The following is a 55,969-nucleotide window of genomic DNA, read 5'->3' as shown; positions in this document are numbered from 1 at the left end:
TAGCTCCAAAGAAGTCACGAAACGGAACGACGAGATGCTCAATCCGATCACTATGCTCTGTTTCAGAAAAGACGAGTCCTAACAATAATGCTCCAATTGCCTCAGCAACATGAATCGTTTCTGAAAATCCTGCTACAAAGAATAAAACGGCGAATATTACGATAATAAAAATTTCGTTTGACGAAATATCTAATACTTTATTTAGAAACGGCGTAGCTTTTCTAGCGATTACAAAGAATAGTAGCATATACCCTACCGCGATTAACACCGATGTAAGAGCACCTACAAATGATGTTGCACCACCGAGTACTAACCCTGAAACGACTGATAAATATACAGCTAAAAAAATATCATCAAACATAATGATTCCTAATATTAATTCAGTCTCTTTATTACCAGATCTTCTTAAATCAACAATTACTTTTGCAACAATTGCACTTGATGAAATTGTAATGATTCCAGCAATAATTAACGTTTCTAATAAAGGGAAGCCCATCACATATCCATAAAGTAAACCTAATATGAAATTAAGCGATATGTGGACAGTCCCCCCAAAAGCAATCGACTTTCCTGATTTAATTAATTTTTTTATTGAGAATTCTAAGCCTAAGTAGAATAGGAGGAATATGACGCCAACACGGCCGAGGAAGGAAATAACTTCTCCGCTTTCAATAAACCTTAAATCGATAAGTCCTAAATCTGGGGCATGAGGCCCCACTAACATACCGAGTATAATGAGAAACGGAATAATCGAGAACTTTAACTTCGCAGCGAGGATAGCTGCAAAAGCTACTAATACTAACGCAGTTCCAACTTCAAAGATTAAAGTATCCATCGATTATGAATCACCTCCTGCTGAAAGCAATTCATTAATAATTCTTTTCACTTCATGTCTTTCACCCGATAATACGAGCATATCGCCAGCTTCAATAATAGAGTCTGGACCTGGATTAAAGAATTTCTTCATATTCTTTTTCAAAATAGCAATAATCGTTACGTTATATGTTTTTCTGACATGTAAGCTACCAATTGTTTGTTGTACGACTGGTGCATTATTTTCCACCTTAAACCATTCAATTGATAATCCTTCAAAAGCCATCTCAATTGTATCTAACGCTTGTGGTCTATATACCATTCCGCCCAATATAGCTGCAATTTGTCTCGCTTCAGAATCACGAAGAGAAATGCTTGAAATACTCTCATCATGATCCGCATCAAAATGATACATTTCTCTTCGGCCATCATCATGAATAACGATAACCATCTTTTCATTACCTTTTGTTATAACTTCAAATTTACATCCAATGCCCGGTAATTCACTCTCTCTAATATTCATATTCCCGCCTCCTAAAGTTTTTAGTTACGGCTTTTACAAATCGACATCAATCTCTGTTTTAAATTCTTCATCTTTTGAGATTCCCAAATACTTTAATGTCTCTGAAGGTGTCGCGTGATGAAAATGTTTTTGTAATAGCGCAATCGCTATCCCTCTTTTGTATGCATGAAATCCAAACGTTTTTCTCATTGAGTTTGTTCCGATTTTACCAACAATCCCAACTGCTTCAGCAGCATTATGAATTACACGATACGCTTGTTGGCGCGTAATTGAATTTGTCGTTTTATTAGATTGAAATACGTAATTTTCTCTTTTAACGCCAATAGATTGTACGTACTCTAAAAGTGCTTCTTTTACTTTTGTATTTAAATAAATATCTTGTTTAAACTTTTCATCTTTCACAGGAAGAGAATAAAACTCTTTAACAGTTCCATCTTCATTTAATACCTCTTCAAATTTCATACTAAGTAGCTCAGTAATTTTTAATCCTGTGTTAATTCCAATAACAAATAAAAGATAATCTCGCTGCGAGTGCTCTTTTAAATACTTTTTCATAGCCTCAATTTGGCTTATATCTTTTAATGCCTCTACAACTTCCATACATGTATTCTCCTCATCTTATGAACGGTAATTTTCTCATCATGTTGTCCATTTTACCTTATCACGCTATGAGATTTCCATGTATTATCCATTATTTTCACAATATACTTCTGTGGTCTCGGCAATTTTTAATGTGGAAACTTACAATTGTACAAATACGATGTGGTTAGAAAAAAATGTGGGGATAAAGGTTCAGCCTCTTTCTACAGATCGGATTCCTCCTTTCATTATCCAGCTGCTTCTACTTTTATATTATGTTACTTATTTATATTATATTATATATTTCAGTAACATTAAAGTGTTTTTTCTGAAAATATAAAAAACCGAGTACTTTCACTCGGCTTTTTACGTATTAATCTTCTTTTGGAAGCACAATTCCTTTATACAATTGAACTGTGATGAAGTAATAAACTGCATAAATAACTACGAAAATAACAATCGGTAACCAAATACGGAAGTACGGATCAACTAAAATAAACCCGAAAATATTCATACCAACTAATACGTGAGCGATACCCACAATTGCTGGGAATAAGAATACTAAGAATAACTCTTTATAAATAGATTTCGTTAATAATTCACGGCGCACACCGATTTTACGAAGCATTTGATAACGTGTAATATCTTTTGATGCACCAGAAAGAATTTTAAACATTAAACAACTTGCCATCATTGCTAAGAATGCAATTCCAAGGAAGAAGCCCATAAATACAGTTCCACTCGCAACGCCGTAGAACATGTCATACACTTGATATTTACTACTCATTTGCTCAGCTTTTACATTTTTATATTTAACTAGCTGCAACTCGTCAATTTTTTTCCATTCTTTTGTGTATGCTACGAAATCGTCTGTTTTTCCAATAAATACGATTCCTTCTTTACCATTTACATTATCGTACATTTTTTGATCTACAACTTTAATGGCATGATCTTGATATATATAATATGGTTGGATTGATCTAAATGCCTCATCCCATTCTTCAGGCATTGCTTTTTCATTTTTATCTTGCTCTGATCTCACTCCTGCTACTGTACCTACTGGAGCTTCTCCTGAAACTTCTTTATATTTACCGAAACTTTCCTTACCTACACCATCTCGAATAAATGGCTTATGTTTCTCTAAATCTTCTTTTACATAATAAATATATTTGTCGTCTACTTTATAACGGTACTCAGCTTTATTTTTAAATGATATACCATCTAAAATTTTCTTCTCTTCAGCTGTAGGATTATGAACAATTGAATCATAAATTTCAAATCCATCAACCGTTTTTATAACGTTATTTTTGAACGCCATACCGCCTGAAATAGCACCGGCTCCAAGAGCAACTAACATCGCTACCGTCGCAAGAACCTTTGTTAAACTATTAATACGGAAGTTTAATTGTGCAAATGTAAAAGCGTTAAGTCCTTTTTCACTACGCTTTTTATTACTCTTTAACTTTTTAATAATAACAGGAAGAAGTGATCCAAATAGCATGTAAGTACCAGCTGTTGTAGTAATTAATGCTATAATAATTCCCATTTCTTTTAATTTTTCCATATAAATCATTGATGCATAGCCAATTCCTAATAAAATAATCGCAAGGAATGCAACTAAACCTGTTATTTTTCCTTTTACCGCAACACGTTCTGTTTGTGCATCTGCATGTACAAGTTGCAGTACAGAAATACGTGATAACTTAATACTGTTCATAATTGCTGATAATACAAATAGTGCAAAGAAGAAGATGCAAGTAACAGTCATAGATGGAAGGTAAAATGCTTTATAGCCTTCACCAGCAAATTCTAATTGTTTCATTAATAACTGTCCGATACCTTCTGCAAGTCCTACACCAACTGTAATACCAATCGCAAGAGACGCCGCACCTAATACAATCGTTTCAATAAACATAAGTAATGTAACTTTATGTTTTTTTGCTCCTAACATCATATACATACCAAACTCTTTTTGACGAAGAGATAATAAGAAAGAGTTCGCATATAAAATATAGAAGAACGTTATAATGGCTAGTAAAAATGAACCTGCCTGGAATACAAATCCAATTGATTGAATAACTGAGTTAGATTCGATAAACGCTTTATTCAGCGCTAACGTTTGGAACATATAAAAAATTGAAATCGACATAACAAGACCAACAAGTAAGACGATATAATCTTTCAGCTTACTTTTTAGCCCTGACATGGAAAGTTTAAATAACATGCCTTAGAACCTCCTTCCTTACGCTTTTTGTGTACCTAAATCTGCAAGTACATCTAAAATTTCTTTGTAGAACTCTTCACGCGTACCACCGCGATGAATTTCTTTATATAGCTCACCATCTTGAATGAATAAAATACGCTGACAGTAACTTGCACTATACGGATCATGCGTAACCATCATAATCGATACACCTTGATCTTTATTTAAGTTTGTCATCGCATCAAGTAAACTCGTTGCATTTTTAGAATCAAGAGCTCCTGTTGGCTCGTCCCCTAAAATAATTGCTGGCTCATGCACAAGCGCGCGTGCTGCTGCTGAACGCTGCTTTTGTCCACCAGATACTTCAGATGGATACTTTTGAAGAATTTCTGTAATCCCTAGCATATCCGCTACTTTTTCTACTTTCGGTCCAATATTACGTGATGAAACACCTTGAAGGGAAAGTGGAAGTGCGATGTTTTCATAAATAGATAAGTTCTCTAATAAGTTAAAGTCTTGGAAGATAAATCCTAATTTTTGTGAACGGAAATCAGAAAGCTCACCTTGCTTCATTTTCGTAATATCCGTACCCGCAATTTCAACAACGCCGCCCGTTGCTTTATCAAGCGTTGAAATTACATTTAATAATGTCGTTTTACCAGAACCAGATGGTCCCATAATTCCAACAAACTCACCCTCTTGAATTGAGAATGAAACACCTTTTAACGCGTGTGATTGGTTCTCACCTTTTTTACCGTACACTTTTTGAACGTTTTTCACGTCTACAACTGGTTTCGTCATATATATCCTCCTACGCTTGTTTTTCCATTACCTATTTTGCGCCTTTTAGAAGAGAACTGCTATTTGTTAACATTACAATTACCTTACACTTTTGTAATATAACAAAGGTGTACTTGTAAGCTTGGCTATTAATACTAGTGACATATTGAATCGGTAAATGAAATTATATCGGCGATTTTTCAAATATATCGACGATTCTCCTACTTTTATCAGCGATTTTTTTAATATATCGACTTATCGACAAAAGCTGACAATAAAAATAAGCTGCTCCACAAAAGGAACAGCCCACTTCTCTCTTTATCCCACTTTAATGAGCAGTAAGACCCCCACTGATTAAAGTTTCACTTTATTTCTTTAAAGGTGTTACTGTCCAATACGTAATAACACGCCAAATCCATTCTAATGGACCCATTTTAAAGATTTTCATCCAAATTACACTAAACACAATTTGAATAGCGTAAATTGCGATACATACATATAACGTCTGCATGTATGTTAAGTTTCCTGCAAAGTTACATACACTACCAGCAATTAAAATCATTGCAGTTTGTCCGATATAATTCGTCAAAGCCATACGACCGTAGTATTTCAATGGTGCTAACAACGTTTGAACTGGTTTTAATTGAAGTAATAAAATTAAAGCTCCAACATAGAAAGCTGAAATAATCGGTCCAACTGTAATACCAATTTTTAAAAATTGGCTTGCAGCATCCATTGTTCCGTCTTCAGTTTCCATTATCCCATTTATAAATGGTTCAGCAGGAACGTGCCCATATTGATACCATACAGCTATTACGCTTAAAACAAACATAGTACCTGTAAAAATAGCGACTTTCTTTATGTTCTGCGTAAGATTTTCAAATACACGATATTGTCCTGCAGCAAGCCCTAATAAAATTAAGCCAAGTGGTAATAGTTCTTTCGCTCCCATTACACTGAAGGTAATTGTTAAAATAAGCCCTAGTACTAGGTTCACTTCTTTTTTCGCTTTATAAAACGGTAAAACAATTAACCCGCAAATTGCGTATAACGCTAGTGCTTCTCCAGGCTGAAACATTTGATGAATCAAACCGAAAATAAATAGTGCAACTAAACGGCGGAAAAATAAAACATATCCATTTTTCCCCTTTGCAATTGCTCTAGAGATAAAGATATAGAATCCCACTCCAAATAAGAATGAGAAGATTGAGAAGAAACGCCCTTCTACAAATAAGTATAAAAACCTTTGATAGCTAGCATCCACTGTATTAGGATCTGGGATTTTAATGTTAAGTAGTGCAAGAATATTTACTAAAATAATCCCCAGTAATGCGAAGCCACGAATGTAATCTAACTCATCAATTCGTTTGTTTGTCATATTGTTCCCCATAAAGCAACTGCTACTAAAAATATAGACAAATGTATATTCTTAGAGTATTCCTGCTTCTACGTGCCCTGCCTCGCTAATCACTTGCTACTACAGTTTGCTGTGACACTCCACAGGCGTAAATTCCGATGTAGCCCACCGTACATATATACAATCTATTTACGTTAGTATTGTATATTCTTTTGCTTGTAAAAGGTTGATCGCTGCGTTCAAATCTCTATCCATTACATTGCCACATTCACATGTATATACTCGGTCAGATAGCTTTAAATCCGCTTTCTTTTGACTGCAACATGAGCATAACTTTGACGATGGATAAAACCGGTCTACTTGACGTAATTCAATTCCATATTCCTCACATTTCGTCAAAAGCCACGTTTTAAAAGCAAAAAAAGACTGCTTGGCAATTGTTTTAGATAAATGTTTACTCTTCATCATACCTTTCACATTCAAATCTTCCACTGTAATAAACATTGGCTTGGTTTTCACCACATCGTTTACAATAGACTTTACATACGCTAATCGAATATTTGCTAATCGAGCATGTAGTTTTTGCACCCTAAGAATATTTTTATCTATATTCGCTCTTTTGTTAGTAACAGATTGTTCACCTCTCTTTTTTCGATTTTCAAATTTACGCGATAAAGAGCGTTGTTCACGTTTTAACCGGTTTTCTATCTTTTTTACTTGTACTGTTTTATTTATATTTTTGTGAGTTTTTCCATCGCTACGTACAGCGAAATCCTTCAGCCCTAAATCAATCCCTAAACCTACTTTATTCAGCATTGGTTTTACCCTTATTTCTGCTCTTTCACAAAGTACAGATACAAAATATCTTCCTGCTCTTTGATATACTGTGCCACTTTTTACAGTTGCATTTTTAGGGATATATCCATATTCTTTTAACCTTACCCAACCAATTGTGGGGATTTTTACTCTATGCCTTTCTACTTTCCAATCTGTTTTGTTGTTTTTCGGAAAGTAGCACTTCACATCTTGCTTCTTCTTTTTTTTATATCGTGGAAACTTAGATAAACCTTTAAAAAATCGCTTAAAAGCTTTATCTCCATTCATAATCGCTTGTTTTACCGCTTTGCTCGACACTTCTTTAATCCACTGGTCACACTCTTTTGTATGAATGTTGTTTAGCCATTTGGAAAAGTCATATCCACTAAGAAATTTCCCCTCCGACTCATATGCCTCTTTATTTTTAGAGATATACAGGTTATATACATATCGACACACTCCAATAGTTTGATGGATTTTACTAACTTGTTCAGTTGTCGGTTTGATTTCTATTAAATATGCTCTTTTCATAAGTCTCCATCCTCCGACATTTTCTTTTTGTATTTTCTCAACCCATATATTCTACAGCTAAATACATGAATGATAGATATTAAATCCTGAACAAGTTCTTCTTGAGGAGATAGTTTTTCATTGTTAACAATCATAACTTCCACTCCCATTTTATGAAGAAACTTTTCAAACCAATCATATCCAAAACGTACAAATCTATCTTTGTGTGCAATGATGATCGTCGAAATATTTCTTTCCATACAACTGTCAATCAGTTTATTCCACTGTTTTCTTTTGTAGTTTAATCCGCTACCAATACCTTTGATAACTTCATCTACAATTATCCCTCGTGCATTTGCGAAACTCAACCTGATTTTCTAAATCATCTTTCTGACCTGGATTTGAATAACTACTTTGCCTACTTTTGTCTATGTTTTTGTTTACTGTTTCTTTCTCCTTGTCCAAAATTTAATCCTCCCTTACTCTACTGGAGAAGTAGGCTTATAACTATCGGTAAACCTTACAGTAATCTTACATTATTGTCATATAGCAAAATAAAACCAGGTCATATTGCGACCTGGTTTACTCTGATTGCTTCGATTTTTGAGGTTGTCCTTTTTTACTGTTCCGCTGTTTTACTTGAACAATCGGATCAAGTTCATTTGAAAACTCAGCGTTATGTCCATTTTGCGTTTTTTGCTCTGGGTTATTTTGATCTGAACGTTTCGCCATTACATTCACTCCTTATTAGTGCGGTGTAATAATCATTTGATGTTGCAGTTGGCGAATTGCCATGCGTGCTCTATTTAACTGCTCACGTTGCTCATCATTCGCATGTTGTTGCATCGTTTGTAAATCGTTATACGCTTGTTCTAATTGTAACTGCGCATCCGAATACTCCATCGTATTATAATGCTCTTGTCTCATACCTTGGTCTAATTGTTCTTTCGCATATTCCACCGCTTGTTCCGCTTGTGTAATATACGATTCAAGTGATTGACGCTCTGCCATAATTGTCCCTCCTTGCTTCAATTCCCCTTTAGTGTGTCCCTTCCATATGAACCTTATGAGTATGTTATAATGGATTTTGTTTCATTTTGACTCGGCTTAGGAGGGAAAGTAATGAAGGTTCAAAACCCTTTTCCATATACAAACGACAATAAACGTTATCATACATGGAATTACCATTTACGAAATGAATTTGGTGAAAAAATCTTTAAAGTTTCATTAGATGCTGGCTTCGATTGCCCGAACCGTGACGGTACAGTTGCTTACGGTGGTTGTACATTTTGTAGTGCTGCCGGATCTGGTGACTTCGCTGGTGATCGCCGCGATGATGTTATAACGCAATATCATGAAATGAAAGAAAAAATGCGCTCAAAGTGGAAAGACGGAAAATGTATCGCTTATTTCCAAGCGTACACAAATACACATGCACCACTTGAAGTGTTAAAAGAAAAATTCGAACCGCTTCTAGCAGAAAAAGACGTTGTCGGTCTTTCTATCGCAACTCGTCCAGATTGCTTACCGGACGATGTCGTTGAATATTTAGCGGACTTAAATAAACGCACATACCTTTGGGTTGAACTCGGTTTACAAACTGTTCACGAACGAACTGCAAACCTTATTAATCGCGCTCACGATTACCCATCTTACGTGGAAGGTGTAAATAAATTACGTAAGCATGGCATTAGAGTTTGCTCTCATATTATTAACGGTCTTCCACTTGAAGATTACGATATGATGATGGAAACAGCTCGTGAAGTAGCAAAGCTTGACGTACAAGGAATTAAAATTCATTTACTTCACTTATTAAAAGGAACACCAATGGTGAAGCAATATGAAAAAGGACAATTAGAATTCCTTTCTCTTGAGGATTACGTAAGTCTCGTTGTTGACCAACTTGAACTGATTCCAGAAGACGTAATTGTGCACCGCATCACAGGTGACGGTCCACCTGATTTAATGATTGGCCCAATGTGGAGCTTAAATAAATGGGAAGTATTAAATTCCATCGATGCAGAATTTGTACGCCGCGGAAGCTGGCAAGGAAAATATGCAAATGAGGAGAAACAACAATGAAATTAGAACGTGTATTACCGTTTGCTCGCACATTGCTGCAAACGGCAGTAAAAGAAGGCGATTACGCTGTAGATGCAACGCTCGGCAATGGACATGACACATGCTTCCTAGCTGAAATCGTTGGAGATAACGGAAAAGTATTTGGATTTGATATTCAAAAAGAAGCAATTGAAAGCTCTACTATCCGTCTAAAAGAAAAAGAGCTTTTTGAACGTACTGTTTTAGTTCACGATAGTCACGATACGCTTCTATCCGTACTACCAGAAGATGCAAAAGGAAAAGTAACAGGCGCTATCTTCAACTTAGGTTACCTTCCTGGTGGTGACAAGCATATCGTTACAAAACCGAACTCAACACTCTCGGCAATTGAACAATTACTAGAAGTAATGGCACCTGAAGGAATCATCGTCCTTGTCATTTACCACGGACACCCAGAAGGACAAGTAGAACGCGACGCTGTTCTCAAATTTGCAGAAGAACTCGACCAAAAACAAGCTCACGTACTACGATACGGCTTCATTAACCAGCAAAATAACCCACCATTTATTGTGGCGATTGAGAAGCGATAATATATCGACGATTTTTCAATTATATCTATCGTAACTCGGGATATATCAACGATTTTTTCGATATATCGACGATTCGACACAACATATCGACTTATCGACAAAAGATAACAAAAAAAGACGTGCACTCATTGCACGTCTTTTTGTTTTTCTCCTATATAATGGATATATACACTATTTAAAGAAAGAAGGATAGAACTTTGCTAGTAGAACTAAGGGGAATTCAAAAGAAGTATGGCAAATCACTTATACTAGACAACATTGATTTATCCATTCCAGAAGGAGAAGCGCTCGCTATTATTGGCGGGAACGGGACTGGAAAAAGTACGCTACTCAAAATAATTGCAGGATTTATTTCACCTACAACAGGGACACTTCAAAGAAAAGAACATATACAAATTGGCTATGTACCTGAATATTTTCCTGAAGGGATTCGTTTTACATTAGAGGATTATTTATATCATCTCGGTCACATCCACGGTTTATCAACAAAATATTTAAAAGATAAAATTCCGATGCTTCTTGAATCTTTTCATTTACATCATGCAAGGCATTCCGTTGTACGAAACTTTTCAAAAGGTATGAAACAAAAAACTGGCATTATGCAAGCATTGCTTACGGACGTCCATTTATTAATTTTAGATGAACCTCTTTCTGGGCTCGATCCTAACTCTCAGCAAGAACTAGAACATATTTTACTCTCATTAAAACAACACGGCATATCTATACTCTTCACATGTCACGAAAAACAACTACTAGAAAACTTCGCCGATAGAATTGTGAAGTTAGCAAATCATACAATCACGGAAAATATCTCTGTACAAAAAGGAGCAGAACAAGTCTATATTGAAGCAATCGTTCACGAAACATTTTCAGCGATAGAACTACGGAAACAATTAGGATTTATACAAGTTGCACACAATTCAAATCAAAACCTTATTCAATTACAAATCGAAAAAGAATATACAAACGAAATGCTTCAGTTTTTATTACATAAAAAAGCATCTATCACACTGCTACAACCTAACTTTTAAATCGAAAGAAGGTTTATTATGTTCGCGCTTATTCGTTACCATTTTCTCGACTATACAAAATCGTATAAGTACGTCCCTCCTATTGCGATGTACTTTGTGAGCTTACTTTTTGTATATACATATAAACCGACTCCTATTGTACCGACATACTTAGAAACGGCACTCGCACTTTATTTATTATCTGCCTGGATTACAATCACAATTTTTCATACTGAAGACCCTGTACAAGAACAAATTACTATTTCTCATACAAATAATATTTCAGCATTATACGTTGGTAAATATATTACAGCTCTTCTCATTTGTACTGTTTTATCTTTTATATCCGTAATCTACCCAATTTTTTTGCAAATGTTTAATGAAGAAATGACAGTTTCTTTATTTCTAGTCGGATTTCTCTCTCACATATCTTTCTCTATACTAGGAATTTCAATTGCAACTTTATTTACTAGAAATATAATTCAAAAAGCAGGCACCGCTTGGCTTAGCCTGACATTTATATTACTTATAACGATCGCCTCCATCCGGTTTAAAAAAGAGTTACTATGGTTTTTACCACCTGTCGAAAGCTTTCTAATGCTTGGACAATACAAATTTAATATACTTACTCACACACTATGGCTCACAGCTTGGACTATCGTATATTCATTTTTATTACTTACTTTATTTCTTTTTATCGTTCGCAAAAAACGTTTTTAATTACATATTAAAGGAGACAAAACAATGATCGGAATACTAGCAGGAATGGGGCCAAAATCAACCGGACCGTTCGTCGATACAGTTGTAGCAGAATGCCAAACAATATACGGAGCAAAGCATGATATAGACTTTCCTCATATGATGATCTATTCGTGCCCAACACCGTTTTACATGGATCGCCCAATTGATCACGAGGCGATGAAAAAAGCGATTATTGAAGGAGCACAAAAACTTGAAAGTACTGGTGTAGAATTTATTGCTATGCCGTGCAATACAGCACATCTTTATTTTGAAGAGTTACAGCAATCTCTTTCTATCCCTATTTTAAATATAGTGGATGAGACGTTAAAAGCAATTCCTGAAACTGCCAAAAGAGTTGCTCTTCTCGCAACAGAAGCGACAATTCAAGCTGGTATTTACCAAGATGGGATTACAAAACGTAATATAGAATACATTCATCATGAAAAATGGCAAACAATGATTAATCAAATTATTACTTGTATTAAAAGTGGAGAAATTGAAGCAGCTCAAGAATTGTGGAGTGCGCTTGTTTTACAGTTAAAAGATGAAGTAGATACCACAATTATCGCATGTACTGATTTGAATGTTGTGGCGAATGAGGAATTTGTCGATTCCGCTCAATGTCTTGCTGAGGCGGTTGTTAGGATGTATGTAGAAAGTGGTTCAAAACCAAACTCTTAACCTAAATAGGATTATCAATTCAAAAGAGGAGGCCTCTCATGCCCATCAAGTTAAGTAAATTTTGATTAAACTTAATTTCAAAGATATATTTTAAAAAGGATTATTTATGTAAAATGCTCTTCAAATTATTTAACTGAAGAGCATTTTTTGATATGGATAAAGTATCTTTTTAAATATTTAATTTATATTGGTTTGTTTTATTTTCGCTTACATCGCTTTCTGAATATATAATTTTGAAAGATGTATGATTATTAATTCCCCAATGATAGGGCATTTTAAATATTAGATATCCTTCTATTTCTTCATTAGGTTTCAAATTAAAATTAATTGGTTTTTTTTCTTCATTATATAGATATAAACTTTGATTATAATTAAAGTTTGGGGCTAAAATGAAAAATTTACTAGAAGGATATTCAATATTTTTTGAAGTTTTGTTTCTCATTTTTATACCAATTAGATATTGGATATATTCATTACCATTTATATTTATGTTATTTTTTTTAGTATTAGCATATGTGATTTTAAAATCTTTAGTATCAAATTCTTTATTTAATACAACTGGCATTGAATCAATTTTATAGTTTTTATAAGCTGCGTTAACAGAATTATATCTTATAAAACAAATAGTAAAAGTTATTATAAGTAATACACTAATATATATTTTTTTATGTTTCATAATTTATTTACCTCAGGAGGTGTAATAATACCATTATTAATTGTAAAGATTTCTTCTGTCACGTGAGTTAAAAATTCTTTATCGTGACTTGCAATTAAAATTGTTTTATTACTAAGTGATGTAAGTAATTTAATGATAAATTGTATGCCTTCTTCATCAAGAGCATTAGTTGGTTCATCTAAAATTAATAATTCAGGGTCTTCCATTATTGCTTGTGCTATTCCAAGACGTTGTTTCATTCCTAATGAATATTTTCTGAATGGTCTATTATCATCTGGGTTTAACCCAACTTGTATTAGAACATCTTTAATTTCTTGATCACTAATGTTTTTATTAAGCATAGCTAATAATTTTAAATTTTTAAATCCAGAGTATGAAGGTACAAACCCAGGATATTCTATAACAAATCCTGTATTTTGCGGAAAGGAAATATCTTTACGTATTTTTTGTTCATTAACTATAATATTTCCACTGTCAATTTTCACTAACCCTAAAATAGCTTTAAACATCATAGTTTTACCAGAACCATTTGGGCCTTTAAATCCATAAATTTTATTTTTATATAATGTTAGATTGATGTCATTTAAGACAATCTGATCTTTTATTTTTTTATGAACTTTTTGTAAAATTATGTAAGGTTCCATTTATTTAAGACTCCCTTATTAGTTAATATTCTGTATTTTTATGAATAGATTTTCCTATAAAGTAGAATAAGCAGCTTAATAATATTTCAACAGATATAATATAAATTTCGGAAATATTGAATTCTAATATTCTTGAAAACATTGTTCCGTTTGTCCATAATATTTTATATTCAGGAATATAAATAGTAGAAAGCATTAGTATAGAAATGATAATTATTGCGTAAACGCTTTTCATACGTAATACTAAACAATTAAATAAAAATAGCAGACAATTCAAAGATAACATTTGAATTATTATAAATAATATAACTTTAGAACTTGATATAAATTCAACATGATGCATAGAAGTGAAGAAAGTTCCAATTGAAAAAACCGGATTAAAAAATAGTAAACTGATTATAAATGTAAAGATAATTATTATTAATTGGTATGTAGTAAATAAACAGACTAATATTAATGATTTAATAGCAAAAATACTATTATATGAAATGGAGCGACCGGTTAAAAATAGGGAATATCGAATTATATTGATTTTAAATGAATCTCCTAATACATAAAAAGGAAGTAGCCCTAAGACTAACCATATTATAGGGAACTCAAAATGGTTTGTTTTTACAATTTCATATTTTACACCCCAAAATAAGTAAAGGTATATATCTGTAAAATGAACATTTGTATTTAACATTTCTATTATTGATAACTGGTTTTTTATTTGATATGTAACAATACTCAAAATTATTAATAGTAGAAGTATACTATTAATAAATCTTATTTTTGACATACTCCAAAATAATAAAAAGTCTCTTTTTATAAGTAAAAAAAACTTTGAATTCATACTTTTCCTCCTAGTAGAATTCTTTATTGTTATATGTATGATAAAATCCTACTAGTAATATACATAAAGCACCTAAACAATAAATTGATTGGTTGATTAAAATATTTAATGTAATATTGTTTAGTTCTTGTATAATCATACCGTGATAAAGAACAATAGATATTCCTAATTTTGAATTTAAAAATTGATCTATTAGAATTAACAATATCATGCATATAAAACTTATTAATCTATTTTGAAATATGGTGTTAAAGATTGTTTGTAAAAGTAATAGATTAAATGTAGTTACTAATAGAATACTTGTATAGTAAAAAATAAATATAAATGATGAGTAAGTATCAATATTGTAAGAATTGTTGGCATATATTTTTAAAATACTACTATTTGCAAAGAAAATAATTATTTCTATCAAAGTGCACAGAATAGATAAGATAAATAATTGAATGACTTTAAATTTTGAATAATAATAAATATCTTTAAATCTAATTAATAAAAAAGGATCATCATGTTCATGTAATAATATTGCTGTTGCTATAAAACAAAATGGAAGGTATGCAAATGAAACAAATCCTTCACTTTTAAAACTTAAAAACATATTTAACATTTCAAAAGATTTATTCTGCCCTTGAATAAATGATATTGTATTAAATATACTTATTCCCCAAAATAAAAGAATTGATGTAACAAGGAAAAATTTATTTCTTTTAATATTGTTATACAGATAAATTAAAGGTTTAAGAAATAACACGTTTTTTAACTCCTTGATAAAATAAAATAAACGATATACTTAAAAGTGAAATAGCTAAAACAATAATATATAGTGAAGAACCACCCTGAATCGTTTGTATTTCAGGTAAGAAAAACATTGGAGAAATTGGTATAGAAACAAATAAATTAAGTATTGTTAATACAACCTGGATGATAAATCCAATTATTAGTACAACAAATTGATTGTTATAGTAAAATGAACAACTAACAGATAACAATGAAAAAATACCGCCAAATAATCCAGATAAAAAAATATAAAATAACACGTGAATAACAGGATGATTAAAATATAAATCTGGGAAAAAAGTTGAAGTTACTGTTAAACCAATATTTGAATTAACAATCGGATCGACAGGGAGATTAGGTAAAAATAAAAAAGCGGTTAAAAAATTAAATAATAAAGGTAAAATAATAACAATGAATCCTACTAAAAATGCTGTAATGAAAAAGGAAGTGAAATATTTTTTAATAGTTGTTTTAGATAAGGACATGTATAGAAAGCCATTATTTTTATCTTCTTGTATTACATTTCCAATACCGATAGTCGCAATTAATGGTAATAAAAAATAAAACATAGTTTTAAAACTTGATACTAAATCTATACCTATCCATTTTGTATATGGGGAAAAAAAAGAATCTGCAACTTGTAAATAGGTCGAAGCATCAAATACAGAAAATACTGTTTGTAATAAACAAATCCCAAAACCAACAAGGAATGAAATATATAAATTTCTATTATTTATACGATTAAACCAATATGTAAACAAATTATGTAGACCTCCAAAAATAAACTATTTAACGATAATAAAGAGGTAGTAATATAGTATTCACTACCTCTTTATTATATTTAATTTTATCTCTTATCTATCAGGTTGCCAAGAACCATAAGCAGATCCATTCGCATATTTTTGAGCATTAATCCAAGCTGAAACACCTTTTCCATAGTTTTCAACAGCCTTATTCCATAATGCAATATCTGATCCGTTTTTAACTGTATAATAATGTCCTCCAGAAACATCCGTTCCTTTTGACATTGCATAAGCTGTAAATTCACTAATACCACTCATGCTTGTACAATCCATTAAATAAGCGGATGTAGTCCATTTTTGGGCAGAATATGTACGATCATTAGGACTATAGAAACGATATTCATTATGATAATCAATACTATATTGACCGTCCGCACTAGCATAGTTATTACTGATAGCACTCATTCCTACTAAAGCAAGACCAGCTACTAAAAATAAACGAAGCCCTCTTTTTTTCATAGGTTTTCCTCCTCTATTATTTATTTTTTCTCTCACAAATCGTAATGTTACACCTTAATATATTGATTGTAAATACTTCCCTTACCAAAAAAAGGTATGTAATATTACATACCCTTTTTTTGGTAATATCGACTTGTAGGGGTTGCATCAGATTGCCTGAGAGACTTTTTTTACGTTTTCTTATTCTCTTTTTTGTATGGATAGAAAAAGAAAGCGTATAAATAATTAGTGGGGCATCTGACAGCAAACATTGCGTATTATATATCTCGCCGATAAAATCACCCTAAAAACTTTTAACATTTTTCACAATTCTTTCAAAGTATCCACACTTAATCTCGCTATATTAAATACGTAGTTATTCATATAGGGAAGGTTAGGGGAACTGAAAGTATGAAAGTAAATCGTTCGCTTCATTACATTTTTTGGCGTTGGCATTTTTATGCTGGGCTTTTTATTACGCCGCTTCTTATTACATTGTCACTGAGCGGGATTGGGTATTTATTTCGTGAAGAGGTTGAAGATTTCATCTATAAAGATTTATATTTTGGGAAGAGCGCCCAAACAGAATCTATTTCGATGTCTGATTCTATTTCCTTAACAGAGAAAAAATATCCGCATTATAGTGTGGCAAAAATTAGTGAGTTTCATGGGGATTATAATACGAGACTTACTATTGCAAATGAATATACTGGGCAACAAAAATATGTGTATTTAGATAGTAATAATCAAATTGTTGGAGATCAAAATGCAAGTGAAACGTTTGCCAATATAATGAGGGAATTACATAGTTCTCTTTTAGTTGGTGGTACTGTCGTTAACTACATTGTAGAGCTTGCGGCATGCTGGACAATCTTTTTAATTTTTACTGGGTTGTATATGAGTATACGCCAGTTCAAAAGCACAACGGCCTCCAGTAAACGAGAAAAAGCAAAACGACGTCATTCTATTATCGGTATTATATTTACAATTCCACTCGTTCTGCTAGTCGCATCTGGATTACCTTGGTCAGGATTTATGGGTAACCAAATTTATAAAATCGCATCGTCGAATGAATCGATTGGATATCCAAAGTTGTATATGGCACCTCCTGAATCAAAGGTAAAAGAATTGCCGTGGGCAACAAGAAAAGAAGCTCCTCCTGAATCGAATTCAAATGAGCCAAAAACAATTTCTGTCGATGAATTACAAAAAGGAATTGAAATAAAGAAGCCCTACGTTATCTCACTACCAACTGATCCGAAAGGCGTATTCACTGTTTCGAAATCAAGTGGTTCTGGTATTACGGGTATGCATGTCGCACCAAATGAAGAAATAACAGCTTATTTTGATCAATATAGCGGAGAGCTTATTTCCAAAACAGACTATCGTGATTATGGCTTATTTGCACAATGGTTCACTTACGGTATCCCGCTTCACGAAGGACATTTATTCGGGTGGCCAAATAAAATATTATGCCTACTAACGACATTATCTTTATTACTTCTCATTTATTACGGAATAAAAATGTGGTTAGCAAGAAAGCCGAAAGGAAAATTAGCAGCACCGCCAAAACAAAGAGATAAAAAAAGCATAATCGTTTTCTTTATCATGATGGTTATACTAGGCGCTGTCATGCCTTTATTCGGACTATCTGTTTTAGTTATTTTCGCGGTTGAACTTCTTATATATGCATTTACAAAAATACGATCATAATGAAAAAGCATTTGTACTACCGTGTACAAATGCTTTTTTATTTACTATTTTCTTTTTTTCTACCACTTATTAAAAAGACAATATCTACTATAATAATTGCGCCAATTATTACTTGTGGCACATAATCCATCATAGTAGGACCACTTGGCCTATTCATCATCATATACATTCCAGTTACAAATGAAATTGATAATAAGACTAAGAGTGTTACTTCAATGTGATTATATAGCTTTTGAAAGACATACTTCATTTCCGCCACCACCTTTACCATATTATAACAAAAAACCACTCTACAAGAGTGGTTTTCTTCATCACTGTGCCATTTTCTTTCGGTACATCTTCCCGTTCCAATAGAAGAATCGTGAAGTAAGCCCTCCGTATTTTACAATGCGCCGTGCCATTTTGTGCATATTCTTTTGTGCTGATACTTTTTGATCTGATAAATAAATACCAAGTAACCCTCGGCTTATGAGACGATGAAACTTCGCATGAGGTAAATCACCAATACTCTTCTCTGCTTCTTCTACAAAATGTTTCATACGATCTAATATCGCTTGCTCGTTTTCATAATAACTACAGAAATTCAAATCCCCGCCTATACGGTCTTCTTCTTGATCGATGAAATAATCAAGTAAAATGTGAAGTCCTTGTACGTAAGGGAAGTATCCTTGTCTAATTTTCGCAATATCTTCATCATGTAATTCATCATGAAATGCATATGCTACAAGACAGAAGATTCCAAGTGTAGAACCGGCACATGCTGAAAATTCAAACCAACTCATCTCTGGTAAGTTTTCTTTATGTGCTTCAAACCATGTTTTTAAGCGTGGTTCTCTTTCTTCTAACTTCACGTGTTTATGAATTTGCAAATCACAATAATAACAAGCAAGTTCATGAAGAACAGGAGCAATTTTGTCATAGTGCTTCGTTTTCTTTAAAACATCTTGGCATGTTTCAACAAGTTCATCTAAATAACCACCATCGTCTTGATCATCACGATAGCGATAATAATTACCGCCACCTTCTACTTCAGGTGATAATGCCATTAACATAGATTCATGCAGTGCGGCAAAATCATTCGGATCAAGTGATGTACTGCGGTCACATAAATTATCTAAATAATCGCTGATTGTTTGATACGCTACGATAAAACGAATGCATTCCTCTCGGTGCTCATTTGCTAGCAGTGCTAAAATACCACCGCCTTCGCAATGAAACGTTTTATTCTCAATACTTGCGATTGCCTGACTATGAAGCTCATCATTCGGAATATGGTAGGCACGCTCTTTCCACACCGCTAGCTCATGGTGTACTACCGGAAACACATCACGGTATACTTTCGCCATGAGCGTTATGGGATTACTCGGTACGTTCACTTCTTCCTTCATCTCCTCTATTCAATGTACAAATAATTTACTTATTTGTTTCTATTATGTTATTGATGCGTATTTCAGTAAATGACTGAATATAATTCAAAATTTCATCACGCTCATACTCATTTAATAACTCGTGATAACAATTCGGCCATTCTTTAAAAGCCTTATCACTCATTTTAACATTATCAAACCACATGCGGACACGTGTTTTATCTACAAGTTTATCCTCACACGCCTGCATTAGCAATAGCGGAACATCTGGAAAATCATCTATTTTTTTATGAGCAATTTCGATAGACTTAATTAATTCACTATACCAACGTACTGATACTTTGCGCAAGAACAATGAATCATTCTCCATCGCGTCCCGAACTTCATGATTACGAGTGGACATTTCCACTGTAAGATTCGTTGCAAATTGCAATTTTGGTGCAACAACATTTAATATTTTTGAGGCAACTTGAAGCGGTGCTGAAGGTCCAGCTACTACGCCTAAACATGGCGAACTTAAAATAATGCCGTCTACATCTTCTCTCTTCGTTTCTTGCATCATACGAATGACAATAAGACCACCCATACTATGACCAAATATAAAAATAGGTAACCTATACTTTCTTGCCTCTTTCACCCACAATTTAACTTCCTCTATGTATTCATCAAATGAATCAATATGTCCTCTATTTCTTGAAGTCGTTCCATGTGACGGAAGGTCCCCCATTACGACGTGGTAGCCGATATGATTCCACATTTCCGCAACGGCTTCATAACGTCCGTGATATTCCATTGCGCCGTGCACGATAACAACGACAGCTTTCGCTTCCTCTGCTTCATAATTCCACATACGGACCTCCTCCATTTCACTCTTTCTCATAATTTGATACACTGAAACTAGTCTCTAGGAAAGGAAGACTTTACATGATACATCCTTACAAAGAAAAAAATCCGAAAATTGCGAGTAGTGCTTTTGTCGCTGATTATGTTACGATTACAGGCGACGTTTCCATTGGTGAAGAATCAAGTATTTGGTTTAATACAGTCATACGCGGTGATGTTTCACCAACAATCATTGGAAACCGGGTAAATGTACAAGACCAATGTACACTTCACCAAAGCCCACAGTATCCTCTTATTTTAGAAGACGACGTGACCATTGGGCATCAAGTTATTTTACATAGCTGTCATATTAAAAAAGATGCTTTAATTGGAATGGGATCTATTATATTAGATGGTGCTGAAATTGGTGAAGGAGCCTTTATCGGTGCTGGAAGCCTCGTTTCACAAGGAAAGAAAATCCCGCCAAACACATTAGCATTCGGTCGACCAGCTAAAGTCGTTCGTGAATTAACAGAAGAAGACCGTAAAGACATGGAGCGAATTCGCACACAATATGTTGAAAAAGGTCAGTATTATAAATCATTACAGAAGTAACTTTTCCAGCTGCCATTAAAGTGGCAGCTTTTTATATAAAGTGAAACTTTAATCAGTGGGGGTTTTCTTCCTCCCCCACTGATTATCAGCCCTCACCAATCGGACTTTTATGGGCAGTTGATCCCCCACCTAACTTCTTTGCTTTCGCTGAATTTTGAGGTGGGGGTCTTACTGCCCATTAAAGCGGGATAAAAACTAACTTTTTCTTTACAAAACATTATTACTCCCTCAATAAAATCTTATTAAAATAAAAGCTAATATCTCCATATATATGTAAACGAGGGAGGAGAATTTTCATGAAGGTCAGTGGACTGTATAAAATAGAATGTTACATTTTCAAAGGAATTAACCGATACTTTGATCAAAAAACATTAAATATCTTTTTCAGCAATATTACTCATATCGGTGGTGCTACTTTCTCAATCGCACTCACACTTTTCTTTTTAATTTTTGCAAAAGGGACTTTGCATCAAGCTGCAATCGCAACTGCTATTTCTTTAGCAATTAGCCATATTCCTGTGCAAATATTAAAAAGATGGTATCCGCGAAAACGCCCTTATTTAACAATTCAGGATGCCAAATATCCAGTCCATCCATTAAAAGACCACTCTTTCCCGTCTGGTCATACAACAGCCGTTTTCTCTGTCCTTATTCCATTTATTTGCTATAATCCAAGCATATTTGCTTTTCTATTACCGTTAGCATTATGCGTTGGTATTTCTCGCATTTATTTAGGGCTTCACTATCCGTCTGATGTATTCGTCGGTATGTGCCTCGGCACTTGCTCTGGCATCATCTCTTTTTATCAATTCATCCCACTTTTCACATAAAGGAGTGATATGATGAGAGTCGCCATTTTTACCGATACTTTTACGCCACAAGTGAACGGGGTTGCGAAAACACTAGAACGATTAACACGTTACTTTCAGAAAGAAAAGATCGCCTATTCTGTTTTCGCTCCTCAGCATACAGCTGAAGATAATTTCGTAGCTAATGTGAACAAGATGAGAAGTATCCCGTTAACAATATTATATCCAGAATGCCGCTTTTCTTTTCCTACTCCGCGCATTAAACGAAAACTTCTTTCCTTTAAACCTGACATTATTCACATTGCCACACCTTTCAACATGGGACTTTGTGGATTGTATTATGCAAAAAAGTTAAACATCCCAGTTGTCGGTTCTTATCATACTGATTTCGCTGCTTATTTACGCTATTACAAAATTGAATTTCTCTCTAATATGCTTTGGAACTATTTAAAATGGTTTCATAGTCACATGCAAAAAAATTTCGTTCCTTCTTTTGAAACGTTACACCAACTAAAAAATAAAGGCTTTCAGGCCCTCTCCATATGGGGACGGGGTGTAGATTGCACACTCTTTCATCCATCTTACAATACAGACCTATTCCGAAAAAAATATAATATTACAGCAAAGTATGTCCTTTCCTATGTTGGACGGATTGCCCCTGAAAAAGATATTGATACGTTGCAAAATATTATCGCTAAAACAGCGCATACTCGAAACGACATTCATTGGCTCATTGCAGGAGACGGTCCTCTAGCAACAAATTTGCGTGAAGCTGTCCCAAAAACAAATGTAACCTTTACTGGATATTTACAAGGTGAAGATTTAGCTGAAGCCTATGCTTCTTCCGATCTAATGGTATTTCCATCTGCTACTGAAACATTTGGGAACGTTGTACTTGAATCGCTTGCATGCGGTACACCTGTCATTGGTGCAAATAGTGGCGGGGTTAAAAATATTATTACAGATGGAAAAACAGGAGTTCTTTGTCCACCCAAAAATGAGAACGCATTTCTATCATCCATTTATCTTTTATTGCAAAATGAAGAAAAACTTGAGCAGATGGGAATAGCAGCTTCATCTTATGCGAAATCAAAAAGCTGGGATGAGATCTTTCGTGGCTTACTTAACCAATATGAAGAAATCCTTCAGCATAACGCATCAGAGTTGCTTGCTTAAATAGAAAAACTCCCTTCAAAACGAAGGGAGTTTATTACACAGTTGTAAAATTTACTTAAATGAATGATACACAAGGTGAAATATCATATTATTTCTATATTCATTTTAACAAAAACAAACATAAACAAACAGACTTATAATAAAAACCCATAAAAATTAATATATGGTTATACACTATTTTAACTGTATAGTGATTTTAAGAATTACTCTTAAAATCAACTTACCCACATACCTTTATACAGTAATTGTTCCCCAATTTCTGTATATCAAAAAAACCTTTCATTCATTTGAAAGGTCTTTTTGAGCCTGCACATATTCTTCTTTCGTATTCACATTCATAAACCAATCCGCATTCGCTTGTACATCTTCTCCAGCAACATATTTCACATTACATTGTGATAAAAGTTGGCCCATACTTCTTTTTTCATCCTGTAGCAAAGCATAAATCTTTTCTTTCACACGGTTATGATATGCTGCAAGTAATGGTTGTTTTCTTCCATTAATAATAGGTACGACTGCATCATATTCATCACTCGTTTGTTCTAATAAAATGGTAAACCATTCATACGAAACATTTGGCGCATCACATGGCATAATAGCGTACCAATCTGCTTCTATATATTCCATTCCTGCTACAATCCCAGCAAGTGGTCCGTTTCCTTTATAGTGCGGAATATCTTCTATAACAGGAACTTGTACGAGTTGCTCTACTCGCTCTTTTATATCAGAATGACTAATGACTACAACCTCTTGGAGCGTCCTCCTTGTCATCACTTTCAAAATATGCTCAATAAACGTACTCCCTTGCCAGCTCGCTAACGCTTTCGGCTCACCGAATCTACTCGACATACCGCCCGCTAATACAATTCCAGCCCATTTACTCATTGGCGATGCAGCTCAAATGTAATATGACCTAATTCTGGTAAAATTAGCTTATTCATCGCAAGGCGAACTGCTCCACTAGATCCTGGCATTGAAAAGACAACTTTGCGCCCAATTGTACCACCGATCGCTCTACTTAACATTGCGCTGCTTCCGATATCTTCTAAATAACTAATCATGCGGAACAACTCACCAAACCCGACAATTTCTTTATCTAATAACGCTGATACTGCTTCAATCGTCACATCACGCTTCGTAATACCAGTTCCGCCATTTGTTAACACAACATCAACATCTTCTCTATGATAACCAGCTAACACTGCTTGCTGAATACTTTCTTTATCGTCTTTTACAATTTCATAAGAGGTCACTGTATGCCCTGCCTCTTTTAACAATTCATGTAATAGTTGTCCACTCTTATCTGTCTCTTCCGTACGTGTATCGGAAATCGTCACGATTTTGCAGCGCACTTCTTTTGGCGCTTGTTTTTTATGTTCAGTTACGCTCATTTTTTATCTGTCCTTTCATTTTCTTGTAAAATTATGTATGAAGCAAAGAATTCAACATGATACAATATAAGTATATTTATCCATATAAAGGAGCTTTACATGATTCAAAATATAAAACGATCCGTACCCATTATACCATTCCTAATTATATTATCCCTTTTTCAATGTATCGCTTACGAATTCGATATTAACTTTTTAAAATTGCATGTACTTTTGCCTGATGGTGGTATTCGTTACTATTTGACTAGCACATTAATTCCTCTCACACTTGCCTATATAATAGATTTTATTTTTAAACGTTCTATCTCTAAATAAGGAGGTCTACATATTATGGAACTTTATAAAAAATTAACAACAACATTTATCCTCTTATTTGTCGCTTCAATCACTGTCGGCTTTTCCTTAAAAAGCGCAATCCCATACGCTACATTAGTAAGTATTATATTCGCAACACTATTTTTACTCAGCAGTGCCTTTTGCGCGGGTAAAGCACGTCAAATGAAAGGTTGATTACATATGTTCCAGAAGAAACCAATCCTTTGTAAATCATGTGAAAAGGAAATACAAACGTATGAAAAAGCATGGATTCATATGCCCTTTCCAGCAAGTGGTATGACTAATATGAAAAAGTATATTGAGCTAGACGGCGAAGTGTATTGTAGCTCATGCATTCAAATTAGAAGTAAAACAAAATAAAAAAAGCTTTGCGCTCACCGCGCAAAGCTTTTTTTCATATATTATAGACCAGCTTGCTCTTTTAAAGCTGCAGCCTTGTCTGTACGTTCCCATGTTAGGTCTACATCAGTACGTCCGAAGTGGCCGTAAGCTGCTGTTTGTTTATAAATTGGGCGACGTAAGTCTAGCATTTTAATAATACCAGCTGGGCGAAGATCGAAGTTGTTACGAACTAGTTCTACTAGTACGTCTTCAGATACTTTACCAGTCCCGAATGTATCAACTGAAATTGATACTGGTTGTGCTACACCAATTGCGTATGCAAGTTGTACTTCTGCTTTGTCAGCAAGACCAGCTGCTACGATGTTTTTCGCAACATAACGAGCTGCATATGCTGCAGAACGGTCAACTTTCGTTGCATCTTTACCAGAGAATGCACCGCCACCGTGGCGAGCGTATCCACCGTAAGTATCAACGATGATTTTACGTCCTGTTAAACCAGCATCACCTTGTGGTCCACCAATTACGAAGCGGCCAGTTGGGTTAATGAAGAATTTCGTTTCTCCATCCATTAATTCTGCTGGAACTACAGCTTTAATTACATGCTCTTTTAAATCGCGATCGATTTCTTCCCATGTAACATCTGGATGATGCTGTGTAGAAATTACGATTGTATCTACACGTACAGGTTTACCATTTTCATCATACTCAACTGTAACTTGCGTTTTTCCATCCGGACGTAAGTATGATAATGTGTCATCTTTACGTACTTCAGTTAAACGGCGAGCTAATTTGTGAGCAAGCGAGATTGGAAGTGGCATTAATTCTTGTGTTTCATTACATGCGAAGCCAAACATTAAACCTTGGTCTCCCGCACCAATTGCCTCAATCTCAGCGTCAGTCATTAGACCTTCGCGTGCTTCTAGCGCTTGGTCAACACCCATAGCGATGTCAGCAGATTGCTCATCGATAGATGTTAAAACTGCACAAGTTTCTGCATCGAATCCGTATTTTGCGCGTGTGTAACCAATGCCTTGAATTGTTTCACGAACGATTTTTGGAATATCTACGTAAGTAGAAGTCGTAATTTCCCCCGCTACCAATACTAAACCAGTTGTTACAGTTGTTTCACAAGCTACACGTGCATTTGCGTCCTTTGATAAGATCGCATCTAAAATTGAATCAGAAATTTGGTCACAAATTTTATCTGGATGTCCTTCAGTTACAGACTCAGATGTGAACAGATGACGTTTTTTTGTCATGTGGTAAACCTCCCTACAGTAATTGTATATATTGTACGGAACTCATCCTTAATTTGCCACAAACTGCGACATACATTTATTCTCCCACACAAGCATACAGAAAAACCTTTCCTACTTTACATAGAGGAAAGGTTTAATTTGCTACTTGCATACTGCTTTTTGCCCTTTGCTCTTATCGTTCGAGACCGTTAGCCTCGCACAGGTTTTAGCACCTATTCACCTGTATTTACCACTACAAATGAGGTTGCTGGGCTTCATCGGGCCTGTCCCTCCGCCAGCTCGGGATAAGAGAGTATCCGTCCCAACCTATACTAAAGAAATGATATTCATTTGTCAATTAATATTCACATTTTCCTGAAAGTTTTTCTCAATACGCCTGGAATGAAATATTAATAAGGAAATAATACATTCACACAAACAAAAAGAAATAAATAGTATACATTATTTATATAATTGTGTTATACTCTTGTTGGGGATTACGAGAAATATTTCATTAAATGAAAAGGATGGTATATAAATATGAGTACTGTGAATGTCCAAATTGGTTTACACGAATTATTGAACGGAAGCAATGCACAGATTCAACTAAGTGTTCCGCAATTAGTGGAAAAAGTATTAATGCGAAATGAAGGGAAATTAACTTCTACTGGTGCCGTTTCTGCTTCAACAGGAAAATATACAGGACGTTCTCCTAAAGATAAATTTATTGTGAAAGAAGCATCGGTTGCTGACAAAATTGCTTGGGGAGCAGTGAATCAGCCGATCTCTGAAGAACATTTTAATAAATTATATACTAAAGTTTTAGAATACTTAAAAGAAAAAGAAGAGTTATTCGTCTTCAATGGATTTGCAGGTGCTGACCGCAATTACCGCCTACCAATTCAAGTTATTAACGAATATGCATGGCACAATTTATTTGTACATCAATTATTCATTCGTCCAACTGAAGAAGAATTAACAACTCATGAATCAGAGTTCACAATTGTTTCTGCACCGAATTTCAAAGCTGATCCAGCTGTTGACGGTACAAACTCTGAAGCATTCATTATGGTTTCATTCGAAAAACGTATCGTACTAATTGGTGGTACAGAATACGCTGGAGAAATGAAAAAATCAATCTTCTCTATTATGAACTTCTTACTACCTGAACAAGATATTCTTTCTATGCATTGCTCTGCAAACGTAGGTGAAGAAGGCGACGTAGCACTATTCTTCGGTTTATCTGGAACAGGTAAAACAACATTATCTGCTGATCCACACCGTAAATTAATCGGTGATGATGAGCATGGTTGGTCTGATAACGGTGTATTCAATATTGAAGGCGGTTGCTACGCAAAATGTGTAAACCTTTCTCACGAGAAAGAACCACAAATTTTCGATGCAATCAAATTTGGATCTGTTTTAGAAAACGTTATCATTAATAACCAAACGCGTATCGCAGACTATAACGATACTACTTTAACAGAAAATACTCGTGCTGCATACCCTATGCATGCGATCGACAATATCGTACTGCCAAGTGTTGCTGGACACCCAAATACAATCATTTTCTTAACTGCTGATGCATCTGGCGTATTGCCTCCAATCAGTAAGTTATCAAAAGAACAAGCTATGTATCATTTCTTAAGTGGTTACACTAGTAAACTAGCAGGAACAGAGCGCGGTGTTACATCTCCGCAAGCAACATTCTCAACTTGCTTCGGTTCACCATTCTTACCACTTGATGCATCTCGCTATGCTGAAATGCTTGGTGAAAAAATCGAGAAACACGATGCGAAAGTATTCTTAGTAAACACTGGCTGGACTGGTGGCGAATACGGCGTTGGTAAACGTATGAACTTAGGTTACACTCGTGCAATGATTCAAGCAGCATTAAGCGGTGAACTTGCGAAAACTGAAACAGCTAAACATGACATCTTCGGTCTTGAAGTTCCACTTCACGTACCAGGTGTACCTGACGAAGTATTAATGCCTGAACAAACTTGGGCTGATAAAGCTGCTTACAATGCGAAAGCAATCGAGCTTGCAAGCAAATTCAAAGAGAACTTCAAAAAGTTCGACAGCGTTTCTGAAGATATTATTAACTTAGGCGGTCCAATCGCTTAAGTACAAACTTTCTGTTGGAATAACCCTTTTACTCATATGAATAAGTGTCGTGTAACCGTAAAGTTTCGCGTACTCACCGACAAAACCCAATGCGGCTTAACGCTTATACACACTTACATAAAAAAGAAGCTTACGTTTTTAACGTAAGCTTCTTTCTATATCTTCTCTCTTCATCTGTGACTTAGTTCGTAAAATTACAGAAAATTCACTTTATAATCATTCATTATTATTTTTTCATGGTACAATTTACATATTCAGGAAAGGATGAGGCCTATGAAAAATTTTTCTCGTACAGGAAAAATTTTATTCAGTTACGGAGCGATCCAAATGTTTTGGGGACTTGTGATGCTTAACGTTAATTTATTTGAGCATACAAGTGAAACGATAAAATATATTATTCTAATTACCGGAATAATTTGTTGTATTATATCCACCTTTTTTAAAAAACATAAGAGTCATACTAATACGTGATTTCATGTTAGCTTATAGGAAGCAGAAACCTGTATTTTATGCAAATTTATGCTTCCTATTGTAACTACCCCTCGCCGGACCCTCTATTCCATCTAAAAAGAGGCTTTTTATCTTTTTAGCTCTTTGTTAATTCTTCCTCATCTTTCATACTATAGTAGCCTAAATTCACAACGATTAAGAAATAACCACCCAGAATCCCTACTGCAAATGCCCACATAACCATGTGGTGCTCAATTTCGTACATAATAACAGCACCCAAAATGGCAGCTGCAAAACGATTAAACATACCGAGCGTCGGTGCTTTCGTTTTCTTTACGATACTATCTCCAAGCTTCTCAATTCGTCTCCCTAAAAGCCAAACACAATACATACTTACGATAAGTCCAATTCCAGCACCTAGAAAATGGGCTGAAAACGGCGTTAACATCCACCCTAGCAAAAGAAAACCTAGTAAATAATACGATTGAATTTTAAATGATCTTAATGACATACTAATCATGCTGTTCTCCTCTTCAGTAATTTTTATCTATCCAACAAAAGCTGTATAACTCATTTCTTTCGAGTTCATACTACTTAAAATTCATTTCACTCAAATTAAAAACAACATAAACAGTATGTTCATGTTGTTTGAATGTTTTCAGGAAATAATATTATACAAGATTTCAAACATCATATTCTCATAATTTGTGACGTTTTTCCAAACATTTTTCGTCCATTTATGAAAAAAGTGATATCAATTTCTGAACATACGGATATGATGTAATAAGTACACAAATAAAGGGGGCGTCTAATGATTTATTTTTTAATGGCTCTCATTCACCTCATTATCCCTGCACTTATTGGACTTTCATTGTATTGGTACACGAAAAATCATAGTATTTTCTACGCTGTCCTCGGTGTTCTTCTTCCAGGTATTATTCTTATCACACTCTTCCGTATTCCATTTTTAAACTTAATTCCACTTATTACTGCTATCTTATTTCTCGTCTTCTTACCAAAAATAAAAAAATAGGAAAGCAGATCATAGATGATCTGTTTTCCTATTTTGATATAGGTTCCCCCGCAGTAGAATGAATGTTTACTTTCTCTGATTTCACAAACCATAGACCGAAGAAAATAATAATTCCACCGATTATTTGTTGAAATGATACATATTCATTTGCCCATACAGCTGCAAATAAAACAGCTACAAGTGGCGTTATATACATATATACCATCGTATGTGATGCGCCAATTTTTTGAATACCAACATACCACATCACTAAACCAAATACTGTTACAAAGAAAATGGAATATAGTAAAGCGAATAGTGTCATTCCATGTGTAATGTGAAATGGCATTATAAATACATGTGGTCCACTTAACAATAAAAGCGGAATCGCGCCAACTAATGCTGACCATGCGGTAACACGTAGTGCTGAATATTTTTTAATTAATGGACCTGCTAAAACTGGATAAAGCCCCCAGCATATTGATGTAATAAGTCCAATTCCGTTACCATAAAAAGAACTAGCAAGCGAATGCCCTGCTACTAAAACTAATGCAGCACCACCAAAGGCAATTATAGAACCGATGAACTTTCGAGAAGAAAACTTTTCTTGTTTCAAAAAAATAGCAAATACAGTTGTAAAAATAGGTGAAATAGAAATGAGTAAAGAGGCATTTGTAGCGGACGTATATTGGACAGTTTCCATAAATAACGTTTGATACAGTACAATACCTACAACGCTAACGATGATTAATCTAGGTATATCCTTTCGTTCCATATAAACCGAATTTTCAATAAAAAATGTAAGGAGTAACATAAGCGGTGCCGCTGATATCATCCGAAGTGCAGTAAACTCAATTGCTGTAAATTCTAAAAGTCCATATTTCGCAATCGTATAGTTAATCCCCCAAATAATAACGACTGCTAAAATTAATAACTCAATCCCCCATCTTCTCATGCGTATCCCCTCCGCAAATAAAATTATACAGAAAATTCAATCACATGTACATTTCATTATGTGAAAAAAATCTTTGTATTGTATGAACGTTTTGATACATGAAATTATATCAGCGATTTTCTGAATATATCGGCGATTTTTTAAATATATCGACTTACCAACAAAAAACGACAATAATAGCGACTTATACAATAAAAAAGGTGGTTCCAAAATACGTTTTGGAACCACCTTTTCTTTACTACACTCGAACGTGTAACTTCATATTTGGATTATAAAATTGGCTCGGGCTCTTCAGCTGAAAAGTCCCTCCACCTTCATGCCAATCAACTGTTAATTTATCATCCATAAATACAAGCTTTGTGCGATCTGCGATAAAGCTAAACCGGTTTGATTCGATATCCACATCGCGCTCATCTTTTTCTGCTACAGCTACTAAATCGATAATTCCGCTCATTACACAACCGCAACCTTCATTATCGTAAAATAACTTTATATATTTCGCCTCATTTGGAATCGTATCCATAATTTTTTTATATGCTGCTTCTGTTACAGTAACGTACATATTCTAAACTTCATCCTCTCTTCTCGTATCCTTCATATATTGTACCACCATTTTTCTTTAAAAATATATACAGAAAATTACGACTAATATACAATATATGTAATAAAGGAGGTTGTATCACTCATGTTCAAATTACTGCGATACCCCATCTTCTTAGGCCTACTCGGTAGCTTTTTTATTTCTAGCGGAATGGTATTACAACATATACTTCCTTATTCTCCTTCTATTGGTTGGATTGTAGGATTTATTTGTTTCCTATCTGCTTCCTATCTTGCTATGAAAGAATAAGAATCACTTTAAGATTTATTTGCAGCTTAATTTTGACTTAGGTGTTACTTTCGGCCCACAAGAGAAACGTTGGCTCTATAACGATTCAACTCTCCTCTCTATTTTAAAATCTATACACAATACGATTGAACACACAAAAATATAAAATTCATAATATGTATATAGTGGTTCTATTTTTAAAACTAGTTTTTCAAAATATAGAAAGGAGAACATACATGTACCCACGTAATTGTTTTAGTTGCGACGGCAGACGCAATAGTAGTTCTAACGGAAACACCGGGCCCACTGGTAGCACCGGACCTACTGGAAACACTGGCTCTGCCGGCATCACTGGACCTTCCGGGAACGCTGGACCCACTGGTAGTACTGGACCTACTGGCTCTGTCGGGCCTTCCGGAGCTGGTTTCCAAAGTACTACCGCCTTTAGTCTAGCAGCCGCTCCCACCTATAAAAAAGGACAAGTTGTCACTTATACGAGCAGCGGCTATGTTGTAAAAAAAGATGCACCTCAAGGATTTCCGAATGTATCTCCAGATTATATCGTATTAGTAGAAAGTGGACCTACTGGTAGTACCGGACCTACTGGCATTACCGGGCCTACTGGCATTACCGGGTCTACTGGCATTACCGGGCCTACTGGTAGTACCGGGTCTACTGGCATTACCGGGCCTACTGGTAGTACCGGACCTACTGGTAGTACCGGACCTACTGGCATTACCGGACCTACTGGCATTACCGGGTCTACTGGCATTACAGGGCCTACTGGTAGTACCGGACCTACTGGTAGTACCGGACCTACTGGCATTACCGGACCTACTGGCATTACCGGGTCTACTGGCATTACAGGGCCTACTGGTAGTACCGGACCTACTGGTAGTACCGGACCTACTGGCATTACCGGGCCTACTGGCATTACCGGGCCTACTGGTAGTACCGGACCTACTGGTAGTACCGGACCTACTGGTAGTACCGGACCTACTGGCATTACCGGACCTACTGGCACTGCAGGTAGTGCATCCGCAAAAAGTATTGTTTTTCAAGGAACAAATGCTGGTTTTCAACGTATAGCGGGTTCTCCTGGAATTGACTCCAATGTTATTCCATATGTCACTGCTGGAGCCGGCAGTATAGTTGGCTTCGCTGCATCTATAAATATAAATAACTTACCTGCTGCTGTTTATACGATTAATATTTGCAGGAATGTTCCAACAAACCTCACTGCCCCTACCTCTAGTTACATCCTATCTACTCTTACTTTAACTACCACTGACAAAATTACAGGAACTATGGTATTTTCAATTAAACCAACGGATACTGGATCAGGACAAATTCAAGTGTTTAATCCTAATCCAGCAGTAGGTCCCGCTACTGTAACTTGGACTAGCATTACAATTGGAAACTCAGTTTCGAGAGGAGATGCTATATCCCTTTATATTACCCCTGGAATTACTGCAAGTGCTGTATATTCTATTTTTTTAATCACTGATATATAGCCCTTACTAAAAAATAATTTATTTAACAAAAAAAGACCCGAGATTCGGGTCAGCAAATAGAAATACAAATGAATTAAAACAAATAACAGACAAGTTTAGTATATACTATCATTGTAAATTTATCCATATATTGGATTTTTAATTATATACACTATGTTAATATAATTAACTTGCCTACCTTTATCAACATGTCTTACTCTCATCCACAATAAAAAAGGGAGATCACTCTCAAATAAGTAATCTCCCTTTTAAAAATTTTTTCATTACATTGGCAATACAATCTTCACAGTCGTTCCAACCCCAACTTCACTTTCAAAACTCATTTTACCGTTGTGGTCTTTAATAATTTTTTCTGTAACTACTAAACCTAAACCTGTTCCCGTTTCTTTTGTTGTGTAAAAAGCTTCATTTAGCTTCGGAATTTTGTCTTTTGGAATACCGCAACCTTCATCCTTAACTTGAACAATGATTGCATCTTCTACAGTCACTTTAATCGTAATCGTTCCGCCAACTGACATTGCTTCAATCGCATTTTTAATTAAATTAAAAAATACTTGCTTTAATCGTTTTTCATCGCATGTAATCGATGGTATGTCTTTACTATAAATACCTTGTATGTGCACTCCTTGCTTTAAAGCAGGCTTTCCCATAACTCGAATAACATAAGCGATAATTTCTTCTATATTATGAACTTCTGATTCTAGTGATTTAGATTTCTCAAATCCACTAAGTTCTGTAGCGATTGTATGAATTCGTTCTACTTCTTGTTTCATAATATCACTATATATTTTATCCTCAGGATATTTATCCGCTTGCTTATTAACAAATTTATCCAAATTAGCTAGAGGTCTTCTAATTTTGTAACCAATAACTGTAGCCATTTTCCCAACAGTTGCTAGCTTTTCTGTTTGTTGTATTTCTTTATCCATCATCTCAAGCGTACGAACGTAAGATTGAAACCTTAAAAACATAATCCAACATATGATAGTAAATACGCTATATAATGCCATCGGGATTAAAACGAGTGACGAGTGAATAAAGATTCCTATAAGAGCATATTTTCCAACAAGTATGCTCGGAACTAACCAAAAATATCTTTTGTTTACAAAGAGTGGGGCAAATAAAATAAAAAATCCTTCTACTATATTCCCACCATCAAACTCAGCATCACTACCATAGTAAATCATAAAATTATGGATAAAATCTAATAGGTTATATCCAATTAGAATAATATATTTCACTGCAAATAGATTCTTCCATTTCATGAAGTATACTCCAATACAAAACAAAATCACCATGAGAAAATACAGCCATAAACCTAAACCATCTTCAAATTTTCCTACTCCTTCTTGCCCGCCTCCTATTAAAGGTACAATAAATTCGTAGGCAAGATCGTATACAAAAAATATAATAAAAAATAAACTTAAAAATATTTTCAATGCCTTCATTTCTTCATGTTTAAATATATCGTCTTTATTCATATCGTAACTCCTAGCTTTTCTCCCTCTTGGATTTCACTATTTCCACGCTTTTTTGGGAGAATGATGTCTATTCTAGTTCCAATATCTCTTTCACTTGAAATATGTAATTCACCAAGATGCTGCTCGGTAACAAGCCGATTCGCTACCGTAAGTCCCAGGCCAATTTTATCTTGTTTCGTTGTATAAAAGGCTTCTGTAACACGAGCTAAATTTTCTTTCTTAATACCGTAACCATTATCAATTACACTTAGCATTACATAATCTTGTCCTTTGTTTTCTAACCGTAACTCTAATGTGCCACCTTGCTCCATTGCCTCCAGAGCATTTTTTATGACATATAGAAAGACTCCTCTTATTTTCCGCTCATCACATTCAACTTCTATCGTCTTTTCTTCCACATTAGAAATAAACTGGACGCTAGATTCATTCATTTTTTCGCGAACAATTGTTACTGCTTGTAATGCAATTTCACCTATATTATGTTTCTTATAAACAGAAGGTTTACATGTAGCAACTTCCATTAACTCACTTATCATATTATTCATATTTTCTATTTCAAAAATCATCTGTTCGTAAATAGGGTCCTCCCCATGCTTCTCTCGTTGTAATTGCGTAAACCCTTTTAATGAAGCAAGTGGATTTTTAATTTCATGTCCCACTGTCGCTGCCATTTTTCCGATTACTGCTAATTTTTGTGATTCACTAGCAATCTTAATACTTTCCTTTACCGCTGAAAGGTATTGTATAAATCGATTTAAAATGATGTATGCCGCTATTAATACGAGTGTATACATAATAAGGAACATAAATCCTTTTACTTCCTTTAATACAAATAAATAAATAACATATTTCCCTACAATTGTCGAAAGTACAAACACAAAATATTTTTTATTTAAAAATATAGGTACAAAGAAGATGAAAATAATTTCTATTATATTTACTCCATCAAATGCCGCCTCATTATAAAGCATATACGAAAGTATATTAACGATTTCTATTCCTATGTATGCAAATACACATGCATATTTAACAAGGTTCGCTTTCTCTTTTTTTATTAAATATACATTCACACCGAGTATTGCAGTTCCGCAAATAACTTGCCATAGTATGCTATGTCCCTTATCCGTTAATGATTTATTTTCTAATATGATTGCATAGAAAATTTGGTATGAAACAACAATGACATATAGCACCCACAAAAAGATTTTGGCATTCCTTTCTTCTTCTTTATATGATAGAAAACTTTTTTTCACTTCAACACCCCTTCAAAATAATATCTCTAAGAATACCATTTATTATAATAAATGATTTTCTTAGACAAACAAAGAGAAATCGAACATTTGAGGAAAATCATCCCAATAAAGCAAAGTATCTTCAGGCTATATATAAGCATAAAAGCTATAAACAATAATACGTATATTATGTGGGAGAGATTTTATATAAGCGGCAAAAAATGAAGAAAATTCTGTTGTCTGAATAGAACAAAATCCAACGCTTTTGGGATAGAGCATATGAATAGGTTAGGGGGATAATTTATGTTTGTTACCGTCGAGAAAGATGTGCATATTTTTGTGCAAGACGTTAATCCTGGACCCGGTAGTAAAACCGTGTTTTTCGTTCATGGCTGGCCTTTAAATCATCAAATGTACCAATATCAACTCAATGTGTTACCACAGCATGGTTTCCGCTGCATCGCTATGGATATACGCGGAAACGGGCAATCTGATAAACCGTGGACTGGTTACACATACGATCGTTTAGCAGACGATATCGCCATTGTTCTAGAAGCACTTCAAGTAGAAAGTGCTACATTAGTCGGTTTCTCAGTAGGTGGCGCTCTTTCTATTCGGTACATGTCTCGCTACAATGGCCATCGTATTTCTAAACTTGTATTAGTCGATGCTGTTTCCCCCTCTTTCGTTAAAAATCAAGAATCGCCCTATGGTGTCCCAAAAGAACAAGCAGATACCCTCATTAATCAAATGTATGCCAATATGCCAAAATTTTTAAATGATGTATCTTTATCATTTTTTAATAGAAACTTAGGATCTGCTACGTTAGAATGGTTTTCTTATCTCGGTATGCAGTCTGCTTCCTACGCTCTCATCAAAATATTGCAAGCAGCCGCAAATGAAGATGTAACGAAAGATTTAATTAAAATTAACGTCCCAACAAAAATATTCCATGGTGTTCACGATCAACTTATCCCTTACAAAAGCGCTGAAATCACGCAAAAGCGGATTAAAAATTCTCAGTTACATCCTCTTACAAATAGCGGTCACGGCTCTCCAATCGATCAAGCGGATGAATTAAATGCAGAACTTATAAAGTTTTTGCATTCATAAAAATCTATACCAAATCGTTTCGATAGGAACGCAGTTTTTCAAAAGATTAAAATTCACATATTTCTCACAAATCAATCAATAAAACGATTACATTTTCATTTATACTAAATATACAGGTAATACTCCCTAAACCCAGCTTGTCTGGTTACCCCGTTAAATACTATAAAAAAGAACTTGTATCGTTATACAAGTTCTTTTTGTTTTTCTATTTAAAAAGTATATCTTTACTATACTGCTTTCCAGCAAGTAAATCATATTGGAGCATTTTATATTGCTCTAACATTTCTTTTTGTTCCTTTGTTAAATCTGTTATTTCTTCTCCATCTTTATTAACCTTTAACTCATCTCTAAGAACTGGTATTTCTTTATGCATTTCCGATAAAAATTGATAAAATGGTGATTGTTTTAATCCCGCATAATCAAAAACGAGACTAGAAAAATAAATCGGACTTACTAAACCTAAATTGTCATTTGGCAAATCGAAATTTGCATACATTAACAATGGCGTTTCTGACATAAGTAATCTTTCTCTTACCGTCTCTTCATTTTCTATATATCCTGCTTCTTTATAAATAGACTTATTAGTTCCTAACATAGGCAAATGATCTCCAAAGAAGACTAATAAAGTAGGCCTGTCTAAATCATCAAGCTGCTCGATTAAATATTGCAACGCTTCATCAGACAATCTTACCCCTTCTGTATATGCTTCTAATTCTGCCTTCGATTCCTCTTCTGTTAATCCACTAATTTCTATTTTATTTTCTCCAAACATATTTGGCGTATATGGAAAATGATTTTGCATCGTCACTGCATGAATAAACGTAGGTTGTTTTCTCTTCTTTAATTCATCTATGATTTCTTTACTCATAGATAAATCACTAACATTATCTCCAACTACTTCTGTATTTTTCATCGTGTCTTCTGCATTAAAATTATCGAATCCCAATGTTTTATATACATCATCCCTTTTATAAAAGGATCGATTAAAAGCATGAATTGCACTTGCATAATACCCTTGCTTTTTCAATTCACTTGCAATAGATGGAACTTCTTTCTGACTTGGGATAGCTTGTTGATATGGTATAGAACCAGGCATTAAAAGACTCATCGAGTAACTCGTTAATGCTTCAAATTCTGTATTCGCTGTATTCCCTCCAAATGTAGGAGCTATCGTTTGTCCCCCTGGAAAATTCTCTGTATAATGATGTAAATTCGGCACTGGATCTTCGCTAAATGAAAGATTCGCTAATTTTGTCGGATCCCAGAATGCCTCACTCATAATAAATATAATATTCGGCTTCTCTGCCTTTTTTTGCGCTTTTACTTTACCGCCATATTGCTTCTCTATATCCTTTGCAATTTGCTGCATATTTTCTTTTGAATATTTTTCTGGCTCTTGGATAACTGTCGTATCTAAGTTACTTAAAAATCCTATAACAAAACCATTCCCCTTATAATTTATAACTTGATTCCACGCGCGGATGTCTACCCCAGCTTTTGTAAATATATTGTTCATAAAGGTATTAGGGGCGTTACTATATGCATACAACATAAACGCAGAGCCACATATTAAAATAATCCTCATAATAATATGCGATTTTATAACTGGAATGTGCTTTCTTATATACATAATTACAAATATAAGTAAAACAATACTAACTACCATCAGGAACACATTCCAAAAACTGAAATAATCCATGACCATCGGTATAACCGTATCCATATGACCAATCTGTGTGAAATCAGACGGATAGAATGGCTCTCCTCTAAAGATGAGCTTAAAATGGTTCACCATTACAAAAATAAGTAAAACTAAGCTAGTTATCGTTGTACTTAAGAAAACCCTTCCAAGCAAATTATACGCAAAAACGTATACCATATAAATAAATAAAAGGCTTAATATATACTGTCCATATTGTAAATATACCCATGTATTTACTAATAGAAGGCTCATATCCTCCTGCACTAAGATATACGTCCAACTCATTGTATGAGCAATTAAAAATAATACGATGTGAACTCGGATAGCCGGCCTAAGCTTGTGACTAATACCTTTATTTAAATGAATGATGTATAATAGTACACTCCACAAAACAATAATGAGTATACTCAGCTGTATTTTCCCATTAAAAAATTCTTTAGTCCTCTCGAATTCGAAAGATCTTAACATAACAAAAAACAGCGTTTCTAAACAAATCGCCCACATTCCACTAAGAATGATAGAAATTAATAGGTTCTTCCTCGGCTGCTGAGGAGAAAAACTAAAATGAAATTCATCTCTTCTTCGTCGTTGTGTAAAAACATTAAAACGCAATTTATTCCCTCTTTCCTTTACCCCTTCGTCTCGCATCCACAAACATATTGTCATATACAAAATAACATATTTGTATACAGTTAGTCTCCCTATGTGTTTGTATTATACACGTGTATCCTTAATTTCCCCTTAAAAATACAGTGAAACTTAATAAGCCCGAACCACTCAGGATTGAACGGGATAAAACTTCTTCGCTCTATATTCCAACAGCATAAATGAACTATGCTTCATAAAATTATTACCATAAAAAAAAGAACCTACCAACACTGACAGGTTCTCCTTCATTCTAACAGACATTAACATATTTATTATATAAGAGAATACATCCATACTTTCCATATAATACATACAAGTACGATAACTACAAAATCAAAAAGATCTAATCTTGGGCCCTTCTTCATATTTATCTCTAGCCACATATGAATCCATTTTATTCTTGTATATTTTTGAATGTTTTTCTTTGCAAATCGATAAACGAGTACTTGCATAATAAAAAATCCGACTACGAAAATGAACAAGAAAATGAGAAAATCGACCACAAAATTCCTCCCTATTTTTGCAGCGATTTTTCTACTATTTGATTTCTCAAAACCCACTCTTCAAATTGAGCACTTCCAAATTCCCAGCTAAGATCACGAGCATGTACAGAAAAAACGTAATGACCAGCATATTCGTCCATAAATCTACCTGTCTCGATCTCATCTTTCTGAAGACCATATGCCCCAAAATTAAAATACACATCCCACACGTCTTCATTCTTCCGCTTATAAGCAATCGATTCCATATCACATTCTGTTCCGAAATAATCAAGATGTAAATGTACGCTATCATCATATTCGTAATCCATTTTATCACCCCTTATATTTGTACTTCTTTATCACCCGAAAAATTCCTTCTATCCACACTCACATATGGGCACTTACCTACATATCATGCTTGTAGAGTGACTTCTAGGAGGTGTCATATAGTGAAAAAATTAATAGCTGTTTTTTGCATCATGTTACTAGCTGTTTTCACATTTGCTGCTTGCAGTAGTAAAAAGGAAGGTACGAAAGAACAAACGCAAAACATTCGCATCGGCGAAGTTACCCATTCTCTCTTCTACGCCCCTTTATATGTCGGGATTGAAAAAGGATTTTTTAAAGATGAAGGATTAAATATTGACCTCCAAACAACAGCTGGCGGAGATAAAACGATGACCGCCCTATTATCTGGCGGAATTGATATTGCTCTCGTCGGCTCTGAAACGTCTATTTATGTTCATCAACAAGGTGCAAAAGACCCTATCATTAACTTCGCACAACTTACACAAACAGACGGAACATTTTTAGTTTCGCGTAAAAAATTAGACTCTTTTAATTGGAATGACGTAAAAGGTGTTACGTTTTTAGGACAGCGTAAAGGCGGCATGCCGCAAATGGTTGGAGAATACGTTTTAAAGAAAAATGGCATTGATCCCCACAAAGATACAAACTTAATTCAAAACATCGAATTTGCTAACATTGCAAGTGCCTTTGCATCTGGTACTGGGGAATTTGTACAGCTCTTTGAACCGACTGCAAGTATATTCGAAAAAGAAGGAAAAGGGTTTATCGTCGCTTCGTTCGGAAATGAATCTGGAACTGTTCCGTATACAACGTTCATGGCAAAAGAAAGCTTCTTAAAGAAAGATAAAGATGCTGCTGAAAAATTCACACGTGCGCTCTATAAAGCACAACAATGGGTTGATACACATAGTCCAGAAGAGATTGCTGACACCGTTTCTCCGTTATTTAAAGACACTTCAAAGGACATTACAGTAAAAGTAATTGAACGTTATAAAAAGCAACATTCTTATGCGACAAATCCGCTATTAGATGCTGAAGAATGGAAACAGCTCCAAACGATTATGAAAGAAGCTGGCGAATTACAAAAAGAAGTTCCACATGAAGCGCTCGTCAATACAAAAATTGCCGAAAGCGTTATTAAGAAATAGAGGCGAATTGTATGAGTTTTTTACAAATACGTAACGTTTCTCACTGCTTTTTCGCAAAAGAGAATGCCAAATTGATTCTCGAAGACATGAGTTTACAAGTGGAAGAAGGCGAATTTATTTCTATACTTGGTCCAAGTGGTTGCGGCAAAACGACACTCCTCTCCATTATTGCTGGGCTGCTTGATCCAATTGAAGGCATCGTCTTTTTAGATGGTGAGCCTATTACAACGAAAACTTCATCTATGGGGTACATGTTGCAGCAAGATTACTTGTTTCCTTGGAAAACAATTGAAGAAAATATTATGCTCGGACTTCACACCCGAAAAATTTACACTGAACAGACGAAAGAACATACTTTACAGCTTTTAAAACAAGTCGGTCTACATGATGTAGAAGAGCAATACCCTCGTGAACTGTCCGGCGGTATGCGTCAACGTGCCGCTCTCGTTCGAACGTTAGCGACCGATCCTAAAATTTTATTGCTAGATGAACCATTCTCAGCGCTCGATTATCAAACGAAATTGAAACTAGAAGATCTCGTTTTCAACTTACTACGCAAATATAAGAAAACGTCACTACTCGTAACACATGATATTGAAGAAGCCATTGCGATGAGTGATCGTATTTATTTACTACAAGCGAATCCTGGGAAAATTGCAAAAACATTTATCGTCCCTGAAAGCATCCGTTCCTTATCACCGTTAGAATCACGCCATCACCACGACTTCCCATCCCTCTTCCAAGATATATGGAAGGAGCTGGAGCGACTTGGATAATATAAAGCAACTACATGAACAGTTTCAGAAAAAAGAACGCAAGCGCGCATGGTTAGCACGCTCACTGCAGCTTTTACTGCTCATTCTTTTCTTTTCACTATGGGAAATAGCTAGCAAAAAAGAGTGGATTGATCCTTTACTCTTTAGCTCTCCTTCAAGCATTTGGGATCTCTTCCTTAGTAAATGGATTGACGGTTCGCTTTTGGTTCACATATGGACGACATTACTTGAAACAGGAGTAGGCTTCATTCTTGGCACAGTGCTCGGCGCTATTATCGCTACTTTCCTTTGGTGGATGCCACTTCTCGCTCGCGTGCTCGACCCCTATCTCGTCGTCCTAAACGCCATGCCAAAAGTGGCACTTGGACCTATTATCATTGTAATCTTCGGTCCAAATATTTCTTCGTCGATTGCAATGGGGGTAATCATTTCCATCATCATTACCATTCTCGTTATTTACAGCGCATTTCAAGAAGTCGATTCTAACTATATAAAAGTGATGGACACATTTGGCGCGAATAAATGGCAATGTTATAAGCAAGTCGTTCTCCCTGCATCCTTCCCAGCAATTATTTCAACGTTAAAAGTGAACGTTGGTTTATCATGGGTCGGTGTTATATTCGGCGAACTTCTCGTCTCTAAACAAGGTCTTGGCTACTTAATTAGCTACGGATTCCAAGTATTTAATTTCACGCTCGTCTTACTGAGCGTACTACTCACCTGCGTCCTCGCAACACTTATGTATGTGTTTGTTGAGGCATTTGAAAAACTTTTAATTGGAAAACGAAAAAGAAGCTGACTTAGAGCGATAGACTATAGTCAGCTTCTTTCTTTACCTTTTATCACACATCTTTGTTTCATTTGTAACGTTTCCATCCGCAACTGTAACTGTATGGAAACAATCTTTCACACGTACTGTAACGACATTTTCTTTTCGATCTATTACATGATAATCATCATACTTTTTATTTAATGCACTACGAATTTGCTCTCCTTCAAAAATCGGAAAACCGTGAGACATTACCCAAATGAGACCAGCAACCGCAAGAATCGTTTTCATACGTTTCATTACCTCCTTGAGAGTAAACTTATAGTCCCTACAATATGCGCATTATAATTGTGTCTAATTTGTGACATTTTTATACTAATTCTCTTTTAAAGCTTCAGTTCCTTCTTTTTTTTGCAAAAAAGACAGAATTTTCAATTTTATCAACATAAAAAACGCAAAGAACTAAAATTCTTTACGTTTTCTTGGCTAAAATATATACGTCTCATTATTGTCCGCTTTGTTGTTCTATCGTTTTTGAGATATCATCTAATCCCGACAACACTTCCGCTCTCATTTTTACAAGCTCAGGGAACTGATAGAAGAACGCAATTTTTTTATACTTTAACTCCGATCCTTCTTTCACCTTTTTTGAATCTTGCAAAATAAATGCTGTAAACGTATCTGCAATATCTTCCGCTACGTTTGTCGTTCCATACTGTGATACAAACTCCTCATGCTTTTCTTTAAAAAATTCAATTTGAGTTTCTTCACTTTCTTCCACTTTCTTTTCTGTCCACTCCTGCTCAATGTCCTTCCAGAAAGAGTTATAAAATTGATTAATATAAGATTTCCCCTTCGCACATCCCTCTTGTAAGAAAAGAGTTTCACAGTTATTTCGGTATGTTGAAATATCTTTATCTTCTTCAAAATCCTTTACATACTTTTCATCTACTGGTATTTGCTTATGCCCGAGCGTCAACACGTGAGCCGTCTCATGAATTAATGTTTTCATCACTTCATCGATATTTACCGCAGAATCAAGCGTATCTAAGCTAAGAATCCAATCTCTCGGATTCTCCATACTAGGCATAACGTGAGCAACAACACCGTCATAACCGTCCGTTATTAAATCAAATTCTGCTATATTCCCGCGATATTTAGCTGGAATGAGCGTGCGGTACATATCCCATAAGTCTTCATGATAACCTCTATCTTGACGCTGTTGTAGCACCTCTTCTTTCGCTTCTTTATCTTCAGCGAATACTTTATTTAAACGTTTCCGTTCTATTTTTTCAAAATAAGGATCTACAATTTCATCACCATCAATATAATAAGAAGCTAAAAAGAAATAATTTTCTTCATCCTCTTTTTTCTGCTCTGCCTCTTTCATATCCGCACTTTCATGCTCTTCTATATCATAATCCTCTACTGCTTCAAGCTCAGATAATCCATCTATTTTTTCATATATTTTTTGAAGTTTATTATCTCCTATTTCCACGCATTCTTCTTCTGTTTTACAAACTTCTTTTTCCTTCACACTCTTCATAGAACTATCGCACCCTGCTATTAAACCAATTGCGACGATAACCCCTACTAACTTGCCATACAGTCTCTTCATATAAACCTCCGTCGTTCCATTCTACAAAAATATCATAATCATTTTTTAACGAATATGCGATAATTAATTATACAAACTGTAAGGAGGTTTCTTATGATTCGAGCAGTCTTATTCGACTTAGATGGAACACTTTTAGATCGGTGCCAATCTCTAGAACAATTTATTTACGATCAATATAATCGCTTTGCCTCTCACTTAATGAGCATAGAAAAAACAGAGTATTGTTCTCGGTTTCTTGAACTCGATAATAATGGCTATACGTGGAAAGATAAGGTATATGCTACTCTCCTTTGCGAATACAATATTACCACTTTAACGCCAGAGCAACTGCTGCACGACTACATTACAAATTTTCAACATCATTGTATTCCTTTCCAAAACATGCATGAATTACTTCAACGTTTAACACAACAAAATATTAAAATTGGCATTATTACAAACGGCTTTACTGACTTTCAAACGAACAATCTCCGCGCACTAAACATACATACGTATACAAATACAATTCTCGTTTCCGAAGCGGAAGGAATTAAAAAACCACATCCTGAAATTTTCGAACGAGCTTTGCAAAAGCTAGACGTTAAAGCCGCAGAGTGTCTTTATGTTGGAGATCATCCAGAAAACGATGTGCTTGGTTCTGAACGAGTAGGGGTTCTTGGTGTTTGGAAGAGAGATTCGTTTTGGGGTGACTTTGAGCATTCACGTGTAGTGGATGATTTATTGGAGATACTTTCGTTTTTAGAGGTAGAGATGAAAACAAAATAATAGTAAATAAATTATATCAGCGATTTTCACAATATATCCACTTACCGACAATAACAAGAGGAGGTCGCTACTCTAGCGCCTCCTCTTCCTTTATGATTCATATACTGTAAACTGCGGTTTACTCGGATGATCCTTAACTAGCGCATCATCTGGAAACTTTGAAACTTTTTGATATAAGGCAATGTCACCGATACAACTCGCTGTTAGTAAAATTCCTAAAAATGAGAGTGGCTCCAGATTCATAACTAATCCCAATACAATTGGCAAAATTCCAGTCGGTAAAAACGGCAGCATTAATACTTTCTTTATTTGCTTTACTGTAATCACCTGTTTAGAATGAGCATATGCAACACCTAATTTCCAATTGACACCCCATTTTAGTTCGCTCCACGGAACACCTCCGATATAACGAAACCCTATTAAATGTATCGCTTCATGAATACAAATGAGAACAATCATTCCAATAATCAAAAGAAACATAACGGGCAATGTAAATTCAAATTGAACCCCGCCTGAAAGAAATATATGCAAATAACCAATTCCAAACGCCAAAGCGAATATTATAAGAAATGCATAGATATTTAATTTAACCATTGAAACAGTAACAGTCGTTTCTTTTCTGTTATCCATCTTCCCCCTCCTAAAATGTAAATATATCTTCACAAAATTGTATAATATACCCAAAAGTATATAAAGATATATTTACATTTATTCTTACACACAAAAAAAGAAACCGGCCACTTTACTTCGTAAAACAGCCGATTTCTTCTATATGTTTCATCGTGCGCGCCAGTACATCGTCACGCATTATAAAGCTAAATTTTCTATCCGTTTTAATGTTATCAGGAATGTCTGTTAATAAAACAGACCCTTTCGTTTCTTCGTAATGCGTATGTTCTTCTACCGCACTAATCGTTGCAAAATAAATGTTTTTAATGATTATTTTGTCTTTTCCAGATACTTTATATTGTCCTAAGTAAGTTAAATCAGAAACTATGCCGCCAGTTTCTTCATGAACCTCTCGAACTGCCGCTTCTTCCGGTGTTTCCCCTAATTCTACTTTACCACCTGGAAATTCAAGACCGCGACGTAAATGATGCGTTAATAACCATTGATCCCCGTACCGGCATACAACCCAAACATGCTTTGGCTCAGGAGAAAATGGATAACGTTCAAACGATAATTGTACAGTGTTGTGGTAATAATCTTTAAATTTGTACATGCCATTACTCCCCTATTGATGGTTACAAGTTTTTCCTACCACAAATTGTAGCATATTCTCGCTTTTCTGCATAATATTATCCAATTACAATCCATTGATTATTCCCATTTGCGCGACTAATTCTTTCGTCTCATGATTACCTAAATCGTAAATCATTTTATATGCTTTTTGTAGTTGTTCATCATATCGGTCATTATTCGAATCGTGATGATACTCAACAAATGGAACGTGAGAACGTACAAATGAACCTAAATCCTCTACATATGCTTGATCAAAGTACTCTCTTAACTCCGTAATTTCCTCATCACTTGCGGAAATCTCAAAATTATACGTATCCGCCGTCTTCACTTGTGAAATTTGACCGTTTCCTATTGATATATAATATGTTTTTTTCGTCTCCATGTAACACCCTTCTTTCATCCTTTTAATTTCTATTGTTTTCATCAATTACAAAATTATGTAAAATAAAGAAAAGGAGGGATTCCATGTTCAAAATATTAATTATCGGTATTATAATCGTCCTAGTCATACTAGTACTCTCCGTCATGACGATTAATAAAGGCTACGCTTATAAACATTCTGTTGATAAGCCAGAAGATAACCCTTATACAAAAAACAGCAAGAAGAATTCATAATACGCTTCATATACTACTTATTTTAGCCCACATCATATCCAGCATTCGTTTACTGACAGTTCACCATAACTTTCTACTACTTTCACAATTTCTATTAGGAGTTTTACTGCTTCTTATTACCATTGAGCAAATAAGGAAAAAGGATTCAGGAACTAGATTTATTTGTATTGTTGCAGGTGCTTTCATTTAGATTGTTATCATCATTACCTACATAAACTAGAAGGAGGGCTTTTATGTTAAAAGGCGTTCGAATTACTTTTGCACTTATCACTTTATCTATAGCAACCTATAGTTTTATTAGCGGTAACAGAGACATTATGCCTTACATGTTCATTTTCTTAGGGGCTATGGCTTTCACTATAGGTTTAGAGGAAATAAAAAAACAGAAACAATCTAGCAGCATACTTGCTTTCATGACCGGAGCTGGTGCTTTATTACTTGGCTTCTCAGAAATATTTCGGTAAGTCGTTTATTTAAAAAAGGGGGAAATAATATGCTAAAAACCTTTCGCATATTATCCGCTCTTATCGTCATCGTTCTCGCTCTATCCGTAATATTTACAAACGCACTTGTTACAATGCCTTATATGCTCATCGCCTTATATGCTCATCGCCTTATCTGTTATGACCTTCATCATGAGCGCAGAAGAAAAACAGAAACAAAAGAAAGTACATAGTACACTCTCCTTCTTTTCTGGCGTATTCACTTTAATCGTCGCTATTGTTATTATTTTCTCTCGGTAACTTCTCTTTCTACTAAGGAGGGCTAAAATGCATATTAGACAAATACAACTCATCATCGTTTTTATTACTTTAATCTTATGCTTATACAGCACCTTTACAATGAACTTTCAAATCTTTTCACCTATCATTTTGTTCCTCTTTAGTTTATATGGCATTTTAGTAGGAATTGAGACGATTCAAAAACAGCAAAAACAAATTGGAACTATTAGCATCGGCTTAAGTCTTTTTACGATTGTTTTTGTTATTCCATTTATAATGTTCTTTTAAAGGAGGATTATATGTTAAAAAACATTCGAATTATAATCGCCACTATCGCACTTATTCTCGCCCTATTTAGCTTCTTCGCAAACCTCTCTATGCTTTTACCATACGTTTTTATCCTTTTGAGTATTATGTTTATCCTTTTTGGAATTGATGAAATAAAAGAGCGGCAAAAAGCAAAAGCATTTGTTTATTTTCTCGGTTCTGCCTTTATTTTATATGTTGGGGTGTCTAGTATACTTTCATAAAAAAGAAGAGCATGTTTTGCTCTTCTTTAACTCACCATTTTCAATCCAATAATCGTCCCCATAATTCCAACGATACAAATAATCCGAAAAGCATTTTTCGGCTCTTTAAAAAATAAAATACCAACAACCGCTGCACCAAGAGTCCCAATTCCAGTCCAAACTGCATATGCAATTGATAACTGAATTTCTTGGAGCGCCATCGTTAAAAATTGAAAACTAATAATAAATCCACCTATTAAAATAATATTATTCGTCCAATTATTATCTTTTGCTACTTTCTTTATCCCAATTACACCGACAATTTCAAAAAGCCCAGCTATAATTAAATACATCCACGCCATTTTATTTCACCTCTTCCTTGTCGCCACTAAATTTCAATCCGATAATAAATAGTGCTAATAAACAAACAAGGAAAATTTTGATAAATGAGAACGGCTCTTTAAAATATAAAATATCTGCTACTATCGTTCCCACTGTCCCAATTCCAGTAAATACTGCATATGCCGTTCCAATTGGGATTCTTTTAGTTGCTTCAATTAATAGATGAAAACTAACTAAAATTGCAATAAGTGTCAAAATGCTCATCGAATTTGTTTTTAATCCTGTTGCCCAATATATTTCGATTAAGCCTCCAAATACTAAATACAGCCACGCCCTATTTGTACTAATCTCCTTTTTCTTTTTCAGTTCTTCTTTTACCTCTTGTCGTATTTCTTGCTTTAGCGAACTACGTTTCTTTTTGGGAAAAAAGATATACGACATCGCCCATATAAAATGAATCATAAGTACCGATGTCCAAACACTGATAATGGTATTAATAGTTTCATTTTTATAAAAGCCTATTTGTTTATTCAAAATCCATTCTTTCATATGAAGAATATAAGATCCACTTGGTAACTCTTGAGCTGGTACAAGCCCTATTAGAAAAATAAATAAAAGCTGCGCAAGAATGAAAATGCCCACATGTTTATAAAAGTATTGCCGCTCTAATCGTGCGTGCTCCTTTCCATATAGCTTCTCTTTTTGCATAGCTGTCATTTATCTTCCTCCTTTTTCAAAAAAAAATCTACCATTTCATCTATATACTTCATTGTTTCCGAATCAAGTCCATATACTTTTGCAATCTCCCCCTCTTCAGGCCTAATTAATTCCCAATACTTATTTATTAATTGTTCATCTTCTTGAAATATATGCATGGAAAAAGCCACTACTTTCTCCGCCAATTGTTGAACTTCTGGTGAATCTACTGGTTCATTTATACGCTCGCGAATTTCTCTTAATACTTGCAACCACTCTTTCGTTCTTTTATCGTTTTCTTCAAATGTTGGTAAGCCCTGAATAATCTGCTGCTCTTCCTCATTAAAATATCTTTTCCAAAATTTCTCCCTCTGATCAATTCCCTGTACTGATTTTATAAATAACATTAAATCTTCTGTTCTAAGCTCTCCTGTTAATTCAATGGAATGAAATGTTGTATATAATAGCTTTTCTAATTCCTGTAATCTTTTTACTTCCCCTTGTATCGTTTGAATTTCATTTTGAATCGCATTCTTCCATCTTTCTTCTTCTAAAACCCCCTTTGCTTCTTTTAATACTCCTTTTATTTCTGAAAGCTTAAAACCAAGCTTTTTAAAAGTTGTGATTTGCTGCAATGTAATTACATCATCTTTTGAATAGTAACGATATCCTGAGTCAGCAACGTAAGACGGTTTTAACAATCCAATTTCCTCATAATATCTAAGTGCCCTCGTCGTTACATTCGTTTCTTTTGAAATTTCCCCAATGCTATACTTATCCATCATTTCCTCCCTTTACTTTATTTACCTCTACTATAAACTTTGACGTATACGTTAAAGTCAATACTCTTCATAACATACATTTCTACAAATAAAAAAACTGCCCTTTCACAGGCAGTTTTTCCTTCTTATCCAAACACTTTCTCAAGTTCATCTTTATCTTGGCTTAACCAGAAGTTTATTAAGCGTTGTGCTCCTTCTAAGTCGTGAAGCTTCGCTTGGCCACACTGTGTTTCATTTGCAGCTGGAATTTCTGTAATTTGAACCGCATCTTTTAATGTTAATTCTAATAAATCAATGATTTCTCGAACCGTTGGTGTTCCGCTTACTACAAGATAATATCCTGTTTGGCAGCCCATTGGTGAAATATCGATAATATCAAAATGCGGATAACGATCAATATATTTACGTAAATTAAATGCTAATAAATGTTCTAACGTATGAATAACATCTGGTTTCATTGCTTGTTTATTCGGTTGGCAAAAACGAATATCGAATTTATTTACAATACCGTCACTACCTACGTTGTGAACTCCGCAATGTCTTACATAAGGCGCCTTTACAATCGTATGATCTAATTCAAAGCTTTCTACTGATGGCATACAACATCTCTCCCGCTTTCAATTTAATTCCGTTATATCCAATATGATATAACGGAAATCGACATTAGTAAAGTATTATGTACAGTCGTGCTATAATACTTTAAGACTATGCTGAAAAGGAGACCATTATGAAACAGATTTTTATTGGCATTATACGCTTTTATCAAAAGTTCATTTCTCCGATGACACCACCAACGTGCCGCTTTTACCCAACTTGCTCTCATTATGGATTAGAAGCATTTCAAAAACATGGTGCTCTGAAAGGATTTTGGCTTACATGCAAGCGTATATTAAAATGTCACCCTTTCCACCCGGGAGGATTTGATCCTGTCCCAGATAAGAAGGATGACAAAGTAAATTCTTAATTGTCGTAACCATTCACAACTAAATCTAATTTTCCTGTATCAGGATCTATAACAAGACCGTGAACAGGTACTTCTTCAGGAAGTAATGGATGGTTGCGAAGTATTGATACGCTATGTTCTACACTTTCTTCTACACTAGAGAATCCTTGTAGGAATCTTTCTAAATCGATTCCAGAATAACGAAGTGTATCTAATTTCTCTTCTGTTATACCGCGCTCTTTCATCTTCTCAATTGTACTGCTTGCTTGAATTTTTGCCATACCACAATCGTGGTGACCAACTACACAAACTTCATCAGCACCAAGTTCATATACAGCAACTAAAATGCTACGCATAATACTTCCAAACGGATGTGAAATAACAGCGCCTGCTACTTTAATAATTTTCACATCACCGTTACGCATATTCATCGCTTTCGGTAATAATTCAACAAGACGAGTATCCATACAAGAGATAATTACCATCTTTTTGTTTGGAAATTTACCTGTTTCGTACTCTTCGTATTTTTTTTCTTCAACGAATTTTTCATTGTATTGTAAAATCTCTTCTAATGACTTCATAGTAAAGAACCCTCTTTTCTCTCATTTACATTACTTATATAGTGTACCAAAATTTAAAAAACTCAAAAAGGATATTGCTTTATAGTAAAAATAAGATATTTTCAGATAACCGACATAATTCTTTCAAAATATACACACACCTTTGTAACAAGTCCCCCCTATTTAAAACGTATTTTCACTATAAACTGATTGTAGATAATGTAAAAAAGGAGTGAATATTCATTATGTCCGACGTTCTGTTACTGAGTCGTTTTCAATTTGCAATTACTATTTTTTATCACTTTTTATTCGTACCTTTGACAATCGGACTTGTTATTTTAGTGGCATGTATGGAAACTCAATACGCCCGCACATTGAATCCAACATACCGCAAAATGGCAAATTTCTGGGGTAAATTATTTACAATTAACTTCGTAATGGGGATTATAACCGGGATTACGATGGAGTTCCAATTTGGAACAAACTGGTCTGAGTACTCCAAATATATGGGAGATATTTTTGGATCACCTCTCGCAATCGAAGCACTCGTTGCCTTCTTCTTAGAATCTACTTTCATGGGAATATGGTTATTCGGTAAAGACAAAATTTCACCAAAGTTCCGTGCCTTCTGTATGTGGATGGTTGCACTTGGAACAAATATTTCCGCCCTTTGGATTATTACAGCAAACGGTTTTATGCAAAACCCTGTTGGCTACGTCGTACGTAACGGCCGCGCTGAATTAAATGATTTCTGGGCACTTGTGACAAATCCATATGCTTGGAACATGTTCTTCCATACTGTAATTGGTTGTTATATCGTTGGTGCTTTCTTCGTTATGGCAATTAGTGCCTATCATTTATTACGTAAAAATGAAGTGGAATTCTTCAAAAAATCATTTAAGTTTGGTTTAATGTTAGGTTTATTCGCTGCAACTGTTACACCGTTTATGGGGCATCAGTCTGGTGTATCAGCAGCTAAATATCAACCAGCAAAAGGTGCTGCGATGGAAGCTGTTTGGGAAACTGGAAAAGGACAAGGCTTTTCGATTGTTCAAATTCCTGATGTAAAAAACGAAAAGAACTTTGAATTCCTTACTATTCCGAAACTAGGAAGTTTCTTCTATACAAACTCATTTGATGGCGAAATTGTTGGTTTAAAAGATATCCCGAAAGATGAACGTCCAAATGTTAACCTTGTGTACTATAGCTTCCGCTTAATGGTTGCACTTGGTATGTTCTTTATGGCATTAACTTGGTACGGTTTCTACTTAAATCGAAAAGGAAAACTAGAAAACTCAAAACGTTATTTAAAAATTACAATATGGTCTGTCTTACTACCATATATCGCAATTAACGCTGGTTGGATTGTTGCCGAAGTAGGTCGTCAACCATGGACAGTTTATAAACTAATGCGTACAGCAGAATCTGTATCACCTATATCTGTTCCACAAATTTGGTTCTCATTAATTAGTTTAATCTTGTTCTACACATTACTTTTAATTGCAGATGTATACTTAATGCTAAAGTTCGCGAAAAAAGGACCAGCAGCATTAGAAGAACCTGCTACTGAGGGAGGTGCAGCTCATGTCTCATGATATGCTTGCAATTATCTGGTTTGGTTTATGGGGCGTGATTTGGACAGTTTACTTCATTCTTGATGGATATGCACTTGGTAACGGAATGATTTTTCCTTTCGTTGCGAAAGACCGACAAGAACGAAATCAATTACAAGAAGCAATCGGCCCATTCTGGGGTGGTAATGAAGTATGGTTAATTACAGCTGGTGGCGCAACATTTGCTGCCTTCCCAGTCACATATGCAAATATGTTTAGTTACCTATATACACCACTATTTTTAGTATTACTCGCACTGTTTGCTCGTGCTGCCGGACTTGAATTTATGCATAAAGACGATTCACCAATTTGGCAAAAAACTTGTAAATGGGCATTTACAATTGGTAGTTTCCTAATCGCCTTCTTATTCGGTGTTACGTTCGCTAACCTTTATTACGGACTACAAATCGGAAAAAATGGCTATGAAGGAAATTTACTAAGCTTACTAAATCATTATGGTATTTTAGGTGGTCTGTTCTTCACTGCTATATTCGTCGTATCTGGCGCCCTTTGGGTTATGATTAAAACGACTGGTGAAGTATCTGATCGCGCTTATAAAATCGCAAGACCATTTTCAATGGCAGCTGCTATCATTTTAGCTATTTTCTATGTAGCAACTGCAAATCGTACAAATTTATTCCAAAACTTCACAGAATATCCGGTACTATTCATTCTTCCGGTACTTGCCATGTTAATGAGTGTACTCGCACTTATTATGGTGTACAAACATAAAATAGGTCTCGCATTCACATTCGTTTGCTTAACAATCGCAATGTTTATGACAACTGGATTTGCAGGTATGTTCCCAAGAATGTTACCATCTCGTATTAACGATGCTTATAGTACAACGCTATATAACGCAGCTGGTAGTCAATTAAACTTAAAAATTATGTTCTTCGTTGCAATGGTTATGGTACCAATTGTTATTGGATATCAACTTTGGAGCTACAGTATCTTTAAAAATAAAATTCATAAAGACTCTGCTAAAGGGTATCACTAAAATAAAAAAGACACTTCGTTGAAGTGTCTTTTTTACGTATGATTTTCGATAAGATGTTATATTTCCAATCTAACAACTATAATACAGAAGAATCATGAACAGCTCACAGCTAGATTGTAGCACAGGGCAAGTTCATCATTTTATGCAATTTTACATATTTATCTATAAAGTAAACTGTATTCCTTGATCGTTCACATCGCTATCCCTTACATCTGCTGTACTAATACCACTAAATGTTTGTACTTTTTTTCCTGTATTCGATGATCCCGATCCATTATAAGCTTTCGTTTTTTCAATCGGCTGCACGTTATATTTATCTCCTAAATTAATCGTTCCGTTACAGTTTTCAATAATAACACCTTCCACAACTGACGGCATTTTGTCACCTACTTTCATTTCCTTACTTTTAGTTTATGAGAATCGCCTAAAAAAATAGCATGTTTCCATAAGAAAAAGCACTCAGGGTGAGTGCTTTTTTATTTACCGCTCTTCTCTCTCTCACAAGCAATTCCATCGCCATCACGATCTAAATGCTTACCATAGTACGGACTATCTCTTGTAATATCATAAAATCCAGCATCGTTTGCTTCTTTACAATTAGCAAAGCGCTTTGGCTCTTGATTTGCTCCTGGTCTTTCCTCATATGGTAATGTCGCATTATATAAGAACTGTACATATTGCTCACGAGTCACATTCATCTTAGGTGAAAACATATTATCACCTGTTCCAGCAGCAATTTTATTAGATTGTACAGCGCTAATCGCTTTATTCGACCATGATTTTCTATCTACATCTACAAATGTATGCTCTGATTTTGCCACTAATTTATATGCATTTGTTAACACTTGAGCCATTTCTTCACGAGTCAAAGAAGCCTTTGGTCTAAAGTTTCCTTTTTCATCCCCTGCAAAAATCCCCATTTCTGTTAATGCTAAAATTTCCTTTTTAAAATTTGTTGAATGATCATTAATATCATTATACGGATTATTGTAATTCTCTTTCGATTCCGGCTTTAGCTGAAGATACATAAGTCTAGCAACTTGCTCACGAGTCACATCATCACCAAACCCAAAAATTCCATTTCCGTACCCACTAACAATATTTTTACTTGTTAAATCTAAAATTGCTTTATAAGACCAATGCCCTGTTGGAACATCTTTGAAGATAATACTTGCTTGTGCCGTTCCAATAGATGTAAATGCAGTTGTTACGACAATTGCACCTGTTAAAAATATTTTCTTTAAATTCATTCTAAGGTCCCCTTTTACTTTTCTTAATAACCATTTAACATAATAACAAATTATAAGAATACAATTTGTCATATCATGTCGAACACAAAAAAGAATCCTGCTGGATTCTTTTTTGCTAAGCA

Annotated in this window: 70 protein-coding genes, 2 pseudogenes and 1 riboswitch (1 of these 73 only partly in view); of the genes and pseudogenes, 30 read left to right on the top strand and 42 right to left on the bottom strand. The window is 34.8% G+C overall.

The window, feature by feature from the left end; genetic code table 11:
• The 10 genes and pseudogenes from ACUN0F_RS09275 to ACUN0F_RS09230 all read right to left on the bottom strand — a co-directional run.
• Positions 1-835 carry the 5' portion of a cation:proton antiporter gene (locus tag ACUN0F_RS09275; RefSeq protein WP_046956143.1) on the bottom strand. The gene continues 389 nt to the left of window position 1, outside the view, so only the first 835 of its 1,224 coding nucleotides appear in the window; the start codon lies at positions 833-835; its stop codon lies beyond the left edge, outside the window.
• Between the two features lie 3 nt (positions 836-838).
• Entirely contained in the window at positions 839-1,336 is a 498-nt protein-coding gene (locus ACUN0F_RS09270; RefSeq protein ID WP_001026048.1) for a cation:proton antiporter regulatory subunit, read from the bottom strand.
• A 33-nt stretch (positions 1,337-1,369) separates the two neighbouring features.
• On the bottom strand, positions 1,370-1,936 hold the full coding sequence (locus ACUN0F_RS09265) for a tyrosine-type recombinase/integrase (RefSeq protein WP_000454222.1): 567 nt from the start codon (positions 1,934-1,936) through the stop codon (positions 1,370-1,372).
• A gap of 352 nt (positions 1,937-2,288) precedes the next feature.
• Complete coding sequence (locus tag ACUN0F_RS09260; RefSeq protein WP_445539409.1) at positions 2,289-4,139, bottom strand: FtsX-like permease family protein; 1,851 nt, start codon at positions 4,137-4,139, stop codon at positions 2,289-2,291.
• An 18-nt stretch (positions 4,140-4,157) separates the two neighbouring features.
• The gene (locus ACUN0F_RS09255; protein WP_046198226.1) at positions 4,158-4,919 is read right to left on the bottom strand and encodes an ABC transporter ATP-binding protein; all 762 of its coding nucleotides are present in this window, start codon (positions 4,917-4,919) and stop codon (positions 4,158-4,160) included.
• Between the two features lie 346 nt (positions 4,920-5,265).
• Complete coding sequence (locus tag ACUN0F_RS09250) at positions 5,266-6,288, bottom strand: DUF418 domain-containing protein (protein WP_431148757.1); 1,023 nt, start codon at positions 6,286-6,288, stop codon at positions 5,266-5,268.
• A 156-nt stretch (positions 6,289-6,444) separates the two neighbouring features.
• Positions 6,445-7,602 carry an RNA-guided endonuclease InsQ/TnpB family protein gene (locus tag ACUN0F_RS09245; protein WP_445539408.1) on the bottom strand — a complete coding sequence of 386 codons (1,158 nt, stop codon included), beginning with the start codon at positions 7,600-7,602 and terminating at the stop codon, positions 6,445-6,447.
• Positions 7,599-8,049, bottom strand: a pseudogene (locus tag ACUN0F_RS09240) (IS607 family transposase); the annotation flags it as partial. The pseudogene ACUN0F_RS09240 and the gene ACUN0F_RS09245, both read right to left, overlap by 4 nt.
• 114 nt (positions 8,050-8,163) lie before the next feature.
• A complete protein-coding gene (locus ACUN0F_RS09235; protein WP_001129340.1) occupies positions 8,164-8,313 on the bottom strand; it encodes a hypothetical protein in 150 nt (49 codons plus the stop codon).
• Positions 8,314-8,328: 15 nt separating this feature from the next.
• On the bottom strand, positions 8,329-8,592 hold the full coding sequence (locus ACUN0F_RS09230; protein ID WP_000840869.1) for a YtzC family protein: 264 nt from the start codon (positions 8,590-8,592) through the stop codon (positions 8,329-8,331).
• 111 nt (positions 8,593-8,703) lie between these two features.
• On the opposite strand from ACUN0F_RS09230, the gene ACUN0F_RS09225 reads away from it, so the two are divergent.
• The 5 genes from ACUN0F_RS09225 to ACUN0F_RS09205 all read left to right on the top strand — a co-directional run bounded on the left by ACUN0F_RS09225 (position 8,704) and on the right by ACUN0F_RS09205 (position 12,664).
• Positions 8,704-9,663: a TIGR01212 family radical SAM protein gene (locus tag ACUN0F_RS09225; protein ID WP_264462758.1), complete on the top strand. Its 960-nt coding sequence runs from the start codon at positions 8,704-8,706 to the stop codon at positions 9,661-9,663.
• On the top strand, positions 9,660-10,232 hold the full coding sequence (locus ACUN0F_RS09220; RefSeq protein ID WP_088064619.1) for a class I SAM-dependent methyltransferase: 573 nt from the start codon (positions 9,660-9,662) through the stop codon (positions 10,230-10,232). Before ACUN0F_RS09225 ends, ACUN0F_RS09220 begins: the two co-directional genes overlap by 4 nt.
• A gap of 197 nt (positions 10,233-10,429) precedes the next feature.
• A complete protein-coding gene (locus ACUN0F_RS09215; RefSeq protein WP_445539407.1) occupies positions 10,430-11,263 on the top strand; it encodes an ABC transporter ATP-binding protein in 834 nt (277 codons plus the stop codon).
• A gap of 18 nt (positions 11,264-11,281) precedes the next feature.
• Entirely contained in the window at positions 11,282-11,962 is a 681-nt protein-coding gene (locus tag ACUN0F_RS09210) for an ABC transporter permease (protein ID WP_264462756.1), read from the top strand.
• A gap of 24 nt (positions 11,963-11,986) precedes the next feature.
• On the top strand, positions 11,987-12,664 hold the full coding sequence (locus tag ACUN0F_RS09205) for an aspartate/glutamate racemase family protein (protein ID WP_445539406.1): 678 nt from the start codon (positions 11,987-11,989) through the stop codon (positions 12,662-12,664).
• A 169-nt stretch (positions 12,665-12,833) separates the two neighbouring features.
• On the opposite strand, the gene ACUN0F_RS09200 is transcribed toward ACUN0F_RS09205, so the two are convergent.
• The 6 genes from ACUN0F_RS09200 to ACUN0F_RS09175 all read right to left on the bottom strand — a co-directional run bounded on the left by ACUN0F_RS09200 (position 12,834) and on the right by ACUN0F_RS09175 (position 16,855).
• Positions 12,834-13,340 (bottom strand): hypothetical protein, encoded by a 507-nt coding sequence (locus tag ACUN0F_RS09200; protein ID WP_445539405.1) that lies wholly within the window; start codon positions 13,338-13,340, stop codon positions 12,834-12,836.
• A complete protein-coding gene (locus ACUN0F_RS09195; RefSeq protein ID WP_445539404.1) occupies positions 13,337-13,984 on the bottom strand; it encodes an ATP-binding cassette domain-containing protein in 648 nt (215 codons plus the stop codon). The genes ACUN0F_RS09200 and ACUN0F_RS09195 overlap by 4 nt, the downstream gene beginning before the upstream one ends.
• A gap of 22 nt (positions 13,985-14,006) precedes the next feature.
• Positions 14,007-14,819: a histidine kinase gene (locus ACUN0F_RS09190; RefSeq protein WP_445539403.1), complete on the bottom strand. Its 813-nt coding sequence runs from the start codon at positions 14,817-14,819 to the stop codon at positions 14,007-14,009.
• A gap of 10 nt (positions 14,820-14,829) precedes the next feature.
• Positions 14,830-15,567 carry a hypothetical protein gene (locus ACUN0F_RS09185; RefSeq protein WP_445539402.1) on the bottom strand — a complete coding sequence of 246 codons (738 nt, stop codon included), beginning with the start codon at positions 15,565-15,567 and terminating at the stop codon, positions 14,830-14,832.
• Complete coding sequence (locus ACUN0F_RS09180) at positions 15,554-16,354, bottom strand: hypothetical protein (protein ID WP_445539401.1); 801 nt, start codon at positions 16,352-16,354, stop codon at positions 15,554-15,556. Before ACUN0F_RS09180 ends, ACUN0F_RS09185 begins: the two co-directional genes overlap by 14 nt.
• 93 nt (positions 16,355-16,447) lie before the next feature.
• Positions 16,448-16,855, bottom strand: coding sequence for a hypothetical protein (locus ACUN0F_RS09175; protein ID WP_000745697.1), 408 nt, complete (start codon positions 16,853-16,855; stop codon positions 16,448-16,450).
• Between the two features lie 390 nt (positions 16,856-17,245).
• Here ACUN0F_RS09175 and ACUN0F_RS09170 point away from each other — a divergent pair, with 390 nt between their 5' ends.
• Positions 17,246-18,547: a PepSY-associated TM helix domain-containing protein gene (locus ACUN0F_RS09170; protein WP_445539400.1), complete on the top strand. Its 1,302-nt coding sequence runs from the start codon at positions 17,246-17,248 to the stop codon at positions 18,545-18,547.
• Positions 18,548-18,584: 37 nt separating this feature from the next.
• Here ACUN0F_RS09170 and ACUN0F_RS09165 read toward each other — a convergent pair whose 3' ends face one another.
• From ACUN0F_RS09165 to ACUN0F_RS09155, 3 genes are all read right to left on the bottom strand, one after another.
• Positions 18,585-18,797 carry a hypothetical protein gene (locus ACUN0F_RS09165; RefSeq protein ID WP_264462753.1) on the bottom strand — a complete coding sequence of 71 codons (213 nt, stop codon included), beginning with the start codon at positions 18,795-18,797 and terminating at the stop codon, positions 18,585-18,587.
• A 61-nt stretch (positions 18,798-18,858) separates the two neighbouring features.
• Entirely contained in the window at positions 18,859-19,923 is a 1,065-nt protein-coding gene (locus tag ACUN0F_RS09160) for a tetraprenyl-beta-curcumene synthase family protein (RefSeq protein ID WP_001102481.1), read from the bottom strand.
• A 37-nt stretch (positions 19,924-19,960) separates the two neighbouring features.
• Positions 19,961-20,764 carry an alpha/beta hydrolase gene (locus ACUN0F_RS09155; protein WP_000267433.1) on the bottom strand — a complete coding sequence of 268 codons (804 nt, stop codon included), beginning with the start codon at positions 20,762-20,764 and terminating at the stop codon, positions 19,961-19,963.
• 74 nt (positions 20,765-20,838) lie between these two features.
• Here ACUN0F_RS09155 and ACUN0F_RS09150 point away from each other — a divergent pair, with 74 nt between their 5' ends.
• The 3 genes from ACUN0F_RS09150 to ACUN0F_RS09140 all read left to right on the top strand — a co-directional run bounded on the left by ACUN0F_RS09150 (position 20,839) and on the right by ACUN0F_RS09140 (position 23,336).
• Entirely contained in the window at positions 20,839-21,351 is a 513-nt protein-coding gene (locus ACUN0F_RS09150; protein WP_445539399.1) for a gamma carbonic anhydrase, read from the top strand.
• Positions 21,352-21,647: 296 nt separating this feature from the next.
• Complete coding sequence (locus tag ACUN0F_RS09145; protein ID WP_000868583.1) at positions 21,648-22,181, top strand: phosphatase PAP2 family protein; 534 nt, start codon at positions 21,648-21,650, stop codon at positions 22,179-22,181.
• Between the two features lie 12 nt (positions 22,182-22,193).
• A complete protein-coding gene (locus ACUN0F_RS09140; RefSeq protein WP_445539398.1) occupies positions 22,194-23,336 on the top strand; it encodes a glycosyltransferase family 4 protein in 1,143 nt (380 codons plus the stop codon).
• A 279-nt stretch (positions 23,337-23,615) separates the two neighbouring features.
• On the opposite strand, the gene ACUN0F_RS09135 is transcribed toward ACUN0F_RS09140, so the two are convergent.
• Positions 23,616-24,221, bottom strand: a complete 606-nt coding sequence (locus tag ACUN0F_RS09135) for a molybdenum cofactor guanylyltransferase (protein WP_264462750.1) — start codon at positions 24,219-24,221, stop codon at positions 23,616-23,618.
• Positions 24,218-24,727: a MogA/MoaB family molybdenum cofactor biosynthesis protein gene (locus ACUN0F_RS09130; RefSeq protein WP_000117133.1), complete on the bottom strand. Its 510-nt coding sequence runs from the start codon at positions 24,725-24,727 to the stop codon at positions 24,218-24,220. Before ACUN0F_RS09130 ends, ACUN0F_RS09135 begins: the two co-directional genes overlap by 4 nt.
• A gap of 330 nt (positions 24,728-25,057) precedes the next feature.
• Here ACUN0F_RS09130 and ACUN0F_RS09125 point away from each other — a divergent pair, with 330 nt between their 5' ends.
• Together ACUN0F_RS09125 and ACUN0F_RS09120 are read left to right on the top strand one after the other, a co-directional pair.
• The gene (locus ACUN0F_RS09125; protein WP_000424811.1) at positions 25,058-25,237 is read left to right on the top strand and encodes a hypothetical protein; all 180 of its coding nucleotides are present in this window, start codon (positions 25,058-25,060) and stop codon (positions 25,235-25,237) included.
• Between the two features lie 6 nt (positions 25,238-25,243).
• On the top strand, positions 25,244-25,423 hold the full coding sequence (locus ACUN0F_RS09120) for a hypothetical protein (RefSeq protein WP_000486782.1): 180 nt from the start codon (positions 25,244-25,246) through the stop codon (positions 25,421-25,423).
• Positions 25,424-25,464: 41 nt separating this feature from the next.
• Here ACUN0F_RS09120 and metK read toward each other — a convergent pair whose 3' ends face one another.
• Positions 25,465-26,664, bottom strand: a complete 1,200-nt coding sequence (metK, locus tag ACUN0F_RS09115) for a methionine adenosyltransferase (RefSeq protein ID WP_000163113.1) — start codon at positions 26,662-26,664, stop codon at positions 25,465-25,467.
• Positions 26,665-26,833: 169 nt separating this feature from the next.
• Positions 26,834-26,955: riboswitch (SAM riboswitch) on the bottom strand.
• Positions 26,956-27,183: 228 nt separating this feature from the next.
• On the opposite strand from metK, the gene pckA reads away from it, so the two are divergent.
• Positions 27,184-28,770 (top strand): phosphoenolpyruvate carboxykinase (ATP), encoded by a 1,587-nt coding sequence (gene pckA / locus ACUN0F_RS09110; RefSeq protein WP_264462748.1) that lies wholly within the window; start codon positions 27,184-27,186, stop codon positions 28,768-28,770.
• 273 nt (positions 28,771-29,043) lie between these two features.
• A complete protein-coding gene (locus ACUN0F_RS09105) occupies positions 29,044-29,241 on the top strand; it encodes a hypothetical protein (protein ID WP_000788114.1) in 198 nt (65 codons plus the stop codon).
• 115 nt (positions 29,242-29,356) lie between these two features.
• On the opposite strand, the gene ACUN0F_RS09100 is transcribed toward ACUN0F_RS09105, so the two are convergent.
• Entirely contained in the window at positions 29,357-29,740 is a 384-nt protein-coding gene (locus tag ACUN0F_RS09100; RefSeq protein ID WP_000624934.1) for an ATP synthase subunit I, read from the bottom strand.
• Between the two features lie 291 nt (positions 29,741-30,031).
• Here ACUN0F_RS09100 and ACUN0F_RS09095 point away from each other — a divergent pair, with 291 nt between their 5' ends.
• A complete protein-coding gene (locus ACUN0F_RS09095; protein ID WP_000639043.1) occupies positions 30,032-30,253 on the top strand; it encodes a hypothetical protein in 222 nt (73 codons plus the stop codon).
• Between the two features lie 28 nt (positions 30,254-30,281).
• Here ACUN0F_RS09095 and ACUN0F_RS09090 read toward each other — a convergent pair whose 3' ends face one another.
• Positions 30,282-31,187, bottom strand: a complete 906-nt coding sequence (locus ACUN0F_RS09090; RefSeq protein WP_264462747.1) for a DMT family transporter — start codon at positions 31,185-31,187, stop codon at positions 30,282-30,284.
• Between the two features lie 238 nt (positions 31,188-31,425).
• Complete coding sequence (locus ACUN0F_RS09085; RefSeq protein WP_427231630.1) at positions 31,426-31,749, bottom strand: iron-sulfur cluster biosynthesis family protein; 324 nt, start codon at positions 31,747-31,749, stop codon at positions 31,426-31,428.
• Positions 31,750-31,872: 123 nt separating this feature from the next.
• Between ACUN0F_RS09085 and ACUN0F_RS09080 the strand changes: the two genes are divergently transcribed.
• Both ACUN0F_RS09080 and ACUN0F_RS09075 read left to right on the top strand, forming a co-directional pair.
• A complete protein-coding gene (locus ACUN0F_RS09080) occupies positions 31,873-32,037 on the top strand; it encodes a hypothetical protein (RefSeq protein ID WP_046958665.1) in 165 nt (54 codons plus the stop codon).
• Positions 32,038-32,252: 215 nt separating this feature from the next.
• Complete coding sequence (locus ACUN0F_RS09075; RefSeq protein WP_445539397.1) at positions 32,253-33,530, top strand: collagen-like protein; 1,278 nt, start codon at positions 32,253-32,255, stop codon at positions 33,528-33,530.
• Positions 33,531-33,793: 263 nt separating this feature from the next.
• On the opposite strand, the gene ACUN0F_RS09070 is transcribed toward ACUN0F_RS09075, so the two are convergent.
• Both ACUN0F_RS09070 and ACUN0F_RS09065 read right to left on the bottom strand, forming a co-directional pair.
• On the bottom strand, positions 33,794-35,011 hold the full coding sequence (locus tag ACUN0F_RS09070) for an ATP-binding protein (protein ID WP_264462743.1): 1,218 nt from the start codon (positions 35,009-35,011) through the stop codon (positions 33,794-33,796).
• Positions 35,008-36,264 (bottom strand): ATP-binding protein, encoded by a 1,257-nt coding sequence (locus ACUN0F_RS09065; RefSeq protein WP_445539396.1) that lies wholly within the window; start codon positions 36,262-36,264, stop codon positions 35,008-35,010. Before ACUN0F_RS09065 ends, ACUN0F_RS09070 begins: the two co-directional genes overlap by 4 nt.
• A 282-nt stretch (positions 36,265-36,546) precedes the next feature.
• Here ACUN0F_RS09065 and ACUN0F_RS09060 point away from each other — a divergent pair, with 282 nt between their 5' ends.
• A complete protein-coding gene (locus ACUN0F_RS09060; RefSeq protein WP_445539395.1) occupies positions 36,547-37,356 on the top strand; it encodes an alpha/beta fold hydrolase in 810 nt (269 codons plus the stop codon).
• A gap of 205 nt (positions 37,357-37,561) precedes the next feature.
• Here ACUN0F_RS09060 and ACUN0F_RS09055 read toward each other — a convergent pair whose 3' ends face one another.
• The 3 genes from ACUN0F_RS09055 to ACUN0F_RS09045 form a co-directional block, all read right to left on the bottom strand.
• A complete protein-coding gene (locus tag ACUN0F_RS09055; protein WP_046956551.1) occupies positions 37,562-39,706 on the bottom strand; it encodes an LTA synthase family protein in 2,145 nt (714 codons plus the stop codon).
• A 272-nt stretch (positions 39,707-39,978) separates the two neighbouring features.
• Positions 39,979-40,209 carry a hypothetical protein gene (locus tag ACUN0F_RS09050; protein WP_046956123.1) on the bottom strand — a complete coding sequence of 77 codons (231 nt, stop codon included), beginning with the start codon at positions 40,207-40,209 and terminating at the stop codon, positions 39,979-39,981.
• Between the two features lie 11 nt (positions 40,210-40,220).
• Entirely contained in the window at positions 40,221-40,517 is a 297-nt protein-coding gene (locus ACUN0F_RS09045) for a DUF3986 family protein (RefSeq protein ID WP_088123584.1), read from the bottom strand.
• Between the two features lie 120 nt (positions 40,518-40,637).
• On the opposite strand from ACUN0F_RS09045, the gene ACUN0F_RS09040 reads away from it, so the two are divergent.
• The 3 genes from ACUN0F_RS09040 to ACUN0F_RS09030 are packed head-to-tail and all read left to right on the top strand — an operon-like array spanning position 40,638 to position 43,220.
• A complete protein-coding gene (locus ACUN0F_RS09040; RefSeq protein ID WP_046956121.1) occupies positions 40,638-41,645 on the top strand; it encodes an ABC transporter substrate-binding protein in 1,008 nt (335 codons plus the stop codon).
• An 11-nt stretch (positions 41,646-41,656) separates the two neighbouring features.
• Positions 41,657-42,421, top strand: coding sequence for an ABC transporter ATP-binding protein (locus ACUN0F_RS09035; protein ID WP_000009055.1), 765 nt, complete (start codon positions 41,657-41,659; stop codon positions 42,419-42,421).
• On the top strand, positions 42,414-43,220 hold the full coding sequence (locus ACUN0F_RS09030) for an ABC transporter permease (protein WP_000368763.1): 807 nt from the start codon (positions 42,414-42,416) through the stop codon (positions 43,218-43,220). The genes ACUN0F_RS09035 and ACUN0F_RS09030 overlap by 8 nt, the downstream gene beginning before the upstream one ends.
• 33 nt (positions 43,221-43,253) lie before the next feature.
• On the opposite strand, the gene ACUN0F_RS09025 is transcribed toward ACUN0F_RS09030, so the two are convergent.
• Positions 43,254-43,481: a hypothetical protein gene (locus ACUN0F_RS09025; protein ID WP_000849118.1), complete on the bottom strand. Its 228-nt coding sequence runs from the start codon at positions 43,479-43,481 to the stop codon at positions 43,254-43,256.
• Positions 43,482-43,695: 214 nt separating this feature from the next.
• Positions 43,696-44,808: a hypothetical protein gene (locus tag ACUN0F_RS09020; RefSeq protein ID WP_000827053.1), complete on the bottom strand. Its 1,113-nt coding sequence runs from the start codon at positions 44,806-44,808 to the stop codon at positions 43,696-43,698.
• 93 nt (positions 44,809-44,901) lie between these two features.
• Between ACUN0F_RS09020 and ACUN0F_RS09015 the strand changes: the two genes are divergently transcribed.
• Positions 44,902-45,573 (top strand): HAD family hydrolase, encoded by a 672-nt coding sequence (locus tag ACUN0F_RS09015; protein WP_445539394.1) that lies wholly within the window; start codon positions 44,902-44,904, stop codon positions 45,571-45,573.
• A 90-nt stretch (positions 45,574-45,663) separates the two neighbouring features.
• Here the strand turns inward: ACUN0F_RS09015 and ACUN0F_RS09010 are convergent, their stop codons facing one another.
• The 3 genes from ACUN0F_RS09010 to ACUN0F_RS09000 form a co-directional block, all read right to left on the bottom strand.
• Entirely contained in the window at positions 45,664-46,203 is a 540-nt protein-coding gene (locus tag ACUN0F_RS09010; RefSeq protein WP_445539393.1) for a DUF3267 domain-containing protein, read from the bottom strand.
• 112 nt (positions 46,204-46,315) lie between these two features.
• Positions 46,316-46,795: an antimutator 8-oxo-(dGTP/GTP)ase gene (gene mutTA, locus ACUN0F_RS09005; RefSeq protein ID WP_000276386.1), complete on the bottom strand. Its 480-nt coding sequence runs from the start codon at positions 46,793-46,795 to the stop codon at positions 46,316-46,318.
• A gap of 84 nt (positions 46,796-46,879) precedes the next feature.
• Positions 46,880-47,197 carry a hypothetical protein gene (locus ACUN0F_RS09000; RefSeq protein ID WP_000448410.1) on the bottom strand — a complete coding sequence of 106 codons (318 nt, stop codon included), beginning with the start codon at positions 47,195-47,197 and terminating at the stop codon, positions 46,880-46,882.
• A gap of 83 nt (positions 47,198-47,280) precedes the next feature.
• On the opposite strand from ACUN0F_RS09000, the gene ytzI reads away from it, so the two are divergent.
• The 6 genes and pseudogenes from ytzI to ACUN0F_RS08970 all read left to right on the top strand — a co-directional run bounded on the left by ytzI (position 47,281) and on the right by ACUN0F_RS08970 (position 48,682).
• Positions 47,281-47,430, top strand: a complete 150-nt coding sequence (gene ytzI / locus ACUN0F_RS08995; protein WP_000472802.1) for a YtzI protein — start codon at positions 47,281-47,283, stop codon at positions 47,428-47,430.
• On the top strand, positions 47,423-47,620 hold the full coding sequence (locus ACUN0F_RS08990) for a DUF3953 domain-containing protein (protein ID WP_445540814.1): 198 nt from the start codon (positions 47,423-47,425) through the stop codon (positions 47,618-47,620). The genes ytzI and ACUN0F_RS08990 overlap by 8 nt, the downstream gene beginning before the upstream one ends.
• Before the next feature lie 43 nt (positions 47,621-47,663).
• Positions 47,664-47,894, top strand: coding sequence for a YczI family protein (locus ACUN0F_RS08985; protein ID WP_445539392.1), 231 nt, complete (start codon positions 47,664-47,666; stop codon positions 47,892-47,894).
• 29 nt (positions 47,895-47,923) lie between these two features.
• Positions 47,924-48,173, top strand: a pseudogene (locus ACUN0F_RS08980) (DUF3953 domain-containing protein).
• Positions 48,174-48,200: 27 nt separating this feature from the next.
• Positions 48,201-48,440: a hypothetical protein gene (locus ACUN0F_RS08975; protein WP_000548108.1), complete on the top strand. Its 240-nt coding sequence runs from the start codon at positions 48,201-48,203 to the stop codon at positions 48,438-48,440.
• 11 nt (positions 48,441-48,451) lie between these two features.
• The gene (locus ACUN0F_RS08970; protein ID WP_046958653.1) at positions 48,452-48,682 is read left to right on the top strand and encodes a YczI family protein; all 231 of its coding nucleotides are present in this window, start codon (positions 48,452-48,454) and stop codon (positions 48,680-48,682) included.
• Between the two features lie 26 nt (positions 48,683-48,708).
• On the opposite strand, the gene ACUN0F_RS08965 is transcribed toward ACUN0F_RS08970, so the two are convergent.
• From ACUN0F_RS08965 to luxS, 4 genes are all read right to left on the bottom strand, one after another.
• Positions 48,709-49,023: a DMT family transporter gene (locus ACUN0F_RS08965; RefSeq protein WP_076540986.1), complete on the bottom strand. Its 315-nt coding sequence runs from the start codon at positions 49,021-49,023 to the stop codon at positions 48,709-48,711.
• Between the two features lies 1 nt (position 49,024).
• The gene (locus ACUN0F_RS08960) at positions 49,025-49,720 is read right to left on the bottom strand and encodes a DMT family transporter (RefSeq protein ID WP_193672207.1); all 696 of its coding nucleotides are present in this window, start codon (positions 49,718-49,720) and stop codon (positions 49,025-49,027) included.
• A complete protein-coding gene (locus ACUN0F_RS08955) occupies positions 49,717-50,481 on the bottom strand; it encodes a MerR family transcriptional regulator (protein ID WP_445539391.1) in 765 nt (254 codons plus the stop codon). Before ACUN0F_RS08955 ends, ACUN0F_RS08960 begins: the two co-directional genes overlap by 4 nt.
• A gap of 125 nt (positions 50,482-50,606) precedes the next feature.
• Positions 50,607-51,080: an S-ribosylhomocysteine lyase LuxS gene (gene luxS / locus ACUN0F_RS08950; protein WP_445539390.1), complete on the bottom strand. Its 474-nt coding sequence runs from the start codon at positions 51,078-51,080 to the stop codon at positions 50,607-50,609.
• A 128-nt stretch (positions 51,081-51,208) separates the two neighbouring features.
• Between luxS and yidD the strand changes: the two genes are divergently transcribed.
• Entirely contained in the window at positions 51,209-51,445 is a 237-nt protein-coding gene (gene yidD / locus ACUN0F_RS08945) for a membrane protein insertion efficiency factor YidD (protein ID WP_000809334.1), read from the top strand.
• Here the strand turns inward: yidD and ACUN0F_RS08940 are convergent.
• A complete protein-coding gene (locus ACUN0F_RS08940; protein WP_000838167.1) occupies positions 51,442-52,005 on the bottom strand; it encodes a beta-class carbonic anhydrase in 564 nt (187 codons plus the stop codon). The two genes, yidD and ACUN0F_RS08940, sit on opposite strands and share 4 nt — an antisense overlap.
• Before the next feature lie 224 nt (positions 52,006-52,229).
• Here ACUN0F_RS08940 and cydA point away from each other — a divergent pair, with 224 nt between their 5' ends.
• Both cydA and cydB read left to right on the top strand, forming a co-directional pair.
• Positions 52,230-53,579, top strand: a complete 1,350-nt coding sequence (cydA, locus tag ACUN0F_RS08935) for a cytochrome ubiquinol oxidase subunit I (protein WP_046956116.1) — start codon at positions 52,230-52,232, stop codon at positions 53,577-53,579.
• A complete protein-coding gene (gene cydB, locus ACUN0F_RS08930; RefSeq protein WP_000017650.1) occupies positions 53,569-54,597 on the top strand; it encodes a cytochrome d ubiquinol oxidase subunit II in 1,029 nt (342 codons plus the stop codon). The genes cydA and cydB overlap by 11 nt, the downstream gene beginning before the upstream one ends.
• Before the next feature lie 162 nt (positions 54,598-54,759).
• On the opposite strand, the gene ACUN0F_RS08925 is transcribed toward cydB, so the two are convergent.
• Positions 54,760-54,993 (bottom strand): spore germination protein, encoded by a 234-nt coding sequence (locus ACUN0F_RS08925; protein ID WP_033658693.1) that lies wholly within the window; start codon positions 54,991-54,993, stop codon positions 54,760-54,762.
• Between the two features lie 80 nt (positions 54,994-55,073).
• Complete coding sequence (locus ACUN0F_RS08920; RefSeq protein WP_001049554.1) at positions 55,074-55,847, bottom strand: S-layer homology domain-containing protein; 774 nt, start codon at positions 55,845-55,847, stop codon at positions 55,074-55,076.
• Between the last annotated feature and the right edge of the window lie 122 nt (positions 55,848-55,969).

Source organism: Bacillus sp. 1A, from assembly GCF_052682215.1.
Note: the sequence above shows the minus strand (reverse complement) of the source record. Positions and strands in the feature narration are given on the sequence as shown.

Excerpts from the sequence above, each read along its gene's own strand:
- mutTA (WP_000276386.1), bottom strand. The coding sequence starts at position 46,795 with ATGTACAAATTTAAAGATTATTACCACAACACTGTACAATTATCGTTT.
- ACUN0F_RS09220 (WP_088064619.1), top strand. The coding sequence starts at position 9,660 with ATGAAATTAGAACGTGTATTACCGTTTGCTCGCACATTGCTGCAAACG.
- ACUN0F_RS09170 (WP_445539400.1), top strand. The coding sequence starts at position 17,246 with ATGAAAGTAAATCGTTCGCTTCATTACATTTTTTGGCGTTGGCATTTT.
- ACUN0F_RS09100 (WP_000624934.1), bottom strand. The coding sequence starts at position 29,740 with ATGATTAGTATGTCATTAAGATCATTTAAAATTCAATCGTATTATTTA.
- ACUN0F_RS09045 (WP_088123584.1), bottom strand. The coding sequence starts at position 40,517 with ATGGATTACGAATATGATGATAGCGTACATTTACATCTTGATTATTTC.
- ACUN0F_RS09070 (WP_264462743.1), bottom strand. The coding sequence starts at position 35,011 with ATGAATAAAGACGATATATTTAAACATGAAGAAATGAAGGCATTGAAA.
- ACUN0F_RS08960 (WP_193672207.1), bottom strand. The coding sequence starts at position 49,720 with ATGACAGCTATGCAAAAAGAGAAGCTATATGGAAAGGAGCACGCACGA.
- ACUN0F_RS08925 (WP_033658693.1), bottom strand. The coding sequence starts at position 54,993 with ATGAAAGTAGGTGACAAAATGCCGTCAGTTGTGGAAGGTGTTATTATT.
- ACUN0F_RS09075 (WP_445539397.1), top strand. The coding sequence starts at position 32,253 with ATGTACCCACGTAATTGTTTTAGTTGCGACGGCAGACGCAATAGTAGT.
- ACUN0F_RS09135 (WP_264462750.1), bottom strand. The coding sequence starts at position 24,221 with ATGAGTAAATGGGCTGGAATTGTATTAGCGGGCGGTATGTCGAGTAGA.
- ACUN0F_RS08940 (WP_000838167.1), bottom strand. The coding sequence starts at position 52,005 with ATGAAGTCATTAGAAGAGATTTTACAATACAATGAAAAATTCGTTGAA.
- ACUN0F_RS09060 (WP_445539395.1), top strand. The coding sequence starts at position 36,547 with ATGTTTGTTACCGTCGAGAAAGATGTGCATATTTTTGTGCAAGACGTT.
- ACUN0F_RS09130 (WP_000117133.1), bottom strand. The coding sequence starts at position 24,727 with ATGAGCGTAACTGAACATAAAAAACAAGCGCCAAAAGAAGTGCGCTGC.
- cydB (WP_000017650.1), top strand. The coding sequence starts at position 53,569 with ATGTCTCATGATATGCTTGCAATTATCTGGTTTGGTTTATGGGGCGTG.
- ACUN0F_RS09000 (WP_000448410.1), bottom strand. The coding sequence starts at position 47,197 with ATGGAGACGAAAAAAACATATTATATATCAATAGGAAACGGTCAAATT.
- ACUN0F_RS09175 (WP_000745697.1), bottom strand. The coding sequence starts at position 16,855 with ATGAAAAAAAGAGGGCTTCGTTTATTTTTAGTAGCTGGTCTTGCTTTA.
- ACUN0F_RS09020 (WP_000827053.1), bottom strand. The coding sequence starts at position 44,808 with ATGAAGAGACTGTATGGCAAGTTAGTAGGGGTTATCGTCGCAATTGGT.
- ACUN0F_RS09010 (WP_445539393.1), bottom strand. The coding sequence starts at position 46,203 with ATGGATAACAGAAAAGAAACGACTGTTACTGTTTCAATGGTTAAATTA.
- luxS (WP_445539390.1), bottom strand. The coding sequence starts at position 51,080 with ATGCCATCAGTAGAAAGCTTTGAATTAGATCATACGATTGTAAAGGCG.
- ytzI (WP_000472802.1), top strand. The coding sequence starts at position 47,281 with ATGTTCAAAATATTAATTATCGGTATTATAATCGTCCTAGTCATACTA.
- cydA (WP_046956116.1), top strand. The coding sequence starts at position 52,230 with ATGTCCGACGTTCTGTTACTGAGTCGTTTTCAATTTGCAATTACTATT.
- ACUN0F_RS08965 (WP_076540986.1), bottom strand. The coding sequence starts at position 49,023 with ATGGCGTGGATGTATTTAATTATAGCTGGGCTTTTTGAAATTGTCGGT.
- ACUN0F_RS09080 (WP_046958665.1), top strand. The coding sequence starts at position 31,873 with ATGTTCAAATTACTGCGATACCCCATCTTCTTAGGCCTACTCGGTAGC.
- ACUN0F_RS09120 (WP_000486782.1), top strand. The coding sequence starts at position 25,244 with ATGTTCCAGAAGAAACCAATCCTTTGTAAATCATGTGAAAAGGAAATA.
- ACUN0F_RS09255 (WP_046198226.1), bottom strand. The coding sequence starts at position 4,919 with ATGACGAAACCAGTTGTAGACGTGAAAAACGTTCAAAAAGTGTACGGT.
- ACUN0F_RS09155 (WP_000267433.1), bottom strand. The coding sequence starts at position 20,764 with ATGTGGAATTATGAAGCAGAGGAAGCGAAAGCTGTCGTTGTTATCGTG.
- ACUN0F_RS08955 (WP_445539391.1), bottom strand. The coding sequence starts at position 50,481 with ATGGATAAGTATAGCATTGGGGAAATTTCAAAAGAAACGAATGTAACG.
- ACUN0F_RS09125 (WP_000424811.1), top strand. The coding sequence starts at position 25,058 with ATGGAACTTTATAAAAAATTAACAACAACATTTATCCTCTTATTTGTC.
- ACUN0F_RS09090 (WP_264462747.1), bottom strand. The coding sequence starts at position 31,187 with ATGAGAAGATGGGGGATTGAGTTATTAATTTTAGCAGTCGTTATTATT.
- pckA (WP_264462748.1), top strand. The coding sequence starts at position 27,184 with ATGAGTACTGTGAATGTCCAAATTGGTTTACACGAATTATTGAACGGA.
- ACUN0F_RS09095 (WP_000639043.1), top strand. The coding sequence starts at position 30,032 with ATGATTTATTTTTTAATGGCTCTCATTCACCTCATTATCCCTGCACTT.
- ACUN0F_RS09165 (WP_264462753.1), bottom strand. The coding sequence starts at position 18,797 with ATGAAGTATGTCTTTCAAAAGCTATATAATCACATTGAAGTAACACTC.
- ACUN0F_RS09260 (WP_445539409.1), bottom strand. The coding sequence starts at position 4,139 with ATGTTATTTAAACTTTCCATGTCAGGGCTAAAAAGTAAGCTGAAAGAT.
- ACUN0F_RS09085 (WP_427231630.1), bottom strand. The coding sequence starts at position 31,749 with ATGTACGTTACTGTAACAGAAGCAGCATATAAAAAAATTATGGATACG.
- ACUN0F_RS09140 (WP_445539398.1), top strand. The coding sequence starts at position 22,194 with ATGAGAGTCGCCATTTTTACCGATACTTTTACGCCACAAGTGAACGGG.
- ACUN0F_RS09190 (WP_445539403.1), bottom strand. The coding sequence starts at position 14,819 with ATGAATTCAAAGTTTTTTTTACTTATAAAAAGAGACTTTTTATTATTT.
- ACUN0F_RS09250 (WP_431148757.1), bottom strand. The coding sequence starts at position 6,288 with ATGGGGAACAATATGACAAACAAACGAATTGATGAGTTAGATTACATT.
- ACUN0F_RS09225 (WP_264462758.1), top strand. The coding sequence starts at position 8,704 with ATGAAGGTTCAAAACCCTTTTCCATATACAAACGACAATAAACGTTAT.
- ACUN0F_RS09025 (WP_000849118.1), bottom strand. The coding sequence starts at position 43,481 with ATGAAAACGATTCTTGCGGTTGCTGGTCTCATTTGGGTAATGTCTCAC.
- ACUN0F_RS09270 (WP_001026048.1), bottom strand. The coding sequence starts at position 1,336 with ATGAATATTAGAGAGAGTGAATTACCGGGCATTGGATGTAAATTTGAA.
- ACUN0F_RS09235 (WP_001129340.1), bottom strand. The coding sequence starts at position 8,313 with ATGGCGAAACGTTCAGATCAAAATAACCCAGAGCAAAAAACGCAAAAT.
- ACUN0F_RS09150 (WP_445539399.1), top strand. The coding sequence starts at position 20,839 with ATGATACATCCTTACAAAGAAAAAAATCCGAAAATTGCGAGTAGTGCT.
- ACUN0F_RS09145 (WP_000868583.1), top strand. The coding sequence starts at position 21,648 with ATGAAGGTCAGTGGACTGTATAAAATAGAATGTTACATTTTCAAAGGA.
- ACUN0F_RS08970 (WP_046958653.1), top strand. The coding sequence starts at position 48,452 with ATGTTAAAAAACATTCGAATTATAATCGCCACTATCGCACTTATTCTC.
- ACUN0F_RS09200 (WP_445539405.1), bottom strand. The coding sequence starts at position 13,340 with ATGAAACATAAAAAAATATATATTAGTGTATTACTTATAATAACTTTT.
- ACUN0F_RS09205 (WP_445539406.1), top strand. The coding sequence starts at position 11,987 with ATGATCGGAATACTAGCAGGAATGGGGCCAAAATCAACCGGACCGTTC.
- ACUN0F_RS09210 (WP_264462756.1), top strand. The coding sequence starts at position 11,282 with ATGTTCGCGCTTATTCGTTACCATTTTCTCGACTATACAAAATCGTAT.
- ACUN0F_RS09015 (WP_445539394.1), top strand. The coding sequence starts at position 44,902 with ATGATTCGAGCAGTCTTATTCGACTTAGATGGAACACTTTTAGATCGG.
- ACUN0F_RS08920 (WP_001049554.1), bottom strand. The coding sequence starts at position 55,847 with ATGAATTTAAAGAAAATATTTTTAACAGGTGCAATTGTCGTAACAACT.
- metK (WP_000163113.1), bottom strand. The coding sequence starts at position 26,664 with ATGACAAAAAAACGTCATCTGTTCACATCTGAGTCTGTAACTGAAGGA.
- ACUN0F_RS09265 (WP_000454222.1), bottom strand. The coding sequence starts at position 1,936 with ATGGAAGTTGTAGAGGCATTAAAAGATATAAGCCAAATTGAGGCTATG.
- ACUN0F_RS09055 (WP_046956551.1), bottom strand. The coding sequence starts at position 39,706 with ATGCGAGACGAAGGGGTAAAGGAAAGAGGGAATAAATTGCGTTTTAAT.
- ACUN0F_RS09230 (WP_000840869.1), bottom strand. The coding sequence starts at position 8,592 with ATGGCAGAGCGTCAATCACTTGAATCGTATATTACACAAGCGGAACAA.
- ACUN0F_RS09245 (WP_445539408.1), bottom strand. The coding sequence starts at position 7,602 with ATGAAAAGAGCATATTTAATAGAAATCAAACCGACAACTGAACAAGTT.
- ACUN0F_RS09105 (WP_000788114.1), top strand. The coding sequence starts at position 29,044 with ATGAAAAATTTTTCTCGTACAGGAAAAATTTTATTCAGTTACGGAGCG.
- ACUN0F_RS09035 (WP_000009055.1), top strand. The coding sequence starts at position 41,657 with ATGAGTTTTTTACAAATACGTAACGTTTCTCACTGCTTTTTCGCAAAA.
- ACUN0F_RS08975 (WP_000548108.1), top strand. The coding sequence starts at position 48,201 with ATGCATATTAGACAAATACAACTCATCATCGTTTTTATTACTTTAATC.
- ACUN0F_RS08985 (WP_445539392.1), top strand. The coding sequence starts at position 47,664 with ATGTTAAAAGGCGTTCGAATTACTTTTGCACTTATCACTTTATCTATA.
- yidD (WP_000809334.1), top strand. The coding sequence starts at position 51,209 with ATGAAACAGATTTTTATTGGCATTATACGCTTTTATCAAAAGTTCATT.
- ACUN0F_RS09195 (WP_445539404.1), bottom strand. The coding sequence starts at position 13,984 with ATGGAACCTTACATAATTTTACAAAAAGTTCATAAAAAAATAAAAGAT.